Source organism: Acuticoccus mangrovi, from assembly GCF_016411865.1.
Lineage (GTDB): Bacteria > Pseudomonadota > Alphaproteobacteria > Rhizobiales > Amorphaceae > Acuticoccus > Acuticoccus mangrovi.
Genome location: NZ_JAEKJA010000014.1, coordinates 1 through 44,254, shown reverse-complemented (window position 1 = coordinate 44,254; position 44,254 = coordinate 1). Strand labels below are relative to the sequence as shown.

General features: G+C 70.2%; 41 protein-coding genes and 1 pseudogene. 31 read left to right on the top strand and 11 right to left on the bottom strand.

The window, feature by feature from the left end:
* Both rlmN and JCR33_RS16570 read left to right on the top strand, forming a co-directional pair.
* The coding region (gene rlmN, locus JCR33_RS16575) for a 23S rRNA (adenine(2503)-C(2))-methyltransferase RlmN (RefSeq protein ID WP_198883228.1) at positions 1-1,013 on the top strand (1,013 nt) is incomplete at its 5' end.
* Between the two features lie 4 nt (positions 1,014-1,017).
* Positions 1,018-1,488 (top strand): hypothetical protein, encoded by a 471-nt coding sequence (locus tag JCR33_RS16570; protein WP_198883227.1) that lies wholly within the window; start codon positions 1,018-1,020, stop codon positions 1,486-1,488.
* A 41-nt stretch (positions 1,489-1,529) separates the two neighbouring features.
* Here the strand turns inward: JCR33_RS16570 and JCR33_RS16565 are convergent, their stop codons facing one another.
* Together JCR33_RS16565 and JCR33_RS16560 are read right to left on the bottom strand one after the other, a co-directional pair.
* Positions 1,530-2,324: a glutamine amidotransferase gene (locus JCR33_RS16565; protein WP_211110357.1), complete on the bottom strand. Its 795-nt coding sequence runs from the start codon at positions 2,322-2,324 to the stop codon at positions 1,530-1,532.
* A 36-nt stretch (positions 2,325-2,360) separates the two neighbouring features.
* On the bottom strand, positions 2,361-2,822 hold the full coding sequence (locus tag JCR33_RS16560) for a tellurite resistance TerB family protein (RefSeq protein WP_332461215.1): 462 nt from the start codon (positions 2,820-2,822) through the stop codon (positions 2,361-2,363).
* A 175-nt stretch (positions 2,823-2,997) separates the two neighbouring features.
* Here JCR33_RS16560 and JCR33_RS16555 point away from each other — a divergent pair, with 175 nt between their 5' ends.
* Both JCR33_RS16555 and JCR33_RS16550 read left to right on the top strand, forming a co-directional pair.
* On the top strand, positions 2,998-3,516 hold the full coding sequence (locus JCR33_RS16555) for a YHS domain-containing (seleno)protein (RefSeq protein ID WP_198883225.1): 519 nt from the start codon (positions 2,998-3,000) through the stop codon (positions 3,514-3,516).
* 192 nt (positions 3,517-3,708) lie between these two features.
* Complete coding sequence (locus JCR33_RS16550; RefSeq protein WP_198883224.1) at positions 3,709-4,653, top strand: SRPBCC domain-containing protein; 945 nt, start codon at positions 3,709-3,711, stop codon at positions 4,651-4,653.
* Between the two features lie 16 nt (positions 4,654-4,669).
* Here JCR33_RS16550 and JCR33_RS16545 read toward each other — a convergent pair whose 3' ends face one another.
* A complete protein-coding gene (locus JCR33_RS16545; protein ID WP_198883223.1) occupies positions 4,670-5,086 on the bottom strand; it encodes a hypothetical protein in 417 nt (138 codons plus the stop codon).
* A 394-nt stretch (positions 5,087-5,480) separates the two neighbouring features.
* Between JCR33_RS16545 and JCR33_RS16535 the strand changes: the two genes are divergently transcribed.
* From JCR33_RS16535 to cobM, 6 genes and pseudogenes are all read left to right on the top strand, one after another.
* On the top strand, positions 5,481-5,681 hold the full coding sequence (locus JCR33_RS16535; protein ID WP_198883221.1) for a DUF6732 family protein: 201 nt from the start codon (positions 5,481-5,483) through the stop codon (positions 5,679-5,681).
* Positions 5,682-5,684: 3 nt separating this feature from the next.
* Positions 5,685-6,413, top strand: a pseudogene (locus JCR33_RS25540) (sirohydrochlorin chelatase); the annotation flags it as partial.
* A gap of 504 nt (positions 6,414-6,917) precedes the next feature.
* Positions 6,918-7,523 (top strand): precorrin-8X methylmutase, encoded by a 606-nt coding sequence (locus tag JCR33_RS25040; RefSeq protein ID WP_332461216.1) that lies wholly within the window; start codon positions 6,918-6,920, stop codon positions 7,521-7,523.
* A gap of 4 nt (positions 7,524-7,527) precedes the next feature.
* Positions 7,528-8,679: a bifunctional cobalt-precorrin-7 (C(5))-methyltransferase/cobalt-precorrin-6B (C(15))-methyltransferase gene (locus JCR33_RS16525; protein WP_198883219.1), complete on the top strand. Its 1,152-nt coding sequence runs from the start codon at positions 7,528-7,530 to the stop codon at positions 8,677-8,679.
* 64 nt (positions 8,680-8,743) lie between these two features.
* The gene (cobJ, locus tag JCR33_RS16520; protein ID WP_198883218.1) at positions 8,744-11,239 is read left to right on the top strand and encodes a precorrin-3B C(17)-methyltransferase; all 2,496 of its coding nucleotides are present in this window, start codon (positions 8,744-8,746) and stop codon (positions 11,237-11,239) included.
* Positions 11,236-12,003 carry a precorrin-4 C(11)-methyltransferase gene (cobM, locus tag JCR33_RS16515; protein ID WP_198883217.1) on the top strand — a complete coding sequence of 256 codons (768 nt, stop codon included), beginning with the start codon at positions 11,236-11,238 and terminating at the stop codon, positions 12,001-12,003. The genes cobJ and cobM overlap by 4 nt, the downstream gene beginning before the upstream one ends.
* On the opposite strand, the gene JCR33_RS16510 is transcribed toward cobM, so the two are convergent.
* Together JCR33_RS16510 and JCR33_RS16505 are read right to left on the bottom strand one after the other, a co-directional pair.
* Positions 11,994-12,719, bottom strand: a complete 726-nt coding sequence (locus JCR33_RS16510; RefSeq protein WP_198883216.1) for a cobalt-precorrin-6A reductase — start codon at positions 12,717-12,719, stop codon at positions 11,994-11,996. The two genes, cobM and JCR33_RS16510, sit on opposite strands and share 10 nt — an antisense overlap.
* Complete coding sequence (locus JCR33_RS16505; protein ID WP_232372632.1) at positions 12,712-13,809, bottom strand: cobalt-precorrin-5B (C(1))-methyltransferase; 1,098 nt, start codon at positions 13,807-13,809, stop codon at positions 12,712-12,714. Before JCR33_RS16505 ends, JCR33_RS16510 begins: the two co-directional genes overlap by 8 nt.
* Between JCR33_RS16505 and cobA the strand changes: the two genes are divergently transcribed.
* The 4 genes from cobA (at position 13,809) to rocF (ending at position 18,444) form a co-directional block, all read left to right on the top strand.
* Positions 13,809-14,648 carry a uroporphyrinogen-III C-methyltransferase gene (gene cobA, locus JCR33_RS16500; protein WP_198883215.1) on the top strand — a complete coding sequence of 280 codons (840 nt, stop codon included), beginning with the start codon at positions 13,809-13,811 and terminating at the stop codon, positions 14,646-14,648. The two genes, JCR33_RS16505 and cobA, sit on opposite strands and share 1 nt — an antisense overlap.
* A 297-nt stretch (positions 14,649-14,945) precedes the next feature.
* Positions 14,946-15,788 (top strand): DUF1194 domain-containing protein, encoded by an 843-nt coding sequence (locus tag JCR33_RS16495; RefSeq protein WP_198883214.1) that lies wholly within the window; start codon positions 14,946-14,948, stop codon positions 15,786-15,788.
* A gap of 267 nt (positions 15,789-16,055) precedes the next feature.
* Positions 16,056-17,342 (top strand): cobyrinate a,c-diamide synthase, encoded by a 1,287-nt coding sequence (locus tag JCR33_RS16485; protein ID WP_198883212.1) that lies wholly within the window; start codon positions 16,056-16,058, stop codon positions 17,340-17,342.
* A gap of 187 nt (positions 17,343-17,529) precedes the next feature.
* A complete protein-coding gene (rocF, locus tag JCR33_RS16480; RefSeq protein WP_198883211.1) occupies positions 17,530-18,444 on the top strand; it encodes an arginase in 915 nt (304 codons plus the stop codon).
* A 158-nt stretch (positions 18,445-18,602) separates the two neighbouring features.
* Here rocF and JCR33_RS16475 read toward each other — a convergent pair whose 3' ends face one another.
* Entirely contained in the window at positions 18,603-18,812 is a 210-nt protein-coding gene (locus JCR33_RS16475) for a cold-shock protein (RefSeq protein ID WP_198883210.1), read from the bottom strand.
* A gap of 486 nt (positions 18,813-19,298) precedes the next feature.
* Here JCR33_RS16475 and JCR33_RS16470 point away from each other — a divergent pair, with 486 nt between their 5' ends.
* Positions 19,299-20,081 (top strand): SDR family oxidoreductase, encoded by a 783-nt coding sequence (locus JCR33_RS16470; RefSeq protein WP_198883209.1) that lies wholly within the window; start codon positions 19,299-19,301, stop codon positions 20,079-20,081.
* Between the two features lie 118 nt (positions 20,082-20,199).
* On the opposite strand, the gene JCR33_RS16465 is transcribed toward JCR33_RS16470, so the two are convergent.
* Positions 20,200-21,516: an NAD(P)H-dependent oxidoreductase gene (locus tag JCR33_RS16465; RefSeq protein WP_198883208.1), complete on the bottom strand. Its 1,317-nt coding sequence runs from the start codon at positions 21,514-21,516 to the stop codon at positions 20,200-20,202.
* Between the two features lie 405 nt (positions 21,517-21,921).
* Here JCR33_RS16465 and JCR33_RS16460 point away from each other — a divergent pair, with 405 nt between their 5' ends.
* The 9 genes from JCR33_RS16460 to JCR33_RS16420 all read left to right on the top strand — a co-directional run bounded on the left by JCR33_RS16460 (position 21,922) and on the right by JCR33_RS16420 (position 31,620).
* The gene (locus JCR33_RS16460; RefSeq protein WP_211110356.1) at positions 21,922-23,535 is read left to right on the top strand and encodes an ABC transporter substrate-binding protein; all 1,614 of its coding nucleotides are present in this window, start codon (positions 21,922-21,924) and stop codon (positions 23,533-23,535) included.
* Between the two features lie 98 nt (positions 23,536-23,633).
* A complete protein-coding gene (locus tag JCR33_RS16455; RefSeq protein WP_198883207.1) occupies positions 23,634-24,587 on the top strand; it encodes an ABC transporter permease in 954 nt (317 codons plus the stop codon).
* Positions 24,588-24,592: 5 nt separating this feature from the next.
* Complete coding sequence (locus JCR33_RS16450) at positions 24,593-25,489, top strand: ABC transporter permease (RefSeq protein WP_198883206.1); 897 nt, start codon at positions 24,593-24,595, stop codon at positions 25,487-25,489.
* The gene (locus tag JCR33_RS16445) at positions 25,486-26,526 is read left to right on the top strand and encodes an ABC transporter ATP-binding protein (RefSeq protein ID WP_198883205.1); all 1,041 of its coding nucleotides are present in this window, start codon (positions 25,486-25,488) and stop codon (positions 26,524-26,526) included. The genes JCR33_RS16450 and JCR33_RS16445 overlap by 4 nt, the downstream gene beginning before the upstream one ends.
* A complete protein-coding gene (locus JCR33_RS16440; protein ID WP_198883204.1) occupies positions 26,523-27,503 on the top strand; it encodes an ABC transporter ATP-binding protein in 981 nt (326 codons plus the stop codon). Before JCR33_RS16445 ends, JCR33_RS16440 begins: the two co-directional genes overlap by 4 nt.
* Positions 27,504-27,513: 10 nt before the next feature.
* The gene (locus JCR33_RS16435; protein WP_198883203.1) at positions 27,514-28,509 is read left to right on the top strand and encodes an asparaginase; all 996 of its coding nucleotides are present in this window, start codon (positions 27,514-27,516) and stop codon (positions 28,507-28,509) included.
* Positions 28,510-28,518: 9 nt separating this feature from the next.
* Positions 28,519-29,853 (top strand): amidase, encoded by a 1,335-nt coding sequence (locus tag JCR33_RS16430; RefSeq protein WP_198883202.1) that lies wholly within the window; start codon positions 28,519-28,521, stop codon positions 29,851-29,853.
* Positions 29,854-30,094: 241 nt separating this feature from the next.
* Complete coding sequence (locus JCR33_RS16425) at positions 30,095-30,973, top strand: mechanosensitive ion channel family protein (RefSeq protein ID WP_198883201.1); 879 nt, start codon at positions 30,095-30,097, stop codon at positions 30,971-30,973.
* Complete coding sequence (locus tag JCR33_RS16420) at positions 30,970-31,620, top strand: sulfotransferase family protein (RefSeq protein WP_198883200.1); 651 nt, start codon at positions 30,970-30,972, stop codon at positions 31,618-31,620. The genes JCR33_RS16425 and JCR33_RS16420 overlap by 4 nt, the downstream gene beginning before the upstream one ends.
* Positions 31,621-31,676: 56 nt before the next feature.
* On the opposite strand, the gene JCR33_RS16415 is transcribed toward JCR33_RS16420, so the two are convergent.
* A complete protein-coding gene (locus tag JCR33_RS16415; RefSeq protein WP_198883199.1) occupies positions 31,677-32,426 on the bottom strand; it encodes a PRC-barrel domain-containing protein in 750 nt (249 codons plus the stop codon).
* Between the two features lie 439 nt (positions 32,427-32,865).
* On the opposite strand from JCR33_RS16415, the gene JCR33_RS16410 reads away from it, so the two are divergent.
* The 3 genes from JCR33_RS16410 to JCR33_RS16400 are packed head-to-tail and all read left to right on the top strand — an operon-like array spanning position 32,866 to position 36,387.
* Positions 32,866-34,203: a glutamine synthetase family protein gene (locus tag JCR33_RS16410; protein ID WP_198883229.1), complete on the top strand. Its 1,338-nt coding sequence runs from the start codon at positions 32,866-32,868 to the stop codon at positions 34,201-34,203.
* A gap of 53 nt (positions 34,204-34,256) precedes the next feature.
* Positions 34,257-35,561, top strand: a complete 1,305-nt coding sequence (locus tag JCR33_RS16405; RefSeq protein ID WP_198883198.1) for an NAD(P)/FAD-dependent oxidoreductase — start codon at positions 34,257-34,259, stop codon at positions 35,559-35,561.
* Between the two features lie 52 nt (positions 35,562-35,613).
* A complete protein-coding gene (locus JCR33_RS16400; RefSeq protein ID WP_198883197.1) occupies positions 35,614-36,387 on the top strand; it encodes an SDR family NAD(P)-dependent oxidoreductase in 774 nt (257 codons plus the stop codon).
* An 11-nt stretch (positions 36,388-36,398) separates the two neighbouring features.
* Here JCR33_RS16400 and JCR33_RS16395 read toward each other — a convergent pair whose 3' ends face one another.
* On the bottom strand, positions 36,399-36,986 hold the full coding sequence (locus tag JCR33_RS16395; RefSeq protein ID WP_198883196.1) for an NUDIX domain-containing protein: 588 nt from the start codon (positions 36,984-36,986) through the stop codon (positions 36,399-36,401).
* Between the two features lie 77 nt (positions 36,987-37,063).
* Here JCR33_RS16395 and JCR33_RS16390 point away from each other — a divergent pair, with 77 nt between their 5' ends.
* Positions 37,064-38,482: a malonyl-CoA decarboxylase gene (locus JCR33_RS16390; RefSeq protein WP_198883195.1), complete on the top strand. Its 1,419-nt coding sequence runs from the start codon at positions 37,064-37,066 to the stop codon at positions 38,480-38,482.
* Positions 38,483-38,498: 16 nt separating this feature from the next.
* Here JCR33_RS16390 and JCR33_RS16385 read toward each other — a convergent pair whose 3' ends face one another.
* Complete coding sequence (locus tag JCR33_RS16385; RefSeq protein ID WP_198883194.1) at positions 38,499-38,819, bottom strand: hypothetical protein; 321 nt, start codon at positions 38,817-38,819, stop codon at positions 38,499-38,501.
* Positions 38,820-38,945: 126 nt separating this feature from the next.
* A complete protein-coding gene (locus tag JCR33_RS16380) occupies positions 38,946-40,514 on the bottom strand; it encodes a helicase HerA-like domain-containing protein (RefSeq protein WP_198883193.1) in 1,569 nt (522 codons plus the stop codon).
* 105 nt (positions 40,515-40,619) lie between these two features.
* On the opposite strand from JCR33_RS16380, the gene hisS reads away from it, so the two are divergent.
* The 3 genes from hisS to hisG are packed head-to-tail and all read left to right on the top strand — an operon-like array spanning position 40,620 to position 44,091.
* A complete protein-coding gene (gene hisS / locus JCR33_RS16375) occupies positions 40,620-42,038 on the top strand; it encodes a histidine--tRNA ligase (protein WP_198883192.1) in 1,419 nt (472 codons plus the stop codon).
* Positions 42,035-43,126 carry an ATP phosphoribosyltransferase regulatory subunit gene (locus JCR33_RS16370; RefSeq protein WP_198883191.1) on the top strand — a complete coding sequence of 364 codons (1,092 nt, stop codon included), beginning with the start codon at positions 42,035-42,037 and terminating at the stop codon, positions 43,124-43,126. Before hisS ends, JCR33_RS16370 begins: the two co-directional genes overlap by 4 nt.
* Positions 43,123-44,091, top strand: coding sequence for an ATP phosphoribosyltransferase (hisG, locus tag JCR33_RS16365; protein WP_198883190.1), 969 nt, complete (start codon positions 43,123-43,125; stop codon positions 44,089-44,091). Before JCR33_RS16370 ends, hisG begins: the two co-directional genes overlap by 4 nt.
* Positions 44,092-44,254: the final 163 nt, after the last annotated feature.

The following is a 44,254-nucleotide window of genomic DNA, read 5'->3' as shown; positions in this document are numbered from 1 at the left end:
TCGACGATCTCGCGCAGATGACCAACGTCGCCGCCCCGGTGCGCACCGCCCTCGCCGAACGGGTGGCGGTGGGCTCGGCCGAGCTCGTCGACGAGCAGATCTCCACCGACGGCACGCGCAAGTGGCTGCTGCGCTTTCCTGCCCGCGGCCCCGGCGCCCCGGTGGAGGTGGAGACCGTCTATATCCCCGAGGACCATCGCGGGACGCTGTGCGTGTCGAGCCAGGTGGGCTGCACTCTCAACTGCAGCTTCTGCCACACCGGCACCCAGCGCCTGGTGCGCAACCTCACCGCCCACGAGATCGTGGAGCAGGTGGTGTTCGCCCGCCGCCGCCTGGGCGACTTCGCATCGGACCGCAGCGCCACCGGCGGTCCCGTGGGCGGACGCATGGTGTCGAACATCGTGCTGATGGGAATGGGCGAGCCGCTCTACAACTTCGACGCCGTGAAGGCGGCGATGGCCGTCGCTTCGGACGGAGACGGCCTCTCCCTCTCCAAGCGGCGCATCACCGTATCCACCTCCGGCGTGGTGCCGATGATCGAGCGCGTCGGCCGCGAGATGGGCGTGATGCTCGCGATCTCGCTGCATGCCGTGCGCGACGAGGTTCGCGACGTCCTCGTGCCGCTCAACAAGAAATACCCCATCGCCGAGCTGATGGACGCCTGCCGGCGCTATCCGGGCCTCTCCAACGCCCGCCGCATCACCTTCGAGTACGTGATGCTGAAGGACGTCAACGACAGCGATGCCGACGCCCGTGCCCTGGTGGAGCTGATCCGCGGCATCCCGGCGAAGATCAACCTGATCCCCTTCAACTCCTGGCCCGGCTCGCCCTACGTGTGCTCGGACTGGGAGCGCATCGAGGCGTTCGCCGACATCGTCAACCGGGCGGGCTACGCCTCCCCCGTGCGCACGCCGCGCGGGCAGGACATTCTCGCCGCCTGCGGCCAGCTGCGGTCGCAGTCGAAGAAGCTGTCGGCGCGGGAGCGACGCGCTCTCGACAGCGAGCCGGCCTGACGCCATGACCGCCATCTGGGCTGCCACCGCACAGTCCTGCATGATCGCCATCGCCTACACGGCCGCGTGCCTTGCGGCGGGCGCCTTCGCGGTGGTGGCGATCCTCAACCTGACGCCCGCCGACCTCAGCGGCGACCCCGGGACGGTGATCGAGTTCACCATCCTCGCCCTCTCCACCGCCTTCTCCGCCTTCGTCTCGGCCTTCTGGCCGGCGGTGATCGCCATCGCCATCACCGAAGGGCTCAAGCTGCGCGGGCTGGTCGCCTATGCGCTCGCCGGCGCGGCGGTGGGCCTTGCGAGCGCCTTCCACACCGGCGTCATGCTGAACGGCGGCGACACCATGATGGTGACGATGCGCAGCGCCGAGCTCAGCGTCGCCTGCGGCGCCATCGGCGGCTTCGTCTACTGGATGATCGCGGGGCGCACCGCCGGCTACTGGCTCGAACTCAACTGGTTCGACCCCCACCGGCGCTGACGCCTCCCCTGCCGACGGCCTCCGCTTCCGACGGGCTCCGCTCAGGCGGAGAGGCGCATCGGCTGCATCACCGTCTCCGCCGCCGGCAGCGCGCCCTGATCGGCGACTCCCGTCCACAGATCGAGGAAGCGGGTGAGCCACGCCCGCACGGCGCCGTCGTACACGGCACGGCCGGCGAAATGATCGCGGCGATTGCGCGCGCCCGGCAGCTTCATCCGCTCGTGGCCGCGCGTCGTCCAGCGATAGAGCATCGCGAGGGTGATCTCGGGATGGAACTGGAGGCCGTAGGCGTTCTTGCCGACGCGGATCGCCTGCTCCTCGTAGTGGTGACCCTTCAGCAGGACCTCGGTGCCCTTGGGCGTGCGGAAGCCCTCGCGGTGCCACTGGTAGACCTTGTCCGGCCACTCCATCAGCTGCTCGCCCGCCGGCGTGGGCATGACGTCGTAGTAGCCCACCTCCACCTGGCCGTCGGGGTGGGGACCCACGGTGCCGCCGATGGTCTTCGCCAGCATCTGCGCCCCGAGGCAGATGCCGAGGAAGGGCGTCTCCTCGCGCAGCGGAACGTTGATGAAATCGATCTCGCGCCTGACGAACGCCTCGGTGTCGTTGGCGCTCATCGGACCGCCGAAGATCACGACGCCCGCGTGCTCCGCGGTGGACTTCGGCAAGCTGTCGCCGAGCGCGGGGCGGCGGATGTCGAGCCGATAGCCGCGCGCGGCGAGCATCTGCCCGACGCGGCCGGGCGTCGAATGCGCCTGATGGAGGACGATCAGGATGGGACGTTCGTGCTTTGCCACGCCGCCGGTCTCACTTACTCGTGCCTTGATTTTCATCATGGTTCGAAATGTATCAGACAATGTTGCGGTGCGCCATCACAGGCCCCGCTTCTCCTCGATGCGTTTGCGGATCATCACCCGCTCGCGGGCGGTCACGCCGAGGAGTTCGGCAACGCGCCATACCACGTTGTCCTCGAACTCCGACACCTCGCCGTCGGCGAACACCATTTCCCACATCAGCGCCACCACGTCGCGGCGGCCCTCCTCGTCGAGCTCGCGCTTCAGGACGGAGGTGAAGCCGTAGAGGTCGACGGCGTCGTCGTCCCGCCGGGTGGCCTCGCTGACGAGCTCCTCGGTCTCGGTCGGGCTCAGCTCGTAGTGCTTGCCGAGAACGGCGCGCAGGGTGCGCTTCTCGTCCTCCGTCACCACCCCGTCGACCGCGACGATGTGGACGAGGATCGCCGCCACCGACAAACGCGCGTCCGCTGCTGAAAAGGTCTCTTCGCCTTCGCCGGCATGGGAGAGCTTGTTAATCCAGTCGGTAAGGGCCTGAAGCACGAGTCGATCTCCTGAGTTCCATAAAACATGGCGCAGCCTCGACCGGCTGGCAAACATCTCGACGCGGTGCCGCGCCCGTCACCACCTCTTCGTGATGCAACGTGATCCGCATCCCACGCTCGGAGCCATTATTGAAAGGATGCGGGCCATGCCCGGCCCACGGAGGCTCAGTCCCATGCGATGGTTCATTGCGATCTTCGGCGCGGCGCTCCTTGCAACCTCCGCCGCCACCGCCGGCGAGCAGTATGTGAACGCCAGCGGCTACGCCAACGCCGGCTACGACGTCGTGGCCTATTTCGACCTCGAGCAGGCGCCGCTCGGTGCCGCCCAGCCCGAAGCCGTGCCGGGCTCACCGCGCTTCACCGCCACCTACAACGGCGCCGCCTTCGCCTTCGCGAACGCTCACAATCGCGATCGTTTCCTCGCCGATCCCGCCCGCTTCGCGCCGCAATATGACGGGCACTGCGCCTACGGCGTCGCCCAAGGCGGCAAGGTGCCCGGCAACCCCCACCTCTGGCGCATCCGCGACGGCAAGCTCTACCTGAACATCACCCCCAACGTCGTTTCCTTCTGGGAGGAGGACGTCGCGGGCAACATCGACAAGGCGGAAGCCAACTGGCCGGGCATCGAGCCGACGCCCGCCTCCGAGATGGCCATTCCGAAGTTCGACGCGACCGCCGCTCCGTCCGGCTGAGCCATCCCGCCGGCCCGTCGGGCCGCCGCCTCTCGCAGAGCGGCAATCTCCACCCTCCCCGGCCCGCGCGCTCGCGCCCGGGGGCGCCCCCCTCGGCCCGCCGCATATCGGGCAATCGGCGCTGCGCTTTGACGGAACTGGGCAGCATCCTTATTTCAGACGAAGGCAACCTAAATGTAACGAGACAATATCGTGGAATTGACGGGCGAGAGGGTCATCAACGCGCCGCAGTCGCGCGTGTTCGATGCGTTGCGGGATCCTGTCATCCTCCGTCAGGCGATCCCGGGGTGTCAGGCGCTGACACGGCTGTCGGACGAGCGCTACGAGATCACCGCCGGGCTCAAGATCGGCTCGGCGCGCTCCACCTTCGTCGGCATCATCGAGGTGACGAAGGCCGAGCCGCCGAACTCCTACGCCCTCTCGGGCAACGCCGACGGCGGTCATCTCGGCACGGCGACCGGCGGGGCCCACATCGCCCTCGCCGCCATCGACGCCGACAGCACCAACCTCGCCTATCAGATGGCGGTGGCGCTGTCGGGCGACCTCGCCTCGATCCCCGACACCATCCTGCAGTCGACGGCGAAGACGCTCGCCGCCGAGTTTTTCTCCCGCCTCTCGCTGCTTCTCGAAGACGACGCGCCGCCGGCCGCCCTCACCGAGCCCGCGAGCCAGCGCCGGCCGAGCCCGCCGCACGACCGGGGCGCCGAAGCCCTGCCGGAATTTCCCGAGAGCCGCGAGCCCGACGCCAGCGCGGCGGACGAGTGGGCGAGTGCGGAGGTCTCCCCCAAGAAACCCGAGGTGGAACGGGAGCCCGAGCTGGAACGGGAGCACGAGGTGGAAGAGGCGAGCCCCGCCACCGACGCGACGGGCGCATGGATCGAGGAGCGGCCCGCCCGCACCCCCACCGACGACATCTACTACGAGCGCGCCACCGTGATCCCGGCCGAGGACGAGGGCCCCGCGGCCGAGCCCCCCGCCGAATGGCGGCGGCCCACCTCGTCGACCTCGTTCTCGGCACGCAGGCCGAGCCGCCCCCGCGCCGAGGATCAGTCCGAGGGAGGCAGCAAGCTCTGGCGCTGGCTCTTCGCCATCATCGGCGCCGTCGTCATCGCGATGCTGCTCAGCAACGGCTTCTGAGCCGTCCGCCTCCGCCTCAGTCGCGCGAGAAGAGGATCGACGACGTCGTCACCTCGACGCCCGATTCCATCTTGTCGCTGGTCTCGATCGTGAAGGTGCCGTCGCCGGGCGTCGTGATGGTCATCTTGGCGACGTCGTCGCCGTTGACGGAGCGCGGGAAGGTCATGGTCAGCTCGACGGTCTCGCCGTCGACATAGCTGCCGTCGAGTTCGGCGATGCCGACGTCGGCGCCCTTGTAGGTGCCGACGAAGCGATCTCCCACCCGCTTGAGCTGCGCGCCGATCTCGCGCTTCAGAATGAGCATCGCGCGGCAGGCGCCGGCGAAGCCGATCGTGTCGGCGGTCTGCTCACCCTTGATTTTGCACGAGACGTTCATCGGACGCGACCCCTCGTCCTTCTGGACGAAGCCCTTGCCCGACCAGGGGCCGGTCATGTCCGGCGACTCGTTGACCGCAACGGCCGGGCTACCGAGCATCAATGCAACGGCGATCGCAGGTGCGAAAATCTTTAGCATCAACAGAAAACTCCATCAGTACCTTGGGCGCTGCCGGCGCCATTGAAAGGCCGTGCCTCACGTCAAACAGCGGCCGCATGCGGCCGAAGACGATGATCATAGCACAAGCTTGCCCGAATGAACGCTTTCCAGCCGCCCCTTGTGCCGCGCGCCGCCGGCTGATACCCCCCGTGCCGCAGCGTTCCTCGAAGGAACTGAAAGCGATCGCGGTGCGGCCGACCCAACTCGGGGGCCAAATCCGTGGCTGCCGGATGACGGTCCCGCCGTGGGATCGGCCCTCGTGGTGCGCGCATCGGCCAACACGAGAGGCACCATGCGCACGATCATCGTTCTCAACCTTCTCCTTGCCGCGACCGCCGCGTTCGCCCACCCGGGCCACGTGGGAGAGGTCTCCGGGCATACCCACTACATCGCCTTCGGGCTGATCACGATGGCGGCGCTCATCGTCCTCGCGCTCCTGCCGACGGCGGTCCGGATCCATCGCGCTCGCCTCGCCAAACGCCGCGCCCGCTAAGCCATGAACGAGCATATCGGGGTCATGGTCTGCGGCCATGGCTCCCGCTCCGGGAGCGCGGTCGCCGAATTCGCGACCGTGGCGGAGGCCCTGCGTACCCGCTTTCCGCAATGGCCGGTGGAGTATGGCTATCTGGAGTTCGCCAATCCCGTCATCCGCGACGGGCTCGACAAACTGCGCGGCCAGGGCGTGGAGCACGTCCTCGCCGTGCCGGGGATGCTGTTCGCCGCCTCGCACGCCAAGAACGACATTCCGAGCGTCCTCAACGCCTACGCGCTGAAGCACGGCATCCGCATCGACTACGGCCGCGACCTCGGCGTCGACGCGCGCATGCTGAAGGCCGCCGCGGACCGGGTGCAGGCGGCGATCGACGCCTTGAACGCGGCCCACGGCGAGGCTCCCGCCTCCGATACCTGCCTCGTCGTGATCGGCCGCGGCGCCTCCGACCCCGACGCCAACGCCAACGTGGCGAAGGTCGCCCGGCTCCTCTGGGAGGGCTTCGGCTTCGGCTGGTGCGAGATCGGCTATTCCGGGGTCACCTTCCCGCTGGTCGAGCCCTGTCTCGACAGGGTGACGCGGCTCGGCTTCCGCCGGGTGATCGTGTTCCCCTACTTCCTGTTCTCGGGGATCCTGATCGACCGCATCTACGGTTTCACCGACCGCGTGGCGGCCCGGCATCCCGAGATTCACTTCGCCAAGGCCGCCTATCTCGGCGACCATCCGGCCGTGCTCGACACCTTCGAAGAGCGCGTCACCGAGATCCTCCAAGGCCAGGCGGTGATGAACTGCGGCATGTGCAAGTACCGCACCCAGGTGCTGGGCTTCGAGGTCGACGTCGGCGCGCCGCAGGAAAGCCACCACCATCACGTGGAGGGCATGGGCGCCTCCGCCCCCGGCTCCTCGGTCGAGACGTGCAGCCTGTGCGACACCTTCTGCACCGGGGCCTGCCGCGTGCTCCTCCCCCACGATCACGGGCATGACCACGATCATGGGCACAGCCACGACCATGGGCATGACCACGACCATGGCGAGGGTCACTCGCACAGCCACCATCACGGCCACACGCACGCCCACGGGCACGCTCACGCTCACGCTCACGACCATGATCATCACCATGGCGACGCGCATGATCATGAGCACCATCATAATGGGCACGATCACGGCCACGACCATCACCACCACTACCCGCACGAGAAGCATCCGTTCGGGCCGGTGAGCGTGGTGCGCGACGGTGCCGTGCTCTATGAGCGCGACCCGGAGGCGATCACGGCGAAGTCGTTCGCGATCATCCGCGCCGAAGCCGATCTCGAGCGTTTCGGGGTCAACGCCCCCGTCGCCGAGCGCATCGCCCACGCCGCCGGCGACACGGAGATCCTGGACGACCTCGTGTTCTCCGGCGATCTCGTGGCGGCGACGCGCGCCGCCCTCGCCGCCGGTGCGCCCGTGGTGGTCGACAGCGAGATGACGCGCCACGCGATCTCGGCGCGTTACGTCGATCCCGCCCGCGTCGTCTGCCACCTCAACGACGAGGCGACGCCCGCCGAGGCCGAGGCCGCCGCCACCACGCGCTCGGCGATCGCGATCCGGCGGGCGGCGGCGGAGATCGCGGGCGGCATCGTCGTGATCGGCAACGCGCCGACGGCGCTCTTCGAGCTGATCGATCTCCTCAACAAGGGGGTGCGGCCGGCGGCCATCCTCGCCTTCCCGGTGGGCTTCGTCGGCGCGCTGGAATCGAAGGCGGCCCTCGTCGCCCTCGACCCGGACGTGCCGTTCGCGACGCTCACCGGCCGTCGCGGCGGCAGCGCCATGGCGGGCGCCGCGCTCAACGCCATCGCCCGCTGACATCATGGCCCCCTGGCTCACCGTGATCGGCTGCCTTCCCGACGGCACCCTCGCCCCTCGCGCGCCCCGTGGGGCGCTCGAGGGGGCGGTGTTCGGCGCCCCCCGCCTGCTCGAGGCGGTCGGGGTGCCGGCGGCGGCCCGCCACCCCTGGCCGCGCCCCTTTTCGGAGGGCATCGCCGCGATCCTCGCCCGGCGCGGCACCCCCACGACGGTGCTCGCCTCGGGCGATCCGCTGCACTACGGCGTCGCCACCACGCTCCTCGCCCACGTCCCGATCGAGGAGATGAGCGTCTACCCGGCGCCCTCCGCGTTCGCGCTGGCGGCGGCACGACACGGCTGGGCGCAGGAGAGCGTCACCACCCTCTCCCTCCACGCCGCACCCGAAACGGACATCCTCACCCACGCCGCCCCCGGCCGACGCCTCCTGGCGCTGACCCGCGACGGCGGCGCGCCGGCCCGCATCGCCGCCATCCTGACGGGCGCCGGCTACGGCGACAGCCCCGTCCACATCCTGCAGAATCTCGGCAGCCCCGAGGCCGCCGTCGAGGCCACCATCGCCCGCTCCGTCGCCGGCGAATTCGCCGCGCTCAACGTCGTCTCGGTGGAGTGCCGCCGCCCCGGCCCCGTCGGCGTCGACGATCTCGTCCACGACGGCTGCGTCACGCGCGACGAAATCCGCGCCCTCACCCTCGCCGCCCTCGGCGCGCCCGGCCATCTTTGGGACGTCGGGGCGGGCAGCGGCGCCGTCGCCATCGACTGGTGCCGCACCGGCGGCACGGCGACGCTCTTCGAGCGCGTCCCGTCCCGCATCGCGGCGATCCGGGAGAACCTCGCGGCGACGTGCACCCGCGCCACCCTCCTCGCCGGCGAGGCGGCCGACCGGCTCGCCGAGGCCGCGCCCCCCGACGCCGTGTTCCTCGGCGGCGGCGTCGCCGACGACGTTCTGTTCGCAGCGCTCTGGCAGCGCCTGCCGCCCGGCGGCGTGATCGTCTCCAACGCCGTCACCCTGTCCGGCGAGGCGGCGACCCTTGCCCGCTACGCCCTCCACGGCGGCCGCCTGACACGCATCGCCCTTTCCCACGCCGAGCCCGTTGGCCGGCTCGTCGCCATGAAGCCCGCGATGCCCGTCCTCCAGTGGCGGGGGGTGAAGCCTTGAGCGCGGCGCGCCACATCACAACCACGGCGGCGGCGCGGCGACGCGACCGCCGGGAGCGGATGACATGACCCTCACAATCGTGGGCGTCGGCCCCGGCGATCCCGAACTCCTGACGCTGAAGGCGGTCCGCATCCTCGCCGCGGCCGACGTCGTCGCCTACCCCGTCAGCTCGCAGGGAAGCTTCGCCGCCCGCATCGCGGCCGCCCACATCGGCGCGGCCGAGCACTTCGCCTTCGCGATCCCGATGTCGGGGGATGGCGCCGCCGAGGCCGCCTACGACGCCGCAGCCGAGACCATCGCCGGCCACCTCTCAGCCGGCCGCACCGTCGCGCTCCTGTGCGAAGGCGATCCGATGCTCTATGGCAGCGCCGCGTCGGTGATGGCGCGCCTCGCCGGACGCTTCGCGGTGGACGTGGTGCCGGGCGTCACGGCCGCCTCCGCGTGCGCGGCGGTGTCAGGCACCAGCATGGTGCGCTACTCCGAGCCATTGACGATCCTGCCCGCCACCGCCTCGGCGGAGAGGCTGCGCGCATCCCTCGCCGCCGACGGTGCGCTGGTGATCTACAAGATCGGCCGCCATTTCGACGCCGTCAAAGCGCTGATCCGGGCTGCCGGGCGCGACGGCACGCTGATCGCCCGCGCGACCTTGCCCGAGCAGGAGATCACCCCGCTCAACGACGCGCCCCCCGGCCCCAAGCCCTATTTCTCGACCGTCCTCGTGCCCGCCGCGAGCTCGGACATGTCCTCGCGGCCGGCCGTGGACGTCGACGCGCCGGTCGCGGTCGTGGTGCTCGGCCCCTCGGCGCTCGCGACCGCGCGGGCGGCGAAGGCCACGCTCGCCGCGGCCGGCATCGACGCGCGCCTCCACGGCCTCGTCGCGCGGGTGGAGGCGGAGGCGGTCGACGTGCCCTTCGCGGCCGCGCGCCATCACATCGGCCACCTCTTCGCGACCGGCCACACGGTGGTGGGGGTGATGTCGGCCGGCATCCTGATCCGCGCCGTCGCGCCCTACCTTGCCGACAAGCCCGCCGAGCCCGCCCTCCTCGCCCTCGCCGAGGACGGCAGCGCTGTGGTGCCCCTCCTCGGCGCCCATCGCGGCGGCGGCCGGATCGCCACCCTCCTCGGTGAGACGTTCGGCGTCGCACCCGCCGCCACCACCCAGGGCGAGGTGCGCCTCGGCGTCGCGCTCGACGACCCGCCGGCGGGCTGGCGCGTCGCCGATCCGCGCCCCTTCAAGCGGCTCGCCGCCGACCTTGCCGCCGGCGGCGGGGCGGCGCCCGATCCCTCGCTCGACTTCCTCGCCTCGCTCCCCGCGGGTGCGGCGCCGATCCGCTCCACCATCCACCCCGCCGCGGACGCCGACATCGTGCCCACCTATGTCGCCCGCCGCGTGGCGCTCGGCATGGGGGCGGAACGCCATGCCGACCCGGCCGCCGCCGTAGACTTCGCCCGCGCCGCGCTCGACGCGGCGGCGATCGACCCGCGCGCCGTCGCCGTCGTCGTGTCGCTCGACAAGAAGGCCGACGAGGCGGCCCTCGCCGCCGTCGCCGCCGATCTCGGCGCGCCGCTGCGCGTGTTCGACGCCGCCACCCTCGCCGCGCAGGAGCCGCGCCTCGCCACCCCGTCCGAAACGGTGCGGGCGGCGGTGGGCGTCGCCGGCGTCGCCGAGGCCGCCGCGCTCGCCGCCGCCGGTCCGGACGGCGCTCTCATCATGCCCAAGCGCGTCGAGGGCGCCCTCACGCTGGCGCTCGCGGCGGCAGTGCGCCCGATCACCCCCACCGTGGGGCGGGCACGCGGGCGCCTGCGCGTCGTCGGCATCGGCCCCGGCACCGCGCGCTGGCGCACCCTCGAATGCCTCGACGCCCTCGCCCGCGCCGACGCCTTCGTCGGCTACACTCTCTACCTCGACCTCGTGGAGGATCTGCGCGGCAGCCAGAGCCGGCACGACTTCGCCCTCGGCGAGGAGACCGCCCGCGTCCGCTACGCGCTGGAGCTCGCCGGCACGGGGCGCGACGTGGCGCTGATCTCCTCCGGCGACCCCGGCATCTACGCGATGGCGACGCTCGCGATGGAGCTCCTCGACACCGGCAACCTCAGCGAGGGCGCCCGCCGCGTGGCGGTGGAGGTGGTGCCCGGAATCTCCGCGGCGCAGGCCGCCGCCGCCCGCCTCGGCGCACCGCTCGGGCACGACTTCGCCTTCGTCTCCCTCTCCGACCTGATGACGCCGTGGGAGGCGATCCGCCGGCGCCTGGAGGCGGCAGCAGTGGGCGATTTCGTCGTCGCCCTCTATAATCCGCGCTCGCGGCGCCGCACGTCGCAGCTCACCGAGGCGCTCGAGATCTTCCGCGCCCACCGGCCCGCCGCGACGCCCGTGGTCGTCGCCGCGAGCCTCGGCCGCCCCGCCGAAGCGCTCCACCACACCACCCTCGGTGCCCTCGACGCGGAGCGGGTCGACATGCTCGCCACCGTCCTCGTCGGCGCCTCCACCACGCACCGCTTCACCCGGGGCGACGGCCGGATCCACGTCTACACCCCGCGCGGCTACGAGGTTCACCCATGATCCACTTCATCGGCGCCGGGCCCGGCGCGCCCGATCTCATCACGGTGCGCGGCCTCAACCTGATCCGCTCCTCGCCCGTCTGCCTCTTCGCCGGGTCGCTGGTGCCGGAGGCGGTGGTGGCCGAGGCGCCGGAGGGCGCCCGCGTCGTCGACACCGCATCGATGACGCTCGACGACATCCTCGCCGAGATGGTGGCCGCCCACGCGGCGGGCCACGACGTCGCCCGCGTCCATTCCGGCGACCCCTCCCTCTACGGCGCGACGGGCGAGCAGATGCGCCGGCTCGACGCCCTGTCGATCCCCTACGACATCGTGCCGGGCGTGCCCGCCTTCGCCGCCGCGGCGGCGACGCTCAAGACTGAGCTCACCCTTCCCGACGTCGCCCAGACGGTGATCCTCACCCGCACCGCCATGAAGTCGTCGAAGATGCCCAACCGGGAAGACCTTTCGACGCTCGGCGCCTCGGGGGCGACGCTCGCGATCCATCTCTCGGTGCGCAACATCCGTCACGTGGTGGCGGAGCTGACACCGCACTACGGCGCCGACTGCCCGGTGGTGGTCGTGGTGCGCGCCTCCTGGCCCGACGAGGAGGTGATCCGGGGAACGCTTCAGACCATCGCCGGACTGGTGCGGGCGGCGAAAATCACCCGCACCGCCCTCATCCTGGTGGGGCGGGTGCTCGATGCCGGCGACTTCACCGACTCCGCCCTCTACGACCCGGCCCACCGCCACATCTTCCGCAACCAGAAGACGGCTCAGAGATAGTGGCGGAGGCGGCGCATCATGGTGTCGACGTCGCGGGCGTTGGCGTGGGGCTGGCCTCGCGGGCGCTGCACCATGTAGACTACCAGACGCCGCTCGCGGGCGGCGACCAGCTTGGCCGCCGTCGCCTCGCCGCCGGCATTCTTCGTCACCATGGCGTCGAAGCGGAAGCGGTCGAAGATCGCCCGCTCGTGCTCGATGTCGAAGGGGCCACGCTCGCGGATCACCACCACGTCCTTGCGCGAGCCGAGGTCGGGCACCTCGATGGTGCGGGCGACGAGCTCGAGGTCGCGCCGCGCGAGGAAGGGGGCGAGGCCGCCCGCCCCCACCGTCAGAAACACGCGCGAGCCCTCGTCGATCCGCTCGGCGGCCTCCTCGAGGGTGCGCACGTCGATCCATCGATCGCCGAGTGCACGGCGCCAAGGAGGGCGCTCCAGGCGGAAATAGCGCACCCCGGCGGCGCGCGCGGCCCGCTTGGCGGCCGGGCTGATGGTGGCGGCGAAGGGGTGGGAGGCGTCGACGAGCACCTCCACCTCCTCGGCCTTCAGATAGGCGGTGAGCGCCTCCTCGCCGCCGAAGCCGCCGCGGCGGACGGTGCCCGGATAGTCGGCCGAGGTGCGGCCGGCGAGGGAGACGGTGAAGTCGGCGCCGCGCTCGTCGAGCCGTTCGGCGAGCTCGCGCGCCTCCTCCGTCCCGCCGAGGATCAGTAGCTTAGACATGCGCCACCACCTCCCCCTTGCGATCGACCACCAGGATGCCGACGGCGACCGGCGCACCACGCAGATGCTTCAGCGCCGCCGCCCGCGCCCGCACGGCGACGAGGTCGGCGAGCGGCGCCCCCCGCTCCCGCGCCACCGCCAAGGCGGCCATCGCCGTCGGCGCCGCGGTGATGGCCGCGACCGTCCCGGCATCGACACCCGCCTCGGCGGCCCACTGGCCGAGCGCCCCCATATCCACCTCCGAGCGCGAGGAGTGAAGATCGAGCGCCCCCGCCGCAAGCTTCGACAGCTTGGCAAAGCCTCCGGCGATCGTCAGCCTCGGCACAGGATGATCACGCAGATATTTCAAGACGCCTCCCGCGAAATCGCCCATGTCGAGCATCGCGTGGTCGGGCAGACCGAGCACGGTCTGGGCGGTCCGCTCCGACGTGGAGCCGGTGGCCGCCGCGACGTGCGGCACGCCTTCGGCCCGCGCCACATCAATGCCGCGGTGGATCGAATGGATCCACGCCGAGCACGAATAGGGCGTCACGATCCCGGTGGTGCCGAGGATCGACAGCCCCCCCAGAATGCCGAGGCGCGGGTTCCAGGTGCGCGCCGCGAGCCGCTCCCCGTCGACCACGCCGATCGTGACGACGACGTTGCCGTCCGCTCCGTTCTGTGCCGCCACCTCGGCGATCGCCGTCGCGATCATGCGGCGCGGCACCGGGTTGATGGCGGGTTCGCCGACGTCGATCGGAAGGCCCTGCCGGGTAACGGTGCCGACCCCCTCGCCGGCGACGAAGGCGACGCCGCCCGCCGCCCGCCGCCGCACCCGCGCCCACACCGTCGCCCCGTGGGTGACGTCGGGGTCGTCGCCGGCGTCCTTCACCACGCCCGCCATCGCTTCGCCCTCGCCGAGCCGCTCCTCGGCGAGAGCGAAGCTCGCGGTGCCGCCCCGCGGCAGGGTGATCGCCACGGGGTCGGGAAAGGCGCCGGTGAGGAGCGCGGCGTAGGCCGCCTTCGCCGCCGCCGTCGCGCAGGCCCCGGTGGTCCAGCCCGAACGCAGCGGACGGTCGCTCTCCCCAATGCTGTCGCGGTGAGGGCTCAATGAACGGCTGCAGCAACGACGGGCGCGGCGACGAAGGCCGCTTCGCCGCCCTCGACGGCGCGCCCTTCCCCGACTTCGCGCCGGGCAGCGTCTGGCTCGTGGGCGCGGGCCCCGGAGCGCCGGGGCTCCTCACCCTCCTCGGCTACCACGCCCTCTGCCACGCCGACGTGGTGGTGCACGACGCCCTCGTCGGCGAGGCGGTGCTCGGCTTCGCCCGCCCCGGCACGCGCCGCATCTACGCCGGCAAGCGGGGCGGCAAGCCGTCCGCCGTCCAGGCCGACATCACCGAGACGCTGATCGGTGAGGCGCGGACCGGCGCGCGGGTGCTGCGCCTCAAGGGCGGCGATCCGTTCATGTTCGGGCGCGGCGGCGAGGAGTGCGAGGCGCTCTACCGCGCCGGCATCGCCTACCGCGTGGTGCCGGGCATCTCGGCCGGTCTCGGCGGGCTCGCCTATGCGGGGCTCCCGGCCACCCATCGCGACATCAACCAATCCGTCACCTTTCTCACCGGGCACGATCTCACCGGCGCCCTACCCCACGCGATCGACTGGCCGATGGTCGCCAAGGCCTCGCCGGTCGTCGTCATGTATATGGCAGCCAAGCACCTTCCGGCCATCGCCCAACGCCTCATCGCCGGCGGCCGCGCGCCCGACGAGCCCGTGGCGGTCATCGCCCACGCGACGCTGCCCGATCAGGCGGTGATTCGTCTGTCGCTTGGGGAGGCGACGACGCCGCGCGACCTGCCCACGCCGGCGGTCGTCGTCCTCGGCCGTGCGGTCACCAAGTCGGAGAGCCTCGAATGGTTCGACGCGGCAGCAAGTCGGGGACTATTCGGCTAGCCGGCAAAACAATCTTCAGTGCACTGATCTGATGGAGAAACCCGGCCGATTGTGACAGCCGGGAGCTGGCGGCGAAGCAAGCCGTCCACAGGGGCGTCGCGAAAAAGTGAGTATCGCCAACCTGTTGCCGCACTGCACAAATTACAATTCGATGACAGCCTCGGCCAAGCTACGCGTTGACGCGTACCTGAAAGCGGGTCACGCTTAGCCGGTAAACCAACGTGCTGGCACACAACATGCACGACCCGGCGGCGTGCATGCCACCAGCCTGAGCCCATCGCACCAGGAGGCCGACCGATGCTTCGGACGATTGCACTCGCTGTCTCACTCGTCGCCGCTTCCGCGACGGCACGCGCAACACCCCCCGTCGTCGATGTCGAGCTGATTCTCGCCGTCGACGTGTCTTGGTCTATGGACCTCGACGAGCAGCGGCTGCAACGTCAAGGTTATGTTGATGCGATCCGCCACCCCGACGTCATCGCCGCGATCCGCAAGGGCGATTGGGGCCGCATTGCGGTAACCTACGTCGAATGGGCCGGAGTTGGCCTTGAGCGCACGCTGGTCCCATGGACGATAATCGAAGACGATGCAAGTGCGAATGCGTTCGCGAACCAGCTGGAAGAGGCCCCGATCGGCCGCATGCGCCGCACCTCGATCAGCTCTATCCTGATCCACAGCGCCACATTGTTCGACAACGGCATCGACAGCTTCCGCCGCGTGGTGGACGTGTCGGGCGACGGACCGAACAATATGGGTACGCTCGTCACCGACGCGCGCGACCTCGTCTTGCGGCAGGGCATCACCATCAACGGCCTGCCGATCATGATCAAAACCAACCGCTCGGCCGGCTACTTCCACCTCGAATCCCTCGACAAATACTACGAGGACTGCGTCATCGGCGGCTTCGGCGCCTTCATGATCACCGTCAACGACAAGAAGCGGCTCCAAGAGGCGATCCGCCGCAAGCTCATCCTCGAGATCGCCGCGATCCAGCCCCGCGTGATCCCGGCGGGCTACGCCTCCCGCTCCGATCCCCATGTGATCCCCGCAGGCTACAGCTCCCACTCCGACCGTCCCCGCGTCGATTGCGCGGTGGGCGAAAAGCAGTGGAACCGTTGGCGCCGGCTCGACCGGTGGTAGGACCGCGGCGGGCGGGCCTCCCCTCGCCGCCCCCGTTGCGCTAGAGCGGCACCATCACCGCCGCCTGACGTCCCTGCCGATCACGTCGGCGCAGCAGTCCCGGCGGCCACATTGGCATAGCGGAGCCACCACGTTAGCGTGGCAGCCTCAAGGGCCACCTCGGCGTGGCCGTCCTTCAAGAGCGCGCCCGCCAGCTCCGCTCCGCAGACCGGCACCTCTCCCGCCGAGCGCCGATCCGGATGGCGGACCGAACCGGAGCCGCCGTCCATGAGCTTCCTCGTCGCCGCCCCGGCCTCCGGCTCCGGCAAGACGGTGACCACCACCGGCATCCTCGCCGCCCTCGCCCGCCGCGGCGTTCCGGTCGCCCCGGCCAAGGTGGGGCCCGACTATATCGACCCCGGCTACCTCGCCGCCGCCGCCCGCGTGCCCGCCGTCAATCTCGACCTCTGGGCGATGCGCCCCGCCCTCGCCCGCCACCTCGCCCGCCGGGCCGCGCTGGTGGTGGAGGGCGTCATGGGCCTCTTCGACGGCCCGTCGAGCGGGTCGGGATCCTCCGCCGACGTCGCCAAGCGGTTCGGCCTCCCCGTGGTCCTCGTCGTCAACGCCGAGCGGCAGAGCCACTCCGTCGCCGCTCTCGTCCACGGCTTCGCGACGTTCGACCCGAAGGTGCGGCTCGCCGGCGTGATCCTCACCCGCGTCGCGAGCCCCCGCCACGCCGCAATGCTGGGCGATGCCCTTTCCGAGCGTGCCACCCCGCTCCTCGGCATGATCCCGCGCGACGCGGCGCTCGCCCTGCCGTCGCGCCATCTCGGCCTCACCCAGGCGGTCGAGGACCCGGACCTTGCCGCGCGCATCGCCGCGATCGCCGACGTGGTCGCCGCCCACTGCGATCTCGACGCCCTCGCGAGCCTCGCCACCGCGGCGCCCGAGACGCCCGACGCGCCGGACGATGCCGGCGCCCCGCCGCCGCTCCCGCCCTTCGGCAGCCGCATCGCCATCGCCCGCGACGCGGCCTTCGCCTTCGCCTATCCCCACCTTCTCGACGGCTGGCACCGGGCCGGCGCCTCATTGCACCCCTTCTCGCCGCTTGCCGGCGAGGCGCCCGACGGGGCCGCCGACGCGATCTTCCTGCCGGGAGGCTATCCCGAGCTCCACGCCGGCTCCCTCGCCGCCGCCCCTCTGTGGCGCGATGGGCTCGTCGCAGCCGCCCGGCGTGGCGCCGTCGTCTACGGCGAGTGCGGCGGCTACATGGCCCTCGGCGAACGGCTGATCGACGCCGACGGCATCGCCCATCGGATGGCCGGCCTCTTGCCCGTCACCACGAGCTTCGCCGAGCCGCGCCGCACCCTCGGCTACCGCCGCTTCACCCACGACGGCCCCCTCTTCCCCCGTGCGCTCAAGGGGCACGAGTTCCACTACGCGCGCGTCGTCGGCGCCGAGGGCGAGCCGCTGTTCCAGGTCGAGGACACCGGCGGCGACCCGCTCGGCCCGATGGGCAGCCGCGTCGGCCGCGTCGGCGGCTCCTTCGGTCACGTCATCGACATGGTGGCGTGAGAGGATGCCGGCAGCGGCACCGCGCCCGGCCGCCTCTCCCCGACACCCCCGCCCTTGAACCCCGGGCCTCCGCCGCTAAAACGCCCCCGTGCCACAACGCGCGCTCCGGCCATGGAAATGACGCGGCTCCGCGCATCGCAACAGAGCGCGCCCCCTTCGCCGGGAGCCGCCTTCGAGGAGGACCATCTTGGCGACAGTGTCGGTGCTCGGAGCGCCCACCCAGAGCGGAACCTATCGGCGCGGCTGTCTGATGGGGCCGGCGGCGCTGCGCACCGCAGGCATCGTGGAGATGCTCGGCGAGCTCGGCCATCAGGTGGCGGAGGACCGCGACATCATCCCCGACATCGTCGGGATCGACGACGGCCCCTACGCCCCGGCCCATCATGTGGGTGAAATGGCGGGGTGGACCCGCGCGATCCGCCGCGCCGTCGCCGACGCCCTCGGCGCCGGCCGGGTGCCGATCCTGATGGGCGGCGACCACTCGATCGCCGCCGGCTCGCTCGCCGCCCTCACCGATGTCGCCCCCGGGAGCCACATCCTGTGGCTCGACGCCCACCCCGACTTCAACACGCTCACGACCACCACCACGGGCAACCTGCACGGCACGCCGGTGGCGCTCGCCGCCGGCCTCGACGGGGCGGACGTGATCTACGGCGCGCCGATCACGCCGATCGACCCGCGGCGGGTGACGATGATCGGCATCCGCTCGGTGGACCCGGACGAGCGGGCGCTGCTGCGCGCCCACGGCGTGACGGTGCACGACATGCGCGACGTCGACGAGTACGGCATGGGCGCGCTGGTGCGTCAGACGCTGAAGCGCGTCGCCGCCGAAGGCGCCCGGCTGCACGTGAGCCTCGACGTCGACTTTCTCGACCCCGACATCGCCCCTGCCGTGGGCACCACGGTGCCGGGCGGAGCGACGGTGCGCGAGGCGCATCTCGTGATGGAACTCCTCCACGAGAGCGGCCTCGTCGGCTCGCTCGACCTCGTGGAGCTCAACCCGTTTCTCGACGAGCGCGGCCGTACCGCGCACCTCATGGTGGATCTCGCGGCGAGCCTCTTCGGTCGCACCATCATGGACCGTCCGACGCAGGCGTGGTGATCCCCCGCCGTCCATCGCGCGAGGCCGCGCCCACGCACGGTGGGCCGCAAACGAATCGGCCGCCGCGACATCGGTCGCGGCGGCCGCTCACAAAAACACCGACGATCTGTTCACGGGTCGCCGGCGCTGGTCACGTTCTGTTGAGACGATATCTGCTGTCAGACCGCCTTAAGCTGCTCGGCGGACGTGCGCCCGCGCTTCGGGTCCTTGAACAGCTCGTAAGACACACGCTGCCCCTCGGTGAGGGAATTCATCCCCGCACGCTCAACCGCCGAGATGTGGACGAATACATCGGCCCCGCCCTCGTCCGGCTGAATAAACCCGTAACCCTTGGTTCCATTGAACCACTTGACTGTACCTGTCGCCATGACGGCCTCCTGTCTCCCGGTACCTTCCGCGCCTGGCCCCGCACCCGGCGTCGAAATCTCATGGCTCGCGGCAACCGCGAACCCTTACGTCGTGGCTGGCGTTCCGAACCCTCGGTCGCGCCCGTCACGCCGCTTTGTCGACCCAATCTGTTGGTTGAGGTCGTAGTTAGTCATCACGCCGCCGCAGAAACATTCGCCTGCGGCTCACATTTCATTGTCGTCCTCGGGACGACAATCTTCCCGTCTTCTTGAGGCCGACAACCTAGGCTGACCGCCCGATCCGCCGATCTCCCGCTCAGCCACACTCATCCCCGCATGCTCTTACGTGGCTCAGACCGCAACGAATGCACATCATGAACCTTATGCCAAGCGAATTCGATCGGCTGCCCAAAGATCGGGCGGCTTGATCCGTCCGGTGCGGCGAAGTCGCCTTGCCGTACGGCGGTCGCCCGTGGCATCGGCATGCGACCAACGAGGAGTTCAACTATGGATCTTGGGATCAAGGGCCGTCGCGCCATCGTCTGCGCGTCGTCGAAGGGGCTTGGTCGCGGGTCGGCCGAGGCGCTTGCCGCGGCGGGCGTCGACCTCACCCTCAACGCGCGCACCGCCGAAACGCTCGAGGCGACCGCCGACGCGATTCGCGCCGCCTACGGCGTGACCGTGAAGACCGTGGCGGTCGACGTCACCACCGAGGAAGGCCGTGCCGCTCTCCTCGAGGCCGAGCCCAACCCCGACATTCTGGTGAATAACGCCGGCGGCCCGCCCCCGGGGGTGTGGTCCGACTGGGGTCACGAGGAGTGGCTGAAGGCGGTGGAATCGAACATGCTCACCCCGATCCTCCTCGCCACCGCGGTGCTGCCGGGGATGATCGAGCGGGGCTGGGGCCGCGTCGTGTCGATCACGTCGGGTTCGGTGAAGGCGCCGATCCCGCGCCTCGGCCTTTCGAACTCCGCCCGCGCCGGCCTCACCGGCTTCGTCGCGGGCACCGCCCGCCAGGTCGCCAAGCATGGCGTCATCATGAACAATCTGCTCCCCGGCCAGCACGACACCGATCGCATCAAGGGGCTGATGGGCAACGTCGCGAGCACCGAGAACATCTCCGTGGAGGAGGCGCGCGAGCGGGCGCAGTCGGTGATCCCCCGCGGTCGCTTCGGCACCCCGGCCGAGTTCGGCGCCGTCTGCGCCTTCCTCTGCTCCGAGCACGTGGGCTTCATGGTGGGCCAGAACGTGCTTCTCGACGGCGGCGCCTTCAACTCCACGATGGGCTGAGCCCGACGGTGCGGCCGGTTCGCGGCCGCACCCATTCACCTCGGCACCCCGTACGCCCGGGCGCCCCTTTCGCGCCGGCGCGACCGATGCCGACGGGAGGCTCCCGGGGGCGCCTTCTTCACGCCGCCTGGCGCGGCTTCTCCACCTCTTCCATCGCGCGACGATAGGCGACGGTGTCGTCCCCCTCCTTGAACACGACGTCGTTCCAGCTCACCACCTGGCCGGCCGGGATCGGGCGGGTCAGCGTCACCTCCTGCGCAAGGCCGATGGGCAGCGCCCCCTCGCGCAACGACCGCTCCGCCGGGATCAGCTTGCCCCACACGCAGTAGCCGCCCTCGCCGTCGAGCACCTCGCCTGCTGCGAGATCGCGCTTGGCGCACGCCACCGCATCCCCCACGAACGCCCGCGAAGTGCCGGTGGACTTGCCTTCGAGCGCCGCGGCAAGAACGGACATATTCAACTCTAGCCCGATGAGATGGAAGGGCCGGTACATCGCCGCGAAGCGCCCGGTGGAATCGGGCGCCATGCCGTATTGCTTGAAGCAGGCGGCCGCATAGTCGTTGGGCGCCTCGAGCACCACGTAGACGCCCCAGCGCAGATGGTCCGCCGTCTCGCGCCCGTCGGGCTCCATCGAGGTGACGACCTCGGTGATGCCGGTGCGCTCCAGCACCCCGCCGAGCGCGCGCGGACGCAGGATGTGGGCGAGGTCGTGCACCCCGGCGGGCGGGAAGAGCAGCCCGTCCGACGGCACGGCGAGGTCGCACGCGTTGGCGATCGCGGCCATCTCGATGCCGGACTTGGTGCCGTCCACGAAGGAGTTGAACATCTTGGGGTTCATCCCGGCGAGCCGGGCGGCCTCCGGGGTGATGCCGAACTGATCCCACACATTGTCCGGCGTCGACTGGTGGAAGTGGGCCATGTGCTTGGTGCCCTTGCCCGCCGCGGCGACGCCGAAGCCGCAGCAGCGCGCCCAGTCGACCATCTCGGCGACGAGGGCGGGCTGGTCGCCGTAGGCCATGCTGTAGACGACGCCGGCCGACGCCGCCTCGCGGGCGAGGGCGACGCCGGCGAGAACGTCGGCCTCCACGTTGACCATCACGATGTGCTTTCCGGCCGCGAACGCCGCCCGCGCATGGGCGATGCCGGCGCGCGGATGGCCCGTCGCCTCCACCACCACGTCGACGTCGTCGCGGGCGATCGCGGTCAGCGCGTCGTCGGTGAAGTCGGTGTCGGCGACGAGGTCGGCCGGCCAGCCCACCGAGCGGCAGGCGCTGCGGGCGGCGTCGACGCGCAGGTCGGCAATCACCGCCACTTCCAGGCCGGGGGTCGACGGCACCTGGCTCAGAAACATGGAGCCGAATTTGCCGGCGCCGATCAGGCAGACGCGAACCGGCGTCTCGCTGCTGCGTGCGAGCAGCTTTCGATAGAGAAACATCGGGCGATCCTCCGAACTTATGATTTTGCTCGAAGCCTAGATCAAGTTCGCCCGCGGGGGAAATCGCCGCCGTCCGCGGACGCCCTCGACGGGCCGGCCGCGCCGCAGCCCATGGCGATCCGCGCGAGATTTCCAAAACGTCGCCGGCCCATCGTCGAGCCCGCGGATGCGCGCCGGCCTCTCCCCGGAGAAGGTCCGCGTCCCGCCGATCCTCAACCAAGAATTGCTTTGTCGACGAGGCGAGTAAACCAACACCTTACAAACTATAGTTTTACCTGTTCAGATAAAAGTACGCACTTATTCTGACATGTTACAAGCACCGCCACGATGCCGCCGCGTCGCTGGCACCCCCCTTGCATTGGAACACCGGCACCAACAACCGCCCATGACCACGAGGTGATCGCTATGGTGGTGAGACCGTTCCTGCGAACACTGCGGACAACAGCAGTGGCGCTGACCCTTGCCGGCGCGATGGCGTTGCCGGCAGCCGCGCAGGGCACCCTGCGGCTCGGAATGACGGCCAACGACGTGCCGCTGACCTGGGGCCAGCCGGACAACGGCTTCGAAGGCTTCCGCTTCGTCGGCCTCCAGCTCTACGACGCGCTGATCAACTGGGACCTGTCGAGCGCCGACAAGCCGTCGGTGCTGATCCCCGGTCTCGCCGAGAGCTGGGAGGTGAACCCCGACGATCCCACCAAGTGGACCTTCAAGCTGCGCGAAGGCGTGAAATTCCACGACGGCACCGACTTCGACGCCGACGCCGTGGTGTGGAACTTCGCCAAGCTGTTCGACGAGGACTCGCCTCAATACAGCGCGCGCCAGGCCTCGCTCGTGAACTTCCGCATGCCGGGCTTCGAGAAGGTGGAGAAGGTCGACGACTACACCGTCGAGTTCACCACGAAGGAGCCCGACTCTTTCTTCCCCTTCCAGATCAGCTACTTCCTGATGGCCTCGCCCTCCAAGTGGGAGGAGACGAAGGACTGGAACGCGTTCGCCCAGGACCCGGCCGGCACCGGCCCCTTCAAGCTCGACGTCCTGACCGCCCGCGAGCGGGCCGAACTCGTGCCCAACGCGGAATATTGGGACCCGGATCGCGTGCCGAAGCTCGAGCGGTTGATCCTCCTGCCGCTGCCCGACCCCTCGGCCCGCACCGCCGCCCTCCTCTCCGGCCAGGTCGACTGGATCGAAGCACCGGCGCCGGACGCCATCCCCCGCATCAAGAGCCAGGGCATGGAGGTCGTCTCCAACGTCTACCCCCACATCTGGCCCTGGCACTTCAGCCGCGTGGAGGGCTCGCCGTGGAACGACATCAAGGTGCGCAAGGCGGCGAACCTTGCCATCGATCGTGACGGTATCGTTCAGCTCCTCGGCGGCTACGGCGTCGCGGCGAAGGGCCACGTGGTGCCCTCCAACGCCTGGTTCGGCACCCCCTCCTTCGAGGTGAAGACCGACGTGGAGGCGGCCAAGAAGCTGATGGCAGAGGCGGGCTACGGCCCCGACCATCCGCTCGACGTCAAGATGACCATCTCGGCCTCCGGCTCCGGCCAGATGCTGCCGCTGCAGATGAACGAGTACATCCAGCAGAACCTCGCCGAGGTGGGCATCAACGTCGACTTCGACGTGGTGGAGTGGCAGGCGCTGCTTGACATCTGGCGCGCCGGCGCGAAGTCGCCGCAGGCGAACGGCACCGACGGGGTGAACGTGTCCTATACCACGCAGGACCCCTACAGCGCCTTCACCCGCTTCATCCGCTCCGACCTCGCGGCGCCGAACGGGGTGAACTTCGGCTACTACTCCGACGCCGAGATGGACCAGCTCTTCACCGACATCCAGACCACCTTCGATGCCGCCGAACGCGACAAGCTGCTCGCCAAGGTGCACACCAAGATGGTCGACGACGCCCTCTTCCTGTGGGTGGTGCACGACGTGGCGCCGCGCGCGATGACGAGCAAGGTGAAGGGCTTCGTGCCGGCCCAGAACTGGTTCCAGAGCCTCACCGGCGTCTACATGGAAGAGTGATCGCCTGACCTCCTCCGGGACGCGCGCCGCCGGCGCGCGTCCCCTTTCGCTTTGTCCGCCGCGGCTTCCGCGGTCCGTGTGCCGGAGGGACGCGTTTCGTGCTCGCCTACATCATCCGCCGGATTCTCTACGTCATCCCGATCTCGCTCGGGGTCACCATCATCGCCTTCGCGCTCGTCCACATCGCGCCCGGCGATCCGCTCAACGCCGTGGTGGGCGCCGACGCCCCCGCCGAGGTGGTGGAGAAGCTGAAGCGTGACTACGGCTTCGATCAGCCGCTGCCCTTTCAATATGCCCGCTGGCTCGGACGCGCCCTCACCGGCGATCTCGGCAACTCGGTGGTGAACAACCAGCCCGTCGCCGCCTCCCTCGCCATCGCCGTGCCCAACACGCTCATGCTGGCGATCACCGCCACCCTCATCGGCTTCGTGCTCGGCGCCTGCCTCGGCGGCCTCGCGGGCTACTTTCAGGGAACCTGGATCGACAAGATCGCCACCGGCTTCGGCGTCACCGGCGTGTCGGTGCCGCACTATTGGCTCGGCATCGTTCTCGTCATCATCTTCGCGGTGGAGTTCAACGTGCTGCCGGCCATGGGGATGGGCCCCGGCGGGTCGGCCGGCTGGGAGTGGAACTGGACCCACCTGCGCCATCTGGTGCTTCCCGCCATCACGCTGTCGGTGATCCCCTGCGGCATCATCACCCGCACGGTGCGGGCGACGGTCGCCGAAATCCTCAGCCAGGAGTTCGTGCAGGCGCTCCACGCCAAGGGCCTCCTCCACGGCCGCGTGATGCTGCACATCATCAAGAACGCCGCCCCCACCGTGCTCGCGGTGATGGGCCTGCAGCTCGGCTACCTCCTCGGCGGCTCGATCCTGGTGGAGACCGTCTTCAACTGGCCGGGCACCGGCTATCTCCTCAACGACGCGATCTTCCGCCGCGACATTCCCACCCTCCAGGGCACCATCCTGGTGCTGGCGATGTTCTTCGTGGTCCTCAACCTCGCCGTCGACATCCTTCAGACCGCGGTCGACCCGCGCATGCGCCGGAGCTGACCCCCATGACCGACACCACCATCAACGACGCCTCGGTGGACACGGCCCAGGTCGTCGTGTCCTCGCGCGGCTACTGGGCGACGGTGGCGAGGCGGGTGCGGCGCGACCCGGTCACGCTGTTCTTCGGCGCCGTGGTGCTCCTCATCATCCTGTCGGCGGTGTTCGCACCGCTCCTCGCGCCCGCCGACCCTTACAAGGCGAGCATGATCCTGCGCCTGAAGCCGCTCGGCACCGAAGGCCACCTCCTCGGCACCGACGAGACCGGGCGCGACATGCTCTCCCGCCTCCTCTACGGCGGGCGCCTCTCCCTCTTCATGGGCATCATGCCGGTGCTCTACGCGCTCGTCATCGGCGGCGCGCTCGGCATCATCGCCGGCTTCGTCGGCGGCGCCACCAACATGGCGATCATGCGCACCATGGACGTCTTCTACGCGTTCCCCTCGGTGCTCCTCGCGATCGCGATCTCCGGCGCGCTCGGCGCGGGCATCGGCAACGCCGTCCTGTCGCTGACGCTCGTCTTCATCCCGCCGCTCGCCCGCGTCGCCGAAAGCGTGACGACCCAGGTGCGCAAGCTCGACTACGTGGAGGCGGCGCGCGCCTCGGGCGCGGGGAGCCTCACCATCATCCGCGTCCACGTGCTCGCCAACGTGCTCGGCTCGATCTTCATCTACGCGACCAGCCTCATCTCGGTGTCGATCATCCTCGCCTCGGGCCTCTCCTTCCTCGGCCTCGGGGTGAAGCCGCCGGAGCCCGAATGGGGGCTGATGCTAAATACGCTGCGGCAGGCGATCTACGTGAACCCCACCATCGCCGCGCTGCCGGGCGTCGCCATCTTCATCACCTCGCTCAGCTTCAACCTTCTCAGCGACGGCCTGCGTTCGGCCATGGATGTGCGCATATGACCGACACGACCGCGACCAGCACCGAGCGACCACCCGTCCTCCTGCAGGTGGACGATCTCAAGAAGCACTTCCCCATCTTCGGCGGCGCGCTCAACCGCCAGGTCGGGGCGGTGCAGGCCGTCGACGGCGTCAGCTTCGAGGTGCGCCGCGGCGAGACGCTCGGCATCGTCGGCGAGTCGGGTTGCGGCAAGTCCACCACCGCCAAGCTCCTGATGCACCTGATCGAGCCCGACGCCGGGGCGATCAGCGTCGGCGGCGAGGAGGTGCGGCGCGGCCGCCGCGGCCTGCGCGAGATGCGCCGGCGCATGCAGATGGTGTTTCAGGATTCCTACGCCTCGCTGAACCCTCGCCTCACCATCGAGGACACCATCGCCTTCGGCCCCAAGGTGCACGGCGTGCCGGTGAAGGTCGCCAAGCAGCGGGCGCGCGACTTCCTCGCCAAGGTGGGGCTCGACCCCAACTCCTTCATCCGCCGCTATCCGCACGAGCTCTCCGGCGGCCAACGCCAGCGCGTCAACATCGCCCGCGCGCTGGCGCTCGAGCCCGACATCGTCATCCTCGACGAGGCGGTGTCGGCGCTCGACAAGTCGGTCGAGGCGCAGGTCCTCAACCTCCTGATGGACCTCAAGCGCGACTTCGACCTCACCTACCTCTTCATCAGCCACGACCTCAACGTGGTGCACTACGTGTCGGACCGGGTGCTCGTGATGTATCTCGGCAAGGTGGTGGAGGTGGGGCCGGTCGAGATGCTCTATACCGCCTCGCAGCACCCCTATACGCGCGCGCTCCTGTCGGCGATGCCGGCGATGGATCCCGACAAGCGCGCGACCGAGCCGCCGCTCGCCGGCGATCCGCCAAACCCCATCAACCCGCCCCCCGGCTGCCGCTTCCATACCCGCTGCGTCCACGCCGAGGAGGTGTGCAAGCTCAAGGAGCCCTTCCTCACCCGCGTCGCCGGAGAGGGGCACTTCAGCGCCTGCCACATGGCGATCGAAGGGTCGGGACATTCCCAAGCACCGCAGAGGGTTGCCGCATGAGCCTCGTCGAGATCGAAAATCTCCACGTCTCGTTCCGCACCGACGAGGGGACGGCGAACGTCATCAACGGGGTCGATCTCGAGGTCGAGCCCGGCGAGGTGGTCTGCATCCTCGGCGAGTCGGGGTCGGGCAAGTCCGTCACCCTCAGGGCGCTGATGCAGCTCCTGCCGAAGAGGCGGACGACGATCTCGGGCCGCATCCGCGTCGCCGAGCACGACATCCTGTCGCTCGACGAGCGCAAGATGGCCGACCTCCGCGGCCCGACGGTGGCGATGATCTTCCAGGAGCCGATGACCGCCTTCGATCCGGTCTTCACCGTGGGCACGCAGATCGTGGAGACGATCAAGCGCCACGAGAAGATCTCCGAGCGCGAGGCGGAGGCGCGGGCGCTGGAGCTGTTCGAGCGGGTCCGCATCCCCTCGCCCAAGGCGCGGCTGAAGAACTACCCGTTCGAGATGTCGGGCGGCATGCGGCAGCGGGCGATGATCGCGCTCGCCCTGTCCTGCCGCCCCAGTCTGCTCCTCGCCGACGAGCCCACCACCGCCCTCGACGCCACGGTGCAGATCCAGATCCTCCTCCTCCTGCGCGAGCTGCAGCAGGAGCTCGGCATGGCGATCATGTTCGTCACCCACGACATCGGCGTCGCCGTGGAGGTGGGGGACCGCATCGCGGTGATGTACGCGGGGCGCTTCGTGGAGATGGGTTCGACGCGCGAGGTCTTCTCCCGGCCCGCCCACCCCTATACCAAGGGTCTCATGGCCTCCACGGTGCACGGCGACATGAAGGGTCAGCGCATGAAGGCGATCGACGGGTCGCCGCCCGACCTCACGCGATTGTTGCCGGGCTGTGCCTTCGAGCCGCGCTGCGGCGAACGCATCCCCGTGTGCCGACAGGTGGTGCCGGCGATCCGCACCGCCGGGCCCGGCCACACTGCCGCCTGCGTGCACGTGGGCGCCCCCGCCAAGGAACTCGCTTGAGACGCACCCGATGAGCAAGAAGAAGATTGCCGTGATCGGCACCGGCGGCACGATCTCCTCGATCGGCCGCAACCCCTTCGACATCCAGGACTACATCACCCTCGGCAAGATGATGAACGCCGCCGAGATGGTGGAGTTCTTCGCCGACGTCGCGACGCTCGCCGACCTCGTGCCGATCTCTTTCCCGCCGATGCCCTCCACCGCCATCGCGTTCGACGAGTACGTGATGATCCTGGAGCGCATCGACGCGGTGACGGCCGATCCGGAGGTCGCCGGCGTGGTGATCCTCCACGGCACGGCGACCCTCGAGGAGACGGCCTACGCGCTGAACCTCACGGCGAAGACGGAGGTGCCGATCGTTCTCACCGGCGCCCAGCGGCCGGCCTCGGGCCTTTCCACCGACGGGGCGATGAACTTTGCCAACGCCGTGCGCGTCGCCGCCTCGCAGGAGGCGCGCGGGATGGGCGTCCTCACCCTCCTCAACGACGAGATCCAGTGCGCCAGAGAGGTGACGAAGACCTCCACCTGGCGCATGCAGACCTTCCGTACGCCGGACTTCGGCGCCCTCGGCCACGCCGACGCCGACCGCATCAGCTTCTACCGCAGGCCGATGCGTCCCGGTGCGCCGAACGGCCCGTTCGACATCGAGGCCCTGAAGAAGGTGCCGCGCGTCGACGTCTCCTACGCCTATGCCGGGTGCGACGGCACGGCGGTGCGCGCCTTCGTGGCAGCGGGCGCGAAGGGCATCGTCAGCGCCGGCTTCGGCCCCGGCTTCGTGCCGCCCGCCGAGCATGAGGCGCTCGCCGAGGCGGTGAAGGCCGGCGTCACCGTGGTGCAGTCCTCGCGCACGGGGAGCGGCCGGGCCGCCATCGTGACCCGCCAGCGCGAGGCCGGCCTCATCGGCGGCGACAACCTCAATCCGCAGAAGGCGCGCATTCTCCTCGCTCTCGCCCTCACGAAGACCTCCGATCCCGAGGCCATCGCCGATCTCTTCGCCACCTACTAGGACCGAAAGATGAGCCACTCCGACGTCGTCGCCAAGACCGTCGCCGCCTGCGAAGCGGCCGAGCCGCGCCTTCACGCCTTCACCCGGATCATGGGCGACACCGCGATGGAGGAGGCCCGACATCTCGATGCCCTCGCCGCCGCGGGCGTCGATCTCGGCCCCCTCCACGGCGTGCCGGTGGTGGTGAAGGACATCATCGACGTCGCCGGCGTGCCGACGCTCGCGGGCTCGGCCACCCGCGCCGGGGCGACGCGCGCGAAGAGTGACGCCTTCGTGGTGAAGAAGCTGCGCGCCGCCGGCGCCGTGGTCGTCGCGAAGGTGAACACGGTGGAATATGCCTTCGGCGGCTGGGGCACCAACGCCAACACCGGCCACCCGCGCAACCCGTGGAAGCCCGACGAATCGCACACCACCGGCGGCTCCTCCTCCGGCACGGGCGCCGCGGTGGGCGGCGGCATCGTGCCGGCCGGTCTCGGCACCGACACCGGCGGCTCGGTGCGCATCCCGGCGGCGATGTGCGGCTGCGTCGGCCTCAAGACCTCCATCGGCCTCGTCAGCCGGGCCGGCGTCGTGCCGCTCTCCGACACCTTCGATTCCATCGGCCCGCTCACCGACACCGTGCGCCGCGCCGCCGAGATGCTCGATGTCATGCAGGGCGAAGACCGTGACGACCCCTCGACCGTGGGGATCGCCCGCAAGGACCCCTTCGCCGAGCTCGACCGGGGCGGCGCCGGCCTGCGCGTCGGCCGCCTGTCCGACACGATGCTCGAGGATGCTTCCCCCGAGGTGCGGGCGGACTTTGAAAAGTCCGTCGCCCTCCTCGAGGCCGCGGGGGTGACGGTGGTGCCCATCGAACTCCCCCACCCGATGCTCGAATATCAGCGGCGGGCGACGGTGATCATCGCCACCGATGCCTACGCCTTCCACGCCGACATGGCCGAGAGCAACGAAGCCCCGCTCAACGACACGACGCGCACCCGCATCCTCCAGGGCAAGAGCTTCACCGCGCGCGACCGCGTGCTCGCCCAGCGCCGGCAGGTGACGGACATCAACGACTTCCTCGCCGCGATCGACCACCTCGACGCCGTGGTGCTGCCCACCGCCCCGATCACCGCGATGCCCCACACCAAGGTGAACGAGGACGACTACAGCGTCTCGCTCTACACGCGGATGGGCAACTATCTCGCCCTGTGCGGCCTGTCGGTGCCGATCGGCCTCACCGCCGAGGGTGTCCCCACCGCGCTGCAGATCCTCACCCGCCGCTTCGACGACCCGCTGGCGCTGCGCATCGGCGAGGCCTTCGAGAGCGTGCGCGGCCCCTTCCCGACACCGCCTTCGCTCTAGCGGATCGGCCCAAACATTTGAGTCCGTCGGGCAGAGACGAACGCCCAAGGCTCAGCTGCTCAAATGTTTGGACAAGTTGATCCATCGACAAAGAATCTAGTGGTTCGATCCATTAGGGTCGAACCACTAGATCCGAGCGGAACCGCCTCACCGACTGCCGCCACGGGGCTCGACGCGACGTGGCGGCAGATGCGACGATGGCGCCGACGCCACGAGGCGCCGAACGTCGCACGGGGCACCGATGGAACAGATCGAACACGAAGGCCGCGCTTTCCTCGACGGCATCTATGCCTGGATGACGGTCCAGGGGATCAACATCCTCGTCGGCATCCTCATCCTGATCATCGGCTTCTGGCTGTCGCGCATGCTGAAACGCGCGCTGGCCGCCTATCTTTCGCGCACCAGCCACGTCGACCCGATCGTGGAGAGCTTTCTCGCCAGCCTCGCCTACTACGGCTTCCTGGCGATCCTCCTCATCGTGGCGCTCAACCTCATGGGGGTGCAGACGGCGAGCCTCATCGCCGTTCTCGGCGCCGCCTCCCTCGCCGTGGGCCTCGCGCTGCAAGGCTCGCTCAGCTCGCTCGCGGCGGGGGTGATGATCATCGTCATGCGCCCCTTCAAGATCGGCGACTACATCGAGGTCTCGGGCGAGGCGGGCACGGTGAAGTCGATCAACCTCTTCCTCACCGAGCTCGCCACCTACGACAACGTGCAGAAGCTGATGCCCAACGCGCAGGTGTGGAACGCCACGGTGACCAACTATTCGGTCTATTCGACACGTCTCCTCGATATCGAGGTGAGCATCGACTACGGCGATCCGATCGACACCGCGCTCGAGACGCTGCGCGCCATCGCGACGGAGAACCCCAAGGTGCTGGCCGAGCCCGCGCCCGACGCCTTCGTCAGCGGCATGGGCGAATCCTCGGTCGACCTGACGCTGCGGATCTGGGTGCCCGCGTCCGACTACTGGCCGCTGAAGCGTCTCCTCACCAAGACCGCGAAAGAGGAGATCGAAGCGAAGGGGATGTCGATCCCCTACCCGCATCGTCAAATCATCATGCCGACGCCACCGGCCTCAGAAACGGCGCCCGACACGGCGGCGGGCACCGAGACGGCGTGAGCGAGGCGCGATCCGGGCCGCCCAATCTCGGCGTCGGCGTTCTGAACGCCGCCCCGTGCGCGGCCGAGGCCACCATCGCGGTGACCGGCGTCGGTCGGTCCGGCACCACCATGGTGGCACGCATCCTCGCCGCCCTCGGCCTGCCGACTGGCGTGCCCGTGGGCGAGGACGTGCTCGAAAGCCCCGAGGTCAACACCCTCGTCCTCGCCCGCGATGTCGCGGGTTTCGCCGCCCTGTGCCGCCGCGCCGACGCGGCCCATCCGCGCTGGACGCTGAAGTCGCCGAAGCTGCGCAACCACATCGCCGACTTCTCGGCCGTCATGCGGGCGCCGCGCTGGATCGTGGTGATGCGCGACCCCGTCGCCGTCGCCGCGCGCAACGCCCTCGTCGCCGACGTCGATCTCCTCGAGAACATGGAGGCGGCGGCGCGCGGCAATCTGCGCATCTGCCGCCAGCTCGCCGGCCTCAACGCCCCCGCTCTCCTCCTCTCCTACGAGAAGACGCTGCAGCACCCGGCCGAAACCGTGGCCGCCGTCGCGCGCTTCTGCGACGTCCCGCTCGGCGCGGCGGCCGCCGCGCCCCTCGGCGCGACGGTGATGAACGGCGATCCACGCTATTTCGGTGGCCGAGAGGTCAAGAGCGCCTGAGGCACGAAAAAAGGGCTGCCGAAGCAGCCCTTTCCTCGCTTGCAAGGTCGCGGCGATCAGTTGGAGACGGGGGCGGCCGGCGCCGTCGCGGCGTCGTTCGCGGCCACGTCCTCCTGGGTCATGAACTCCGGCGCGGCCTTCAGCTCCTCCTCGGTGGCGTCGAGCATGAACACGAGATCGCCATCCTCGTCCTCGGAGATGTCGAGACGCGACAACTCGATGGCGACATCCTTCTCGCCGATGCCGAGGAAGCCACCCACGCCGATGACGACGCCCGACACCTGACCGTCGGCGGTGATGACCATGTCGTTGATGTCGCCGATCTTCTCGTCCGAGGCGTTCATCACGACGGTATCGAGCAGCGTCGAGGCGAGGAAGGTATCGGGGCTCTGCTCGAAGATCTGACCCTCGACCGGGGTGCCCTCGGCGATTTCAGCCTCGTCGGCGCTCTCCATCGAGGCCGTGGTGCTGGTCGCGGCGCTGTCCATCGCCTTCTCGGCGTTGGTCGCGGCATTCTCGGCGGCAACTTCCGCGTGGTCGGCGGCGTTCTCAGCGGCATCGGCCGCGTTCTTGGCGGCGTGCTCGGTCGCCTGCACCGCGTCGCCCGTCGCATCGGCGGTCGCGTCGGCGGCGTCGCTGACGGTATCGGCCGTCGCGGCCGCAGCATTGTCCACCGCTTCGCCCGCCTGCTCGGCAGGACCGTCCGGCTTGACGATGGTCACGTTGGCATCGTCCGCCAGAACGGGAGAAGCCAGCAGCACGAGCGAAGACACGGTGGCGAGCCAGATGTTGGACTTGTTAGACATGGCGAAGCCTTTTCATATCCTGTGACAGTAACGAAGATCCGATCGACTGCCGCAGTGACAACGTTCAACCCCGTCATGGGTGTCATACATGCGCACTGGGCAAACCTAACTTCGTGTCGCGGGATGTAAATTGATTGGGCTCGCAATTCGTTCCGAGAAAGTTGAGGCAATTCTTAGGCGAGGTTCGGGCGAGCGTCGGCCCGCACCGGCTGGGGATTTCCCTCGACCCGCGCCCGGGTGGCCACCGTGCGGCTGCAAAATGGCGCCGCCCCCCTGGTTGACAGCGGCACCCAGGGCGCGCCTTGTTGAAAGGGAGTCGCCTGAGGCCGGCCTCGGGCGGCCCCGATGAAACTCCGTCAGGCTGCACAACGTGGACCAATCCTCCCCGCAGACGCCCTCCGAATCCGCCGAGCCGAAAGCGCGCGGCGTGACCGACCACATGGAAGCCGTCGAATGGCTGAAACGGCGCGGCATCCAGGACGTGGAGTGCATCGTGCCCGATCAGGCCGGCGTCGCCCGCGGCAAGCTGATGCCGACGGAGAAGTTCGCCCGCTCGCCATCGATCACCATGCCGACGTCGATCTTCAGCCAGACCATCGCCGGCGACTATCCGGAGGAGGACGAGCAGTTCTCCCACGACCCGACCGACGGCGACCTGATCTTCGATCCCGACTACGGCACCCTCGCCATCGTGCCGTGGGCCTCCGACCCTGCCGCCCAGCTCATCCACGACGCCCGCTACAAGGACGGCCGGCCGGTCGACCACGCCCCGCGCCAGGTCCTGAAGCGCGTCATGGAGCTCTACGAGCGCAAGGGCCTGCGCCCGGTGGTGGCGCCGGAGATCGAGTTCTACCTCGTCAAGCCCAACACCGACCCCGACTATCCGCTCGAGCCGCCCATCGGCCGCTCCGGCCGGCCCGAGATCGGCCGCCAGTCCTTCTCCATCGCCGCCGTCAACGAGTTCGACGACCTCTTCGACGACATCTACGACTATTCGGAGGCGCAGGGCCTCGAGATCGACACCCTCATCCATGAGGAGGGCGCCGCGCAGATGGAGATCAACCTCCTGCACGGCGACCCGGTCGACCTCGCCGACCAGGTGTTCCTGTTCAAGCGCACCATCCGCGAGGCGGCGCTGCGCCACAAGATGTACGCCACCTTCATGGCGAAGCCGATGTCGAACGAGCCCGGCTCGGCGATGCACATCCACGCCTCGGTGGTCGACAGCGAGACCGGCCGCTCGATCTTCTCCACCGAGAGCGGCGACCCGACCAAGGACTTCTTCTCCTTCATCTACGGCCACCAGCGCTATCTGCCGGCAGTGATGTGCATCCTCGCCCCCTACGTGAACTCCTACCGCCGGCTGGAGCGCTACTCGGCGAGTCCCACCAACGTGCACTGGGGCTACGACAACCGCACCGTGGGGCTGCGCGTGCCGCACGGCCCGCCCGATGCGCGGCGCGTCGAGAACCGCATTCCCTCGTCCGACGCCAACCCCTATCTCGCCATCGCCGCCTCGCTCGCCTGCGGTCTTCTGGGGCTCGAAGAGGGCGGCCATCCCGACGACCCCATCGAAGGCTCGGCGCGCGACATGCCGTTCGGTCTCCCCCGCGGCCTCCTCGAGGCGGTGACGCTGTTCGAGGAGTGCGAGCCGCTCACCGACATCTTCGGCAAGTCGTTCGTGTCCACCTTCCGGGCGATCAAGCAGGCGGAGTACGAGACGTTCATGCGGGTGATCAGCCCGTGGGAGCGGGAGTATCTGCTCCTCAACGTCTAGCTGGGCGGCGGTTCTGCTGATACGTCCGAAGGACGCAGACGCGGAGCCGCCCCTTGTCGGACACGATATACGCCCAGGACGTGGCGCAGGAGCCGCCCCCCCTTCCCTCGCATCTGCCCGAGCGGGCGGACGCGCTGGTGATCGGCGGCGGTCTGACGGGTCTGTCGGCGGCTCTCCATCTCGCCCGCGCCGACCGCAAGGTGGTGCTCGTCGATGCCGGCGAGCTCGGCGACGGGGCCTCCGGGCGCAACGGCGGCCAGCTCCATCCGGGTCACCGGCAGGATCAGATCTGGCTCACCGAACGGCTCGGCGAGGAGATCGCCGACGAGCTCTGGGCGCTGGGCGAGGAGGCGGTCGCCCTCGTCCACACGCTGCGCACCGAGCTCGACGTCGACTGCGGCTTCCGCCCCGGCCTCATCGACGCCGCCCACACCAGCGCCGCCTTCGACGACACGCGCCACTACGCCGACCACCTCAACGAGCGCTACGGCGTCGAGACGGAGATCCTGTCGCGTGGGGAGCTTGCGGCGGCGATCGGCTCGGATCGCTATCTCGGCGGGGTGCGCGACGCGACGGGCGGGCAGCTCAACCCGCTCGCCTTCGCGACCGGCCTCGCCGTCGCCGCCGCGGATCGCGGCGCGCGCCTCTTTCCCAACACCCGCGCCAGCGACTACACGGCCGAGGCGGGCGGATGGCGCGTCACCCTCACGCCGGCCGACGAGGGGCCGCACGACATCCACGTCGGCGCCGTCCTCCTCGCCGGCAACGGCTATCTCGACGGGCTGGAGCCACGGGTGGAGCGGTGCATCATGCCCCTCGTCAACCACATCGCCGCGACCGAGCCGCTCACCGCGCCGCTCATTGCGGGCGGCGAGGCCGTCGCCGACTCGCGCCGCGTGGTGCGCTATTTCCGCGAGGACACCGAGGGGCGGATGATCTTCGGCGGCGGCGAGAGCTACGGGCCTCCGCCGGGCGACGTCGCCGCCTTCGTCCGCCCCTATCTTCTCGAGGTCTATCCGCAGCTGAAGGACGTCCCGATCGCCGCCGCCTGGTCGGGCACGCTCGGCATCACCCGCACCCGCTGCCCCATGGTGCGGCGGCTGGAGCCGGGGCTCTACGTCGCCGCCGGCTACTCCGGCCAGGGGGTGGGGCTCGCGGCCTTCGCCGGCAAGGTGATCGCCGACGCGATCCGCGGCGACGAGGAGAAGCTCGACGTGTTCGCCCACTTCCCCGTGCCGCCCTTTCCCGGCGGCAAGCGCTTCATGACCCCGCTCGCCCACCTGGCGATGGCGTGGTTCTCGCTGCGCGACCGGATCGACCTCAGCCACCACTACAAGATCCGCCGACGGGGCCGATGAGACCGCGGCGCGGACCAGTGCGACGACCAACAGAACCGGGCCCACACCTCCGATGACAAATCGTCCCCTCGCCATCCTCACCGGTGCCTCCGCCGGGATCGGCACGGCGCTCGCCCGCGTGATGGCCGCAGACGGCTACGACCTCCTCCTCGTCGCCCGACGCGCCGACCGCCTCGCCGCCCTCGCCGCCGAGCTGCCCGGCACCCACGCGACGCTGCCGCTCGACCTCACCCGCGACGACGCCGGCGAGACCCTCGCCCGCCACGTCGAAGCGCTCGATCGACCGGTCGACGTGCTCGTCAACAATGCCGGCTTCGGCGACGCGGGACCCTTCGCCGAGACCGACCTCGCCCCCCAGCTCGGCATGGTCGATCTCAATATCCGCGCCCTCGTGGAGCTCACCCACCGCCTGCTCCCCGGGATGCTGCAGCGCGGGCATGGCGGCATCATCAACATCGCCTCCACCGCGGCCTTCCAGCCCGGCCCCAACATGGCCGTCTACTACGCCTCCAAGGCGTTCGTGCTGTCCTTCTCCGAAGCGCTCTACGAGGAGTGCCGCCCGTCGGGGGTGACGGTGTGCGCCATCTGCCCCGGGCCGACCGATTCGGAGTTCGGCGAGATCTCCGGCCTCGCCAAGCACCGCGTGTTCAAGACGGTGAAGCGGATGACCTCGGAGGCCGTCGCCGAGATCGGCTGGCGCGGCTTCAAGAAGAGGCGCCGCGTCGTCATCACCGGCACCACCAACCGCCTCGTCGCCGGCGTCGCGAAGGCCTCGCCGCACCGCGTGGTGCTGCCCGTCGTGAAGCACCTCCAGACCCGCGACTGACCGGCGCGGGCTCAGACGAAGAGGTCGGGCCGCTCGATCCGCAGCGCCTGAAGGCAGACGATGGCCTTGCCGTCGCGCAGCCGCCCGTCGCGGAAGGCCTCCCAGAGGTCCTTCAGCCCCCACTCCTCGACATCGATGACCTCGTCGTCGTCCTGCTCGTAGCCGCTCTCGATGCGGTCGGCGGGCGTATAGCGGGCGAGGAAGCAGTTCATCTGCTCCGTCACGAGGCCGGCCATGGGGTAGAACATACCCACGCTCTGAAGATCGTGCACGTGGTAGCGCAGCTCTTCGGCGGCCTCGCGGCGGGCGGCCTCGGCGGGGCTCGCATCCTCCGGGTCGATCACGCCGGCGGCGACCTCCAGGATCAGCCCGTTCCCCTCCGCCACGTGGACGGGAACGCGCACCTGGCGCACGAGGAGGCAGGTCCGCCGCGCCTCGTCGTAGGGCAGCACCGCGGCGCCGTTGCCGTGGTCGTGCACCTCGCGCACCACCTCCACCTTTCGATCGCCCCGCTCAATCGTCGCGTCGTAGAGGTCGAGCTTCAGGAAGCCGCGATAAATCGATCGAAGGTGGTGCACGTGATAGGTCTGTTCGGACACGCTACAATCCCCATAGAATGCGCTTGTGCTATAGCGGTCCCGCCGCTGCCGTGCCACGCCCGACGAGGGAGGGTCCCATGCGCCAGACCAGCGTAATCAACGATCTCCTCAACACGATCGCGGACACGCGTCTGTTCGGGGAGCGCCGCAAGCCGCGGCGAACGAGCAGGGACGACCTCTCGACGATGATCGAGGCGTTGCTGTCGGGCCGCGGCGAGTCCTCCTCCACCGAGCGGGCGGCGGAGTTTTTGCGTGCCTATCGCGATCTCGATTCGGCGGGCCGCACCTTCGTGTTCCGCACCCTCGCGGCCGACTATGGGGCCGATCCGGAGCGCCTCGCCGCCGCGAGCGCGAGCTATCTGGAAAACCCGAGCGAGGATACGGCGAAGGCCCTCCAGAAGGCCGCCGAGCCGCGCCGCGTGGAAATCTTCCGCCGCCTCAATCTGGTGCAAGGCGGCACCCAGGCGCTCGTCGCGATGCGGCTGGAGCTGATCGAGCGGCTGCCCAACCACCCCGACCTGTGGACGGTGGACGACGATCTGAAGCGCCTCTTCAACGCCTGGTTCAACCGCGGCTTCCTGGTGCTCAAGGAGATCGACTGGCAGACGTCGGCGGCGATCCTCGAAAAGATCATCCGCTACGAGGCGGTCCACGCCATCACCGACTGGGAGGACCTGCGCCGCCGCATCGACGTGCCGGACCGGCGCCTCTTCGGCTTCTTCCACCCCCGCCTCGGCGACGAGCCGCTGATCTTCGTGGAGGTCGCCCTCACCAACGAGATCCCGAGCGCCATCGGCCCGATCCTGGCGGAGCGGCGCGACCCCATCGACCCGCGGACCGCGACCACCGCCGTGTTCTATTCGATCAGCAACTGCCAGGACGGGTTGCGGGGCATCTCCTTCGGCTCCTTCCTCATCAAGCAGGTGGCCGACGACCTGGCGCGCGAGCTGCCGAACCTCAAGAACTTCGTGACGCTGTCGCCGGTGCCGGGCTTCGCCAAGTGGCTGCGCGAGGAGGCGGCCCGCCCCACCAGCGCCGTCGACGAGCCGACGCGCACCCTGCTCGACGGCCTCGGCGACAACTTCCTCGACGACGCCCCCCTCGCGAAGGCCGCCGAGAACGCCCTCGTCCCGCTTCTCGCTCACTATCTGACGGCGGTGAAGGATCCCATCGGTCGACCGCTCGATCCCGTCGCCCGCTTCCACCTCGGCAACGGCGCGCGGCTCGAGCAGCTCGACTTCGGCGCCGACCGCTCGCCGCGCGGCCTCGCCATCGCCCACGGCATGATGGTGAACTACCGCTACATCCTCGCCGACGTGGAGAAGAACCACGAAGCCTTCGCCAACGAGGGCAAGGTGGCGACGACCAACGCCATCACCCGCCTCGCCCGTCAGGTGAAGATCGCCGCGCGCGAGCCGAGCGAGGCGCCGCGCCGGCTCGCCCCGCCGGCCGAGGCGAGCGCGGACGAGGCCGCCGACGGGATGCCCGTCTCGTAGCGGCCCCGCCTCCTCCTCAGCGCTGGACGACGCGGATCTTGGAGGTCTCGCCGGTGCGGTGGTTGTAGGTGCACACGTAGGAGAATTCGGAGAAGCCGCGGCGAGTCTCGTACTGGCCACGGCCGCGCACCTTGTTCTCGGCGTTGGAGACGAACTCCAGGCGCGTGGAGTCGGCGAAGAACTGGACGCGCTGGCGGGCGCCGAGCTCGTCGCGCACGGCCCGAGTGACGACGGGCTCGCAGGCTCGGTACGCCGTCCGCTCGGGCGACTGCGCCACGGCGGTGCCGGCCGTCGCCAAGACGACCATCGCGAAGGCCATGGCAATAAGGCGTTTCATCGACTTCTCCTTTTCTGCTTCGGTGCCGCAATCGACCGCGACCACCGACTGCACAGAGGGCGCCATCAGGAAGCTGTCAAGCCGCGCCGGGGCATCGCGCGCCCTCAGCCGCGCCATGCGGCGACCTCACCGGCGCAGGATGCCGCCGAGCACGCCGCGGGCGATCTGCTTGCCGAGCCGCGCCCCCGAGGCGCCGCCGAGGGCGCGCCCCACCCGGCCCCCCGCCTCCGCCGCCATCGAGCGGGCTGCGCTGCGGGCGGCGCGCTGCGTGCCCGTCAGCCGCCGCCGCTTCGGGCCACCGAACAGGAACCACCAGAGCCGCGTCACGGCGCCCCGCTGTTCGTCGTCCTGCGGCTCGCTTTCCCTCTTCGGCGCCTCGGCCGGCGCGTCGGCAGGCTCGGCCGCCGCCGCGGCCGCGCGCTTCTGCAGCACCTCGTAGGCGCTCTCGCGGTCGAGCGGCGCGTCGTACTTCGCCCCCATCGGGCTCGCCGCGACGAGCGCCGCCCGCTCGGCCTCCGTGAGCGGCCCGAGCCGACCCGACGGTGGACGGATCAAGGTCCGCTCCACCATCGACGGCACGCCCTTCTCGCCGAGGGTGGAGACCAGCGCCTCGCCCACCCCGAGCTCGGTGATCACGGCGGCAGTGTCGAGCGCGGGGTTGGGCCGGAAGGTCTCCGCCGCCGAGCGCACCGCCTTCTGGTCGCGCGGGGTGAAGGCGCGCAGCGCGTGCTGCACCCGGTTGCCGAGCTGGCCGAGCACCGTCTCCGGCACGTCGAGCGGGTTCTGCGTCACGAAATAGACCCCGACCCCCTTCGAGCGGATCAGCCGCACCACCTGCTCGATCCGGTCGATCAGCGCCGCCGGCGCGTCGTCGAAGAGGAGGTGCGCCTCGTCGAAGAAGAAGACGAGGCCGGGCTTGTCGGGATCGCCCACCTCCGGCAGCTCCTCGAAGAGCTCGGAGAGGAGCCACAGGAGGAAGGTCGCATAGAGGCGCGGCCGCATCATCAACGCCGTCGCGTCGAGCACGTTGACGACGCCGCGCCCGTCCCGCGTCCTCATCAGGTCGGCAATGGACAGCGCCGGCTCGCCGAAGAAGTGGTCCGCCCCCTGCTCCTCGAGCACCAGAAGGGCCCGCTGGATCGCCGCCACCGAGGCCGGCGAGACGCGCCCATAGGTGCGCGACAGCGTGGCGGCCTCGTCCGACACGTGGAGCATCAGGGCGCGTAGATCCTTGAGGTCGAGGATCGCGAGGCCTTCGTCGTCGGCGAAGCGGAAGGCGATGGCGAGCACGCCCTCCTGCGTGTCGTTGAGCTCGAGCAGGCGGGCGAGAAGCACCGGCCCCATCTCCGAGATGGTGGTGCGGACCGGGTGGCCCGCCTTGCCGAAGAGATCCCAGAACACCGCCGGCGAGGCTTCGAAGCGATAGTCGTCGAGCCCGATGGCGGCGGCGCGCTTCAAGAGGAAGTCCTTCGCTTCGCCGGCCGTCGCAAGGCCCGAGAGGTCGCCCTTGATGTCGGCGCAGAACACCGGCACCCCGGCGCGCGAAAAGCCCTCGGCGAGGATCTGCAGCGTCACCGTCTTGCCGGTGCCGGTCGCCCCGGTCACGAGGCCGTGGCGGTTCGCCATGTCGAGGCGGAGATATTGGGGTGTCGCGGCGCTGCCGAGAAAGATCGCTTCGTCGTTGAGGACGCTCATGGTCCCTCCTCCATCTCGATCGAGCATAACCGGGTTGCGCGCCGCGACCTATCCGGTTGAGCACGACGTCAATCGGGGCTATGTCCGCCGCGAATGGAGGCACCAATGGCGAAGAACAAGGCGAACCGGCCGCAGGCGCGGCTGCCGCGCGGGTTTGCCGATCGCACCCCGGCGGACATCCGACGCACCGAGGCGATGATGGCGACGATCCGCGCCGTCTACGAGCGGTGGGGCTTCGAGCCCGTCGAGACCCCGTTCATCGAATATGCCGACGCCCTCGGCAAGTTCCTGCCCGACGAGGATCGCCCCAACGAGGGCGTGTTCGCCTTCCAGGACGACGACGAGCAGTGGCTGTCGCTGCGCTACGACCTCACCGCCCCCTTGGCGCGGATGGTGGCGGAGAATTTCGACCGCATCCCCAAGCCCTACAAGAGCTACCGGGCGGGCTGGGTGTTCCGCAACGAGAAGCCGGGCCCGGGCCGCTTCCGCCAGTTCATGCAGTTCGACGCCGACATCGTGGGCGCCGCCTCTCCCCTCGCCGACGCCGAAGTGTGCATGATGGCCGCCGACACCATGACCGCCCTCGGCTTCGGACCGGGTGAGTTCGCGATCCGCGTCAACTCGCGCAAGGTGCTCGACGGCGTCCTCTCCGACATCGGCCTGCCCGACGCCGACCCGCGCCGTCTGACGGTGCTGCGGGCGATCGACAAGGCCGATAAATTCCCCCTCTCCGAGATCGCCAAGCTCCTCGGCCCCGGCCGCGAGGACGAGAGCGGCGACTTCACCAAGGGCGCCGGCCTCGACACGGCGCAGACCGACACCGTCCTCGCCCTCCTCGACCCCGACGAAACGCCCCGGATCTCCGACGACCTCCAGCGCATCGGCGAGATCGTGGCGACGGCGGGCTATGACAGCGTCATCGTCGACCCCTCGGTGGTGCGCGGGCTCGAATACTACACCGGCGCCGTCTTCGAGGCCGAGCTCCGCTTCGAGGTGAAGGACGACAAGGGCAACCCGGTCCGCTTCGGCTCGGTCGGCGGCGGCGGCCGCTACGACGGGCTCGTTGGCCGCTTCCGCGGCGAGGACGTGCCGGCGACGGGCTTCTCGGTCGGCGTCTCCCGCCTCGCCGCCGCCCTCGCCCTGCGCGAGGGGGCGGCCGACCGCGCGTCGGGTCCCGTCATCGTCACCGTCATGGACCGCGGCGCCATCGCCGACTACATGGCGCTGACGACTCAGCTCCGCGCCGCCTTGGGCGACGAGGTGCCGGTGGAAATGTACATCGGCGACAGCGGGATGAAGGCGCAGCTGAAGTACGCCGACCGCCGCAACGCCCCCTGCGTCGTCATCCAGGGCTCCAACGAGCGCGAGGCCGGCAAGGTGCAGATCAAGGACCTCGCCGCGGGCAAGGCCGCCGCCGCCGAGATCGACAATCGCGAGGACTGGGTCGCCGCCCGCCCGGCCCAGATCGAGGTCGACGCCGACATCGCCGCGATCGCCGCCGCGGTCCGCGACATCCTGAAATGAGCCCCGCCGACCGCCTCATGGCCGTGCTCGAAGCGGCGAGCGAGGCGACCCTCGCCCCCGCCCTGCTGCAGCCGGCCGACATCTTCGTGGAGCTCGCGGGGGAGGAGTTCCGCAAGCGCCTCTTCGTGACCGACGGCGTCGACGGCGCCACCTTGTGCCTGCGCCCCGACTTCACCATCCCGGTGTGCCTGGAGCACCTCGCGACCGCCCACGAGGCCCCCACCGCCTACGCCTATCGAGGCAAGATCTTCCGCCGCCGCCGCGCGGTGGGCGAGCCCGAATTCGAGCAGGCCGGCACCGAGTGGATCGGCCACGCCGACGAGATGGCGACCGACGCCCGCCTCTTCGCCCTCGCGATGGCCTGCGCCGACGCCGTCGAGCTCACGCCCGCCGTGCGGGTGGGCGACGCCAACATCTTCGGCGCCCTCACCGCGGCGCTGGGCCTCTCGGCCACCTGGCGTGAGCGCCTCTCCACCGCCTTCGGCGACGAGACGCGCCTCGCCGCCGCCCTCAACCGCCTCGCCCTGCGCGACCAGCCGGACGGCATCGCCGCCCGCCTCGCCCCCGCGCTCGCGCATGTCGACGGCCGCCAGGCGCGCGCCATCGTCGACGCGATGATCGGGCTGCCGCCGCAGGTGCCCGCCGGCGGCCGCACCAGCGACGACATCGCCGCCCGCATCCTGGAGCTCGCCACCGGCACCGGGCGCGACGCGGCCACCGTCGACGTCATCGCCCGCTATCTGGAGGTGAGCGCCCCGCTCGACCGCGCCGCCGACGCGCTCACCGCCTTCGCCCGCGCCGAAGGGCTCGAGCTCGACGCCGCCATCGCCCTCTTCGCCGCTCGCGTGGAGGCGATGGTGGCGCTCGGCCTCAACACCAGCGCCGTCACCTTCGACGCCCGCTTCGGCCGCCGCATCGGCTACTACACGGGCTTCGTGTTCGAGATGCTCGACCCCGACCGGCCCGGCGCCGAGGTGATCGCGGGCGGGCGCTACGACAAGCTCATCGCCCTCCTCGATCCCAAGAAGTCGCTGCCCGCGGTGGGCTTCTCGGTCTGGCTCGACCGCATCCCGGGAGCCGCCCGATGAGCGACCTCGTTCTCGCCGTCCCCTCCAAGGGCCGCCTGCAGGAGCAGGCACTCGACGTGCTGCTGCGCTCCGGCATGAAGGTCGAGCGTGCCCGCGGCGGGCGCGACTATCGCGGCGTCATCCCCGGCCTCGACGGGGTGGAGGTCGCCTTCCTCTCGGCCTCCGAGATCGCCCGCGAGCTCGCCGCCGGCAACGTCCACCTGGGGCTAACCGGTCTCGACCTCATCCACGAGACGGTCGACGACGCGGCCGAGCGGGCGGCGAAGTTCCATCTCGTCACCCCCCTCGGCTTCGGCGGCGCCGACGTGGTGGTCGCCGTGCCGGAACGCTGGATCGACGTCGAGACGATGGCGGACCTTGCCGACGTCGCCGAAATGCACCGCGCCCGCCACGGCCGCACCCTGCGCGTCGCCACCAAGTTCGTGCACCTCACCCGCCGTTTCTTCGCGGCGGCCGGCGTCGCCGACTATCGCATCGTCGAAAGCCTCGGCGCGACGGAGGGCGCCCCCGCGGCGGGCGCGGCCGAGCTCATCGTCGACATCACCACGACGGGCGCGACGCTCGCCGCGAACCAGCTCAAGGTGCTGTCGGACGGCGTCATCCTGCAGTCGCAGGCTCATTTCGTCGCCTCGCGTGCCGCCCTCTGGACGCAGGAGACGCGCCCGCTCGCCGCGACCATCGTGGAGCGCATCGCCGCCGACATGCGCGCCCAGGCGATCCTGGAGCTACGCGCCGTGCTCCCCGACCCCGCGGCGGCCGCGGCGGGGGCCGCCGAGCGGTTCGGCGCCGTCGCCCCGTTCGGCCCGGCGCCGGCGCCGCTGACGCTGCACGTCGCCCGCCGCCGCGCCTCGGCGTGCGCCGCCTGGCTGCGCGGCGAGGGTGCCGGCGCGGTCGTCATCACGCAGGTCGCCGACGTCTACGAAGACACCCCCCTCACGGCCGCCCTCCTCGCCGCCATCGCCTGAGCCGCCTCCACCTGAGCCGGCAATCGGGCACCGAAGGGTCGTGGGCGTGTCAAGGACGCCGAAGGCGCCCGCAGGGCTTGTCCTTGACACGCCCACGACCCGCCCCAAGCTTGTCGCAGGGTGTCAGGCAAGAGGACCGCGAAGCGGTCGTCTTTCCTGAACC

Excerpts from the sequence above, each read along its gene's own strand:
- JCR33_RS16450 (WP_198883206.1), top strand. The coding sequence starts at position 24,593 with ATGACCGACACCACCATCAACGACGCCTCGGTGGACACGGCCCAGGTC.
- JCR33_RS16495 (WP_198883214.1), top strand. The coding sequence starts at position 14,946 with ATGCTTCGGACGATTGCACTCGCTGTCTCACTCGTCGCCGCTTCCGCG.
- JCR33_RS16440 (WP_198883204.1), top strand. The coding sequence starts at position 26,523 with ATGAGCCTCGTCGAGATCGAAAATCTCCACGTCTCGTTCCGCACCGAC.
- cobM (WP_198883217.1), top strand. The coding sequence starts at position 11,236 with ATGATCCACTTCATCGGCGCCGGGCCCGGCGCGCCCGATCTCATCACG.
- JCR33_RS16400 (WP_198883197.1), top strand. The coding sequence starts at position 35,614 with ATGACAAATCGTCCCCTCGCCATCCTCACCGGTGCCTCCGCCGGGATC.
- JCR33_RS16570 (WP_198883227.1), top strand. The coding sequence starts at position 1,018 with ATGACCGCCATCTGGGCTGCCACCGCACAGTCCTGCATGATCGCCATC.
- JCR33_RS16445 (WP_198883205.1), top strand. The coding sequence starts at position 25,486 with ATGACCGACACGACCGCGACCAGCACCGAGCGACCACCCGTCCTCCTG.
- hisS (WP_198883192.1), top strand. The coding sequence starts at position 40,620 with ATGGCGAAGAACAAGGCGAACCGGCCGCAGGCGCGGCTGCCGCGCGGG.
- JCR33_RS16370 (WP_198883191.1), top strand. The coding sequence starts at position 42,035 with ATGAGCCCCGCCGACCGCCTCATGGCCGTGCTCGAAGCGGCGAGCGAG.
- JCR33_RS16380 (WP_198883193.1), bottom strand. The coding sequence starts at position 40,514 with ATGAGCGTCCTCAACGACGAAGCGATCTTTCTCGGCAGCGCCGCGACA.
- hisG (WP_198883190.1), top strand. The coding sequence starts at position 43,123 with ATGAGCGACCTCGTTCTCGCCGTCCCCTCCAAGGGCCGCCTGCAGGAG.
- JCR33_RS16475 (WP_198883210.1), bottom strand. The coding sequence starts at position 18,812 with ATGGCGACAGGTACAGTCAAGTGGTTCAATGGAACCAAGGGTTACGGG.
- JCR33_RS16425 (WP_198883201.1), top strand. The coding sequence starts at position 30,095 with ATGGAACAGATCGAACACGAAGGCCGCGCTTTCCTCGACGGCATCTAT.
- JCR33_RS16460 (WP_211110356.1), top strand. The coding sequence starts at position 21,922 with ATGGTGGTGAGACCGTTCCTGCGAACACTGCGGACAACAGCAGTGGCG.
- JCR33_RS16415 (WP_198883199.1), bottom strand. The coding sequence starts at position 32,426 with ATGTCTAACAAGTCCAACATCTGGCTCGCCACCGTGTCTTCGCTCGTG.
- JCR33_RS16390 (WP_198883195.1), top strand. The coding sequence starts at position 37,064 with ATGCGCCAGACCAGCGTAATCAACGATCTCCTCAACACGATCGCGGAC.
- JCR33_RS16545 (WP_198883223.1), bottom strand. The coding sequence starts at position 5,086 with ATGACCGGCCCCTGGTCGGGCAAGGGCTTCGTCCAGAAGGACGAGGGG.
- JCR33_RS16430 (WP_198883202.1), top strand. The coding sequence starts at position 28,519 with ATGAGCCACTCCGACGTCGTCGCCAAGACCGTCGCCGCCTGCGAAGCG.
- cobJ (WP_198883218.1), top strand. The coding sequence starts at position 8,744 with ATGACCCTCACAATCGTGGGCGTCGGCCCCGGCGATCCCGAACTCCTG.
- JCR33_RS16525 (WP_198883219.1), top strand. The coding sequence starts at position 7,528 with ATGGCCCCCTGGCTCACCGTGATCGGCTGCCTTCCCGACGGCACCCTC.
- JCR33_RS16385 (WP_198883194.1), bottom strand. The coding sequence starts at position 38,819 with ATGAAACGCCTTATTGCCATGGCCTTCGCGATGGTCGTCTTGGCGACG.
- cobA (WP_198883215.1), top strand. The coding sequence starts at position 13,809 with ATGAACGGCTGCAGCAACGACGGGCGCGGCGACGAAGGCCGCTTCGCC.
- JCR33_RS16435 (WP_198883203.1), top strand. The coding sequence starts at position 27,514 with ATGAGCAAGAAGAAGATTGCCGTGATCGGCACCGGCGGCACGATCTCC.
- JCR33_RS16555 (WP_198883225.1), top strand. The coding sequence starts at position 2,998 with ATGCGATGGTTCATTGCGATCTTCGGCGCGGCGCTCCTTGCAACCTCC.
- JCR33_RS16565 (WP_211110357.1), bottom strand. The coding sequence starts at position 2,324 with ATGATGAAAATCAAGGCACGAGTAAGTGAGACCGGCGGCGTGGCAAAG.
- JCR33_RS16410 (WP_198883229.1), top strand. The coding sequence starts at position 32,866 with ATGGAAGCCGTCGAATGGCTGAAACGGCGCGGCATCCAGGACGTGGAG.
- JCR33_RS16470 (WP_198883209.1), top strand. The coding sequence starts at position 19,299 with ATGGATCTTGGGATCAAGGGCCGTCGCGCCATCGTCTGCGCGTCGTCG.
- JCR33_RS16510 (WP_198883216.1), bottom strand. The coding sequence starts at position 12,719 with ATGTCTAAGCTACTGATCCTCGGCGGGACGGAGGAGGCGCGCGAGCTC.
- JCR33_RS16535 (WP_198883221.1), top strand. The coding sequence starts at position 5,481 with ATGCGCACGATCATCGTTCTCAACCTTCTCCTTGCCGCGACCGCCGCG.
- JCR33_RS16485 (WP_198883212.1), top strand. The coding sequence starts at position 16,056 with ATGAGCTTCCTCGTCGCCGCCCCGGCCTCCGGCTCCGGCAAGACGGTG.
- JCR33_RS16465 (WP_198883208.1), bottom strand. The coding sequence starts at position 21,516 with ATGTTTCTCTATCGAAAGCTGCTCGCACGCAGCAGCGAGACGCCGGTT.